Annotated in this window: 50 protein-coding genes, 2 pseudogenes and 1 riboswitch (2 of these 53 cut by a window edge); of the genes and pseudogenes, 19 read left to right on the forward strand and 33 right to left on the reverse strand. The window is 72.8% G+C overall.

Translation table 11 applies throughout. The features are described 5' to 3' along the window. The 4 genes in view from ACYVOM_RS15945 to ACYVOM_RS15960 are tightly spaced (at most 29 nt apart) and all read right to left on the reverse strand, a layout consistent with a single transcriptional unit that may run on beyond the window. Window positions 1–918, reverse strand: partial view of a heavy metal translocating P-type ATPase gene (locus ACYVOM_RS15945; protein WP_460304141.1) — the 5' end (the start) only. 1,320 nt of this gene lie to the left of the window's left edge; 918 of the gene's 2,238 nt are visible here — the first part of the coding sequence; the start codon lies at window positions 916–918; the stop codon falls past the left edge of the window. A 29-nt stretch (window positions 919–947) separates the two neighbouring features. Further along, window positions 948–1,883, reverse strand: a complete 936-nt coding sequence (locus ACYVOM_RS15950; RefSeq protein WP_460304142.1) for a hypothetical protein — start codon at window positions 1,881–1,883, stop codon at window positions 948–950. After that, the gene (locus ACYVOM_RS15955; protein WP_460304143.1) at window positions 1,883–2,092 is read right to left on the reverse strand and encodes a heavy-metal-associated domain-containing protein; all 210 of its coding nucleotides are present in this window, start codon (window positions 2,090–2,092) and stop codon (window positions 1,883–1,885) included. The genes ACYVOM_RS15950 and ACYVOM_RS15955 overlap by 1 nt, the downstream gene beginning before the upstream one ends. Window positions 2,093–2,120: 28 nt before the next feature. Further along, window positions 2,121–2,402 (reverse strand): metal-sensitive transcriptional regulator, encoded by a 282-nt coding sequence (locus tag ACYVOM_RS15960; RefSeq protein ID WP_460304144.1) that lies wholly within the window; start codon window positions 2,400–2,402, stop codon window positions 2,121–2,123. A 182-nt stretch (window positions 2,403–2,584) separates the two neighbouring features. Between ACYVOM_RS15960 and ACYVOM_RS15965 the strand changes: the two genes are divergently transcribed. Both ACYVOM_RS15965 and ACYVOM_RS15970 read left to right on the forward strand, forming a co-directional pair. Next, a complete protein-coding gene (locus tag ACYVOM_RS15965; protein WP_460304145.1) occupies window positions 2,585–3,175 on the forward strand; it encodes an HD domain-containing protein in 591 nt (196 codons plus the stop codon). A 139-nt stretch (window positions 3,176–3,314) separates the two neighbouring features. Next, a pseudogene (locus ACYVOM_RS15970) lies at window positions 3,315–3,693 on the forward strand (IS982 family transposase); the annotation flags it as partial. Between the two features lie 158 nt (window positions 3,694–3,851). Here the strand turns inward: ACYVOM_RS15970 and ACYVOM_RS15975 are convergent. From ACYVOM_RS15975 to ACYVOM_RS15985, 3 genes and pseudogenes are all read right to left on the reverse strand, one after another. After that, window positions 3,852–3,965 (reverse strand): annotated as a pseudogene (locus ACYVOM_RS15975) (hypothetical protein); the annotation flags it as partial. 171 nt (window positions 3,966–4,136) lie between these two features. Further along, window positions 4,137–5,480 (reverse strand): PLL family lectin, encoded by a 1,344-nt coding sequence (locus tag ACYVOM_RS15980; protein WP_460304146.1) that lies wholly within the window; start codon window positions 5,478–5,480, stop codon window positions 4,137–4,139. Window positions 5,481–5,484: 4 nt separating this feature from the next. Then, on the reverse strand, window positions 5,485–5,853 hold the full coding sequence (locus ACYVOM_RS15985; RefSeq protein WP_460304147.1) for a hypothetical protein: 369 nt from the start codon (window positions 5,851–5,853) through the stop codon (window positions 5,485–5,487). 221 nt (window positions 5,854–6,074) lie between these two features. On the opposite strand from ACYVOM_RS15985, the gene ACYVOM_RS15990 reads away from it, so the two are divergent. Continuing rightward, on the forward strand, window positions 6,075–6,431 hold the full coding sequence (locus tag ACYVOM_RS15990; RefSeq protein ID WP_460304148.1) for an MmcQ/YjbR family DNA-binding protein: 357 nt from the start codon (window positions 6,075–6,077) through the stop codon (window positions 6,429–6,431). Window positions 6,432–6,609: 178 nt separating this feature from the next. Here ACYVOM_RS15990 and metH read toward each other — a convergent pair whose 3' ends face one another. The 3 genes from metH to ACYVOM_RS16005 all read right to left on the reverse strand — a co-directional run bounded on the left by metH (window position 6,610) and on the right by ACYVOM_RS16005 (window position 11,889). Continuing rightward, a complete protein-coding gene (metH, locus tag ACYVOM_RS15995; RefSeq protein WP_460304149.1) occupies window positions 6,610–10,263 on the reverse strand; it encodes a methionine synthase in 3,654 nt (1,217 codons plus the stop codon). An 18-nt stretch (window positions 10,264–10,281) separates the two neighbouring features. Further along, window positions 10,282–10,358: riboswitch (S-adenosyl-L-homocysteine riboswitch) on the reverse strand. A gap of 77 nt (window positions 10,359–10,435) precedes the next feature. Continuing rightward, entirely contained in the window at window positions 10,436–10,813 is a 378-nt protein-coding gene (locus tag ACYVOM_RS16000) for a DUF2255 family protein (protein ID WP_460304150.1), read from the reverse strand. A gap of 140 nt (window positions 10,814–10,953) precedes the next feature. Next, on the reverse strand, window positions 10,954–11,889 hold the full coding sequence (locus tag ACYVOM_RS16005) for an Lrp/AsnC family transcriptional regulator (protein WP_460304151.1): 936 nt from the start codon (window positions 11,887–11,889) through the stop codon (window positions 10,954–10,956). 96 nt (window positions 11,890–11,985) lie between these two features. Between ACYVOM_RS16005 and ACYVOM_RS16010 the strand changes: the two genes are divergently transcribed. Both ACYVOM_RS16010 and add read left to right on the forward strand, forming a co-directional pair. Beyond that, window positions 11,986–13,209: a cytochrome P450 gene (locus tag ACYVOM_RS16010; protein ID WP_460304152.1), complete on the forward strand. Its 1,224-nt coding sequence runs from the start codon at window positions 11,986–11,988 to the stop codon at window positions 13,207–13,209. A 22-nt stretch (window positions 13,210–13,231) separates the two neighbouring features. After that, window positions 13,232–14,209: an adenosine deaminase gene (add, locus tag ACYVOM_RS16015; RefSeq protein WP_460304153.1), complete on the forward strand. Its 978-nt coding sequence runs from the start codon at window positions 13,232–13,234 to the stop codon at window positions 14,207–14,209. A 70-nt stretch (window positions 14,210–14,279) separates the two neighbouring features. Here the strand turns inward: add and ACYVOM_RS16020 are convergent, their stop codons facing one another. Continuing rightward, window positions 14,280–14,657 carry a histone-like nucleoid-structuring protein Lsr2 gene (locus ACYVOM_RS16020; RefSeq protein ID WP_460304154.1) on the reverse strand — a complete coding sequence of 126 codons (378 nt, stop codon included), beginning with the start codon at window positions 14,655–14,657 and terminating at the stop codon, window positions 14,280–14,282. Between the two features lie 220 nt (window positions 14,658–14,877). Between ACYVOM_RS16020 and ACYVOM_RS16025 the strand changes: the two genes are divergently transcribed. Further along, complete coding sequence (locus ACYVOM_RS16025; RefSeq protein WP_460304155.1) at window positions 14,878–15,804, forward strand: hypothetical protein; 927 nt, start codon at window positions 14,878–14,880, stop codon at window positions 15,802–15,804. Here ACYVOM_RS16025 and ACYVOM_RS16030 read toward each other — a convergent pair. The 4 genes from ACYVOM_RS16030 to ACYVOM_RS16045 all read right to left on the reverse strand — a co-directional run bounded on the left by ACYVOM_RS16030 (window position 15,788) and on the right by ACYVOM_RS16045 (window position 21,272). Beyond that, window positions 15,788–16,999 (reverse strand): ROK family transcriptional regulator, encoded by a 1,212-nt coding sequence (locus ACYVOM_RS16030; RefSeq protein WP_460304156.1) that lies wholly within the window; start codon window positions 16,997–16,999, stop codon window positions 15,788–15,790. The two genes, ACYVOM_RS16025 and ACYVOM_RS16030, sit on opposite strands and share 17 nt — an antisense overlap. 575 nt (window positions 17,000–17,574) lie before the next feature. After that, window positions 17,575–19,020, reverse strand: a complete 1,446-nt coding sequence (locus ACYVOM_RS16035) for an arabinose isomerase (RefSeq protein WP_460304157.1) — start codon at window positions 19,018–19,020, stop codon at window positions 17,575–17,577. A 290-nt stretch (window positions 19,021–19,310) separates the two neighbouring features. Then, window positions 19,311–20,297: a LacI family DNA-binding transcriptional regulator gene (locus ACYVOM_RS16040; RefSeq protein WP_460304158.1), complete on the reverse strand. Its 987-nt coding sequence runs from the start codon at window positions 20,295–20,297 to the stop codon at window positions 19,311–19,313. 63 nt (window positions 20,298–20,360) lie between these two features. Continuing rightward, window positions 20,361–21,272 (reverse strand): LysR family transcriptional regulator, encoded by a 912-nt coding sequence (locus tag ACYVOM_RS16045; RefSeq protein ID WP_460304159.1) that lies wholly within the window; start codon window positions 21,270–21,272, stop codon window positions 20,361–20,363. A 118-nt stretch (window positions 21,273–21,390) separates the two neighbouring features. On the opposite strand from ACYVOM_RS16045, the gene ACYVOM_RS16050 reads away from it, so the two are divergent. Together ACYVOM_RS16050 and ACYVOM_RS16055 are read left to right on the forward strand one after the other, a co-directional pair. Beyond that, entirely contained in the window at window positions 21,391–22,320 is a 930-nt protein-coding gene (locus ACYVOM_RS16050; RefSeq protein WP_460304160.1) for an EamA family transporter, read from the forward strand. A gap of 76 nt (window positions 22,321–22,396) precedes the next feature. After that, window positions 22,397–25,183 carry a BTAD domain-containing putative transcriptional regulator gene (locus ACYVOM_RS16055; RefSeq protein WP_460304161.1) on the forward strand — a complete coding sequence of 929 codons (2,787 nt, stop codon included), beginning with the start codon at window positions 22,397–22,399 and terminating at the stop codon, window positions 25,181–25,183. Between the two features lie 20 nt (window positions 25,184–25,203). Here the strand turns inward: ACYVOM_RS16055 and ACYVOM_RS16060 are convergent, their stop codons facing one another. The 6 genes from ACYVOM_RS16060 to ACYVOM_RS16085 all read right to left on the reverse strand — a co-directional run bounded on the left by ACYVOM_RS16060 (window position 25,204) and on the right by ACYVOM_RS16085 (window position 30,120). Beyond that, window positions 25,204–25,650, reverse strand: coding sequence for a molybdopterin-dependent oxidoreductase (locus ACYVOM_RS16060; protein WP_460304162.1), 447 nt, complete (start codon window positions 25,648–25,650; stop codon window positions 25,204–25,206). A 90-nt stretch (window positions 25,651–25,740) separates the two neighbouring features. Beyond that, the gene (gene dmpG / locus ACYVOM_RS16065) at window positions 25,741–26,760 is read right to left on the reverse strand and encodes a 4-hydroxy-2-oxovalerate aldolase (RefSeq protein WP_460304163.1); all 1,020 of its coding nucleotides are present in this window, start codon (window positions 26,758–26,760) and stop codon (window positions 25,741–25,743) included. A gap of 29 nt (window positions 26,761–26,789) precedes the next feature. Beyond that, window positions 26,790–27,734, reverse strand: coding sequence for an acetaldehyde dehydrogenase (acetylating) (locus ACYVOM_RS16070; RefSeq protein WP_460304164.1), 945 nt, complete (start codon window positions 27,732–27,734; stop codon window positions 26,790–26,792). Between the two features lie 11 nt (window positions 27,735–27,745). Further along, entirely contained in the window at window positions 27,746–28,558 is an 813-nt protein-coding gene (locus ACYVOM_RS16075; RefSeq protein ID WP_460304165.1) for a 2-keto-4-pentenoate hydratase, read from the reverse strand. Between the two features lie 116 nt (window positions 28,559–28,674). Beyond that, complete coding sequence (locus ACYVOM_RS16080; RefSeq protein WP_460304166.1) at window positions 28,675–29,454, reverse strand: IclR family transcriptional regulator; 780 nt, start codon at window positions 29,452–29,454, stop codon at window positions 28,675–28,677. A 90-nt stretch (window positions 29,455–29,544) separates the two neighbouring features. Beyond that, on the reverse strand, window positions 29,545–30,120 hold the full coding sequence (locus ACYVOM_RS16085) for a TerD family protein (protein ID WP_460304167.1): 576 nt from the start codon (window positions 30,118–30,120) through the stop codon (window positions 29,545–29,547). A 245-nt stretch (window positions 30,121–30,365) separates the two neighbouring features. Between ACYVOM_RS16085 and ACYVOM_RS16090 the strand changes: the two genes are divergently transcribed. Then, on the forward strand, window positions 30,366–30,767 hold the full coding sequence (locus ACYVOM_RS16090; RefSeq protein ID WP_460304168.1) for a BlaI/MecI/CopY family transcriptional regulator: 402 nt from the start codon (window positions 30,366–30,368) through the stop codon (window positions 30,765–30,767). 45 nt (window positions 30,768–30,812) lie between these two features. Here ACYVOM_RS16090 and ACYVOM_RS16095 read toward each other — a convergent pair whose 3' ends face one another. Next, window positions 30,813–31,034 (reverse strand): MbtH family protein, encoded by a 222-nt coding sequence (locus tag ACYVOM_RS16095; protein WP_460304169.1) that lies wholly within the window; start codon window positions 31,032–31,034, stop codon window positions 30,813–30,815. Window positions 31,035–31,188: 154 nt separating this feature from the next. Then, complete coding sequence (locus ACYVOM_RS16100; protein WP_460304170.1) at window positions 31,189–31,806, reverse strand: hypothetical protein; 618 nt, start codon at window positions 31,804–31,806, stop codon at window positions 31,189–31,191. A gap of 150 nt (window positions 31,807–31,956) precedes the next feature. Between ACYVOM_RS16100 and ACYVOM_RS16105 the strand changes: the two genes are divergently transcribed. Next, window positions 31,957–32,430 carry a hypothetical protein gene (locus ACYVOM_RS16105; RefSeq protein ID WP_460304171.1) on the forward strand — a complete coding sequence of 158 codons (474 nt, stop codon included), beginning with the start codon at window positions 31,957–31,959 and terminating at the stop codon, window positions 32,428–32,430. A gap of 18 nt (window positions 32,431–32,448) precedes the next feature. Here the strand turns inward: ACYVOM_RS16105 and ACYVOM_RS16110 are convergent, their stop codons facing one another. Beyond that, window positions 32,449–32,871, reverse strand: a complete 423-nt coding sequence (locus ACYVOM_RS16110; protein ID WP_460304172.1) for a hypothetical protein — start codon at window positions 32,869–32,871, stop codon at window positions 32,449–32,451. Window positions 32,872–33,197: 326 nt separating this feature from the next. Then, window positions 33,198–34,469 carry a ferredoxin reductase domain-containing protein gene (locus ACYVOM_RS16115; protein WP_460304369.1) on the reverse strand — a complete coding sequence of 424 codons (1,272 nt, stop codon included), beginning with the start codon at window positions 34,467–34,469 and terminating at the stop codon, window positions 33,198–33,200. Between the two features lie 221 nt (window positions 34,470–34,690). Between ACYVOM_RS16115 and ACYVOM_RS16120 the strand changes: the two genes are divergently transcribed. Continuing rightward, on the forward strand, window positions 34,691–35,683 hold the full coding sequence (locus ACYVOM_RS16120) for an alpha/beta hydrolase (RefSeq protein ID WP_460304173.1): 993 nt from the start codon (window positions 34,691–34,693) through the stop codon (window positions 35,681–35,683). A gap of 36 nt (window positions 35,684–35,719) precedes the next feature. After that, on the forward strand, window positions 35,720–36,775 hold the full coding sequence (locus ACYVOM_RS16125) for a helix-turn-helix domain-containing protein (protein ID WP_460304174.1): 1,056 nt from the start codon (window positions 35,720–35,722) through the stop codon (window positions 36,773–36,775). Window positions 36,776–37,202: 427 nt separating this feature from the next. Here ACYVOM_RS16125 and ACYVOM_RS16130 read toward each other — a convergent pair whose 3' ends face one another. Next, on the reverse strand, window positions 37,203–38,228 hold the full coding sequence (locus tag ACYVOM_RS16130) for a hypothetical protein (protein WP_460304175.1): 1,026 nt from the start codon (window positions 38,226–38,228) through the stop codon (window positions 37,203–37,205). 171 nt (window positions 38,229–38,399) lie between these two features. Beyond that, the gene (locus ACYVOM_RS16135; protein WP_460304176.1) at window positions 38,400–40,778 is read right to left on the reverse strand and encodes a poly(ethylene terephthalate) hydrolase family protein; all 2,379 of its coding nucleotides are present in this window, start codon (window positions 40,776–40,778) and stop codon (window positions 38,400–38,402) included. A 184-nt stretch (window positions 40,779–40,962) separates the two neighbouring features. Here ACYVOM_RS16135 and ACYVOM_RS16140 point away from each other — a divergent pair, with 184 nt between their 5' ends. Continuing rightward, window positions 40,963–42,417, forward strand: coding sequence for an FAD-binding oxidoreductase (locus tag ACYVOM_RS16140; RefSeq protein ID WP_460304177.1), 1,455 nt, complete (start codon window positions 40,963–40,965; stop codon window positions 42,415–42,417). On the opposite strand, the gene ACYVOM_RS16145 is transcribed toward ACYVOM_RS16140, so the two are convergent. Both ACYVOM_RS16145 and ACYVOM_RS16150 read right to left on the reverse strand, forming a co-directional pair. Beyond that, entirely contained in the window at window positions 42,404–43,822 is a 1,419-nt protein-coding gene (locus ACYVOM_RS16145) for a glucose-6-phosphate dehydrogenase (protein ID WP_460304178.1), read from the reverse strand. The genes ACYVOM_RS16140 and ACYVOM_RS16145 overlap by 14 nt on opposite strands. A gap of 72 nt (window positions 43,823–43,894) precedes the next feature. Further along, a complete protein-coding gene (locus ACYVOM_RS16150; protein WP_460304179.1) occupies window positions 43,895–45,538 on the reverse strand; it encodes an amidohydrolase in 1,644 nt (547 codons plus the stop codon). 228 nt (window positions 45,539–45,766) lie between these two features. Here ACYVOM_RS16150 and ACYVOM_RS16155 point away from each other — a divergent pair, with 228 nt between their 5' ends. Genes ACYVOM_RS16155 through ACYVOM_RS16180 form a run of 6 tightly spaced genes read left to right on the forward strand, consistent with a single transcriptional unit; the run spans window position 45,767 to window position 51,162 of the window. Then, window positions 45,767–47,281, forward strand: coding sequence for an ABC transporter substrate-binding protein (locus tag ACYVOM_RS16155; protein ID WP_460304180.1), 1,515 nt, complete (start codon window positions 45,767–45,769; stop codon window positions 47,279–47,281). 2 nt (window positions 47,282–47,283) lie between these two features. Further along, the gene (locus ACYVOM_RS16160) at window positions 47,284–48,273 is read left to right on the forward strand and encodes an ABC transporter permease (RefSeq protein ID WP_460304181.1); all 990 of its coding nucleotides are present in this window, start codon (window positions 47,284–47,286) and stop codon (window positions 48,271–48,273) included. After that, the gene (locus ACYVOM_RS16165) at window positions 48,270–49,106 is read left to right on the forward strand and encodes an ABC transporter permease (protein WP_460304182.1); all 837 of its coding nucleotides are present in this window, start codon (window positions 48,270–48,272) and stop codon (window positions 49,104–49,106) included. The genes ACYVOM_RS16160 and ACYVOM_RS16165 overlap by 4 nt, the downstream gene beginning before the upstream one ends. Next, window positions 49,099–50,007 (forward strand): ABC transporter ATP-binding protein, encoded by a 909-nt coding sequence (locus tag ACYVOM_RS16170; RefSeq protein WP_460304183.1) that lies wholly within the window; start codon window positions 49,099–49,101, stop codon window positions 50,005–50,007. Before ACYVOM_RS16165 ends, ACYVOM_RS16170 begins: the two co-directional genes overlap by 8 nt. Further along, window positions 50,000–50,746, forward strand: a complete 747-nt coding sequence (locus ACYVOM_RS16175; protein ID WP_460304184.1) for an ATP-binding cassette domain-containing protein — start codon at window positions 50,000–50,002, stop codon at window positions 50,744–50,746. The genes ACYVOM_RS16170 and ACYVOM_RS16175 overlap by 8 nt, the downstream gene beginning before the upstream one ends. An 11-nt stretch (window positions 50,747–50,757) precedes the next feature. Then, a complete protein-coding gene (locus tag ACYVOM_RS16180) occupies window positions 50,758–51,162 on the forward strand; it encodes an ACT domain-containing protein (RefSeq protein WP_460304185.1) in 405 nt (134 codons plus the stop codon). Between the two features lie 2 nt (window positions 51,163–51,164). Here ACYVOM_RS16180 and proC read toward each other — a convergent pair whose 3' ends face one another. The 4 genes from proC to ACYVOM_RS16200 form a co-directional block, all read right to left on the reverse strand. Continuing rightward, the gene (proC, locus tag ACYVOM_RS16185; protein ID WP_460304186.1) at window positions 51,165–52,580 is read right to left on the reverse strand and encodes a pyrroline-5-carboxylate reductase; all 1,416 of its coding nucleotides are present in this window, start codon (window positions 52,578–52,580) and stop codon (window positions 51,165–51,167) included. A gap of 130 nt (window positions 52,581–52,710) precedes the next feature. Then, the gene (locus tag ACYVOM_RS16190; protein WP_460304187.1) at window positions 52,711–53,346 is read right to left on the reverse strand and encodes a DUF305 domain-containing protein; all 636 of its coding nucleotides are present in this window, start codon (window positions 53,344–53,346) and stop codon (window positions 52,711–52,713) included. Then, window positions 53,343–54,782, reverse strand: coding sequence for an LVIVD repeat-containing protein (locus ACYVOM_RS16195; RefSeq protein WP_460304188.1), 1,440 nt, complete (start codon window positions 54,780–54,782; stop codon window positions 53,343–53,345). The genes ACYVOM_RS16190 and ACYVOM_RS16195 overlap by 4 nt, the downstream gene beginning before the upstream one ends. Window positions 54,783–55,022: 240 nt before the next feature. Continuing rightward, window positions 55,023–55,769: the 3' portion of an enoyl-CoA hydratase/isomerase family protein gene (locus ACYVOM_RS16200; protein ID WP_460304189.1), read on the reverse strand. The gene runs 123 nt beyond the window's last position; the window shows 747 of its 870 coding nt (coding positions 124–870); its start codon lies off the right edge, out of view — the gene reads right to left on this strand; its stop codon occupies window positions 55,023–55,025.

Consider the following 55,769-nt stretch of genomic DNA (forward strand, 5'->3'; position numbering starts at 1 on the left):
GTCACCCGGCCGCACCTCGACCGGCACCGACTCACCCGTCAGCATCGAGGCGTCGACCGCGGACGAGCCGTCCTCGACGATCCCGTCCGTCGCGATCTTCTCGCCCGGCCGGACGACGAACCTGTCGCCCACCTTCAGGCGGTCCGTCGGAATCCGGGTCTCCCGCCCGTCGCGCAGCACCGCCACGTCACGCGCGCCGAGCTCCAGCAGCGCCCGCAGCGCCGCTCCCGCGCGCCGCTTCGACCGGGCCTCGAAGTACCGGCCCGCCAGCAGGAACGCCGTGACGCCCGCCGCGGCCTCCAGGTAGATCATCCCCGCGCCGTCACCGCGCGAGACGGTGAACTCGAACGGGTGCCGCATCCCCGGCTCGCCCGCCGTCCCGAAGAACAGCGCCCACAGCGACCAGCCGAACGCCGCCAGGGTCCCCAAGGACACCAGCGTGTCCATCGTCGCCGCGCCATGCCGCAGATTCGTCCAGGCCGCCTTGTGGAAGGGCCAGCCCGCGTAGACGACGACGGGGGCCGCCAGCGCCAGCGAAAGCCACTGCCAGTACGTGAACTGCAGCGCCGGGACCATCGCCAGGACGATCACGGGAACGCTCAGCACCACCGCGGTGACCAGCCGCTGCCGCAACGGACGCGACTCGTCCGCGGGCTCGGCGGGACCGGCCTCCGCGCGGGGCGGCTCGGGCAGCGCCGCGGTGTACCCGGCCTGCTCCACGGTCTCGATCAGCCGCCGCGGGTCGAGCTCCGCGGGGAAGGTCACCTTCGCCTTCTCGGTCGCGTAGTTGACCGTCGCGGCCACGCCGTCGAGCTTGTTCAGCTTGCGCTCGATCCGGTTCGCGCACGACGCGCAGGTCATGCCGCCGATCTGCAGCTCGACCGAGCCGCTCGGCGGAGCTCCGGTGAGGGAGGACATCACCGCTCCTTTCTTCGTCACGTCCGCGGTCAGTGGGTGTGCTCGTGGTCATGGCCGGCCGACATCGACGGTACCGGCGACGGGGCCGCCGGAGCGCCGCCCGTCCGCACGGTGAACGCCGCGGTCCGCACCACCCCGTCGATCTTGAAGTCCAGGAAGAGGCGGTACGCGCCCGCGCTCGGGACGCCCACCTCGAAGCCGACTTCAGGGGACTCCGACACGCCCTCCCCCGCCTCTTGCGACGGGTGGACGTGCAGATAGGCCAGATCTCCGGAACGCAGCGCGACGAGATGCCCATAGGCGCCCAGGTAAGGCTCCAGGCCCGCCACCGGCTTCCCGTCGCGGTTCACGGTGAAGGCGAGGGCGCTGGAGGCTCCCGCGGCGACGGATCCCCGCATCTCCACGGTATAGCCGTCCACCTCGGCCGTGGCGGACGGCTCCGGCAGGGCCGCCGGCGCGTAGTCGCCCGGCACGGGAAGATCGGCGCCCAGGACGAGGCCCTGGTCGGCGCTCTCCGGCCGGAAATCGGCGAAGACCCGGTACGGGCCGGGCGAGGGCAGGTCGACCGTCGTGCTCCAGACCCCCTCGCCGTCCCGGACCGGGTGCAGGTGCCGGAAGACCGTGAGGGAGCGGTCGGCGACGATCAGGTGGAGCTCCTTGTCGTGGACGGTCGCGTAGTCGGTCAGCGGCTCGCCGTCGTGGTCGCGGATGACGAAGCGCAAGGGGCTTTCCGCGCCCGCCGACGCCTGGGGCGTCACCAGTTCGAGGGCGTAGCCCCCGGCGGCCGTCTGAAGCCCCCCGGGGGTATCCGCGGCGGCGCCGGACGCCGCCGGCGCGCCGGCGTCATGGTGGGCCGGGGCCTTCGGCTGATCTCCGTCGCCGACCAGGCCACCGGCCCCGTAGGCGGCGGCGAAGACGGCGACGAGACCCGCGACGTAGGCGCCGACCTTGGCAGGGGTGTTCATCAGGGCTCCACCACGGCGTATCCGGCCTCCGCGACGGCGGCGCCGATCGCGCGCGCGTCCACGGGGGCATCGCTGGTGACGGTCAGCAGGCCGCTCGCCAGATCGACCTCGGCGCCGGTCACCCCGGGCACTTCGGCGACCTCCTCGCGGACCGAGCTGACGCAGTGCCCGCAGGTCATTCCCTTGACGGTGAAGGTCGTGGTGGCCATGTCGAATCTCCTCTTCGAAGGGGGTGGATCAGGACCTGACGAGCCGGGCGATGGCGTCGGAGGCCTCTTTGATCTTGGCCTGCGCCTCCGGCCCGCCCTTGGCGGTCGCGTCGGCGACGCAGTGGGCGAGATGCTGCTCCAGGAGCTGGAGCGAGAACGAGCGCAGCGCGCTGGTGGCCGCGGAGACCTGCGTGAGGATGTCGATGCAGTACTTGTCCTCCTCGACCATCCGCTGGAGGCCCCGTATCTGCCCCTCGATCCGCCGCAGCCGCTTCAGGTGCTCCTCGGCGGTGTCGCTGTATCCGTGCACGGCCTCGTCCTCCTCTCAAGTCCCGACGCCTTGTGGAACACCATACCCCCGTAGGGTATTCCACGCGAGAGACGCTCCGCCCGAGCCCCGGATCCGCGGGCGCGCCGGAACCCCTCAGGGGTATCCCGGTCATCGCGGCCCGTACGCTGGGGACTCCCGTTCGATCTTCCGCAAGGCAGGCCATGATCCCCTCCGACGAGGACATCCGCGCGCTCCACGAGAAGCACGCGCCCACGCCCGAGGCGTTCGAGGCGGTGTACACGCACTGCCGGATCGTCTGCGCGATCGCCGAACAGCTCCTCCCCCGCTTCCCCGAGCCCGTCGACGCCGCCCTCGTCAGGGCCGGCTGCCTGCTGCACGACCTCGGGGTCTACCGCCTGTACGAGAACGGGGTCCTCGACTACAAGCGGTACATCCGGCACGGGGTCCTCGGCCACGAGATCCTCCGCGAGGAGGGCTACCCCGAGGAGCTGTGCCGGTTCTGCTCCTGCCACACCGGCATGGGCGTCACGCAGGACGACGTGACGCGCCAGGGGCTGCCGATCCCCGTCGCCGACTACGTGCCGGGCAGCCCGGAAGAGCGCCTGGTCATGTACGCCGACAAGTTCCACTCCAAGTCGACGCCCCCGGCGTTCGTCTCCGCCGACTCCTACGCCGCCCGCGTGGCCCGCTTCGGCGAAGACAAGGTCGCTCTCTTCCAGCACTACCGCGACACCGTCGGCGACCCGGACCTCGCCCCCCTCGCCGCCCGCTTCGCCCAGACGATCTCCTAACGCCTAGATCGTTGATGTGAAATTCGGTGTCTGGCTGCGGGCATGGCGAAGGGCGTCCAAGATCGGTTTGTGAAGACAGAGTTGGACGCCCTTCTGATCGCACTCTACGTGCATCTGGACGATCATGTGGTGCCGTTGCGAGATCGCCGGATACGGCATGGACAAGTCCCCCAAGCTGATGCTCATCACCACCGCCGACGGCGCGGTGTGCGGCTACAGCCTGGCCCACCCCAAAGAACTCGACGAGCGTAAGCAGGCCCTGGACCTGCTGCACGTCCACCAGATCTCCGACGGGCCCGTGCCCGACCGTGTGCGACAAGGGCTTCGCCGGCGCAGGCATCGAAGCGATCATCTGGACCCTCAAGAACCAACTCGGCCTGGAACGCCACAACGCACGCCACACCGACTGCCTCTGGGCCCGCATCAGCCAACGCATCCTCGCCCTCAACGCCGCCATCTGGCACAACTGGAACACCCACGCACCAGTGAAACGATCACTCACCGCCTACGACCACTAAATTTCACATCAGTGATCTAGGCCTGTCTCTTAAGTCGGTAGATGAGCCTTTAGTCCTTCTTGTCGTTAGCCGAATCGCGCGAAGCGCGATCGGCCCGGTGCCTTTACAAAGTAAGCGAGGGGCTCGGTTCCACCAGATTCGCCCCTCGTTGAGGTCGATCAGGCCCTCCCCGCATAGGCGGCCAGCGTGTCGTGTCCTTGCCGGACGTTGTCCGGGCAGAACACGACGTGCGCGGCGGCGTCGGGAAGGGACTTCTCGAGCGTCCCGGGCGGGGCCGGGACGCTCGGCGCTCGGGCCTGCCGAGGCCTTCAGATCGGCTTCGTGCCGCTCACCGGAGATCAAGCCGTACGGGAGCGGTCAGAAACCGAGGTCAGGCCCTCCGCTCCCGAAGCTGTCCCCAGCCCCAAAGTAGCTGGCACGGTGCCGGTGTTCGGTGGCGGGTTCTACGCGCTGCGGTGGACGCAGAAGAGCTGGGTTTCGGTGGCGTTGGGGTCGCGGTAGGAAGCGATGGCGGGCCCCTCCAGGCTCATATGGTTGGGCAGCTGGGCTGCAAGGCTCCAGGTGGTGCCGTTGAAGCGGTTCCAGTACAGCCTCTTGTCGTTGTACATGCCGCGGTACACGCAGTACAGATGGTTGTTGTGGACGGCCAGGGCAGGCCCCTCCTGGCTATAGGCGGGCAGCTTGGTGTCGGTGCTCCAGCTGGTGCCGTTGAAGCGGGTCCACCACAAGGTCTGGTCGTTGTCGCTGCCGCGGTGCACGCAGTACAGCTGGTCGTGGTAGACGGCCAGGGCTGGGTTGGAGGCGGTCTGGTGCGCGGGGAGCAGCTTGTCGGCGTCCCAGGAGGTGCCGTTGAAGCGGGTTTGCCACATCCGATTGTTCTTGCTGTCCTTGTAAACGCAGTACAGCATGCCCCGGAAGCTCGCCAGGGCCGGGCCTTCGCTGGTCGCGCCGTTCATTTGGGTGTCGGCGCTCCAGCTGGTGCCGTTGAAGCGGGTCCACCAGAGCCTGTCGTCGTTGGCGCTGCGGTGCACGCAGTACAGCTGGTTGTTGAAGACGGCCAGGGCCGGGCCGTTGGCGCTGTAGTGGTTGGGGAAGGGGGTGTCGGCACTCCAGCCCTTGGTGTCGGGATCAGGGTCGTAGACGGTCCACCAGAGCTTGGCGTCGCTGGCGCCGCGGTGCACGCAGTACAGCTTGCCGTTGTACTCCGCCAGCGCAGGAGAGGACGCGGACAGATGGCCGGGGAACCTCTCGTCCTGGCTCCACTCATGGGAGTCGCTCATGACCGTCCACCACAGCGACGTATCCGACTTGGGCGCCAGCGAGAGGGGGATGAGCATCAGCGGCGCCACCCAGGGCGAGACCAGCCGGCAGCCGTACTGCGAGCCGATCGCCTGGATGATGTAGGCGCGGACCTTCATGGTGAACTCGACCAGCGGACCGATTGGACTGGGGAGGGCCCCGAGTATCTCCCCCAGCCCCTCCATGATTTCGGCGAAGCCTTTGGCAGCCTCGGCGTTGAGGACGATCTCGAAGCCCCACCATTTCGTGACCGGGTACACCTCCCAGCCCTTGACGTTCAGCTTCCTCTCGGCCTGGCGAGCGGCGTTCTGCCTGGCCTGGGGGAGCTGACCGATCTGCTGCTCGAACTCCCTACGGGCCGCGTCCAGATACTCCCGGGAGATGCGTTGCGCCTCCTGGTGGGAGACGGCGTACGGCACGGCCTGCCAAGCGGCGAGGGCATCGGTCTCGGCTCGGGTCAGGGCCTGGCTGGTGCCTTCATCGGGCATGCGATCACGTCCTGCAAGTGGAGGATCCGCCGCGAATCTCGTCAGCGGCCCTGAGTATCCGGTCGTGCCCCACCACCGGCAAGGTCGCGCGCGAGGCAGCTTGTGGCCACCCGAACGGCCTTGCCGTCCCGGGCCTGGTCACAATCGGCGCCGCCCCGCGCGGGAGGATTCGTCTGGCGGCCGACGCGCGGCCGTCAGTACGAATCCCCGGGAGGCTGCGGTGGAGTGCGGGGTGTGCGGGCAGCTCGAAGAACTTCAACAGCAGCGCGAACCCCGAACGCGTCGCCCCGCTCTTGTTCGCCAGCAGCTCCACCTCGGCCTCATCCAGCGTCCAGCACTCGATCAGGTCTTCCAGCTTCCACTCACGCCGCACCGCAGGCCCTTCCTCCCGAACCACAACAAAGATCCAGAAGAAGGTTGATCCGCAACCAATCCACTACCCGGCGGTATCGCCCACCCGTGACCGTTACGTGCCGACCCAGAAACATCACACAGCGCTACTTTGGGGCCCGTCGCACCGACCCGAGCGGAGGGCCGTCAGGGACGCTTCGGCGGCGGGGGAGGTCTGTCGGGCCCTGGCACTAGGTTTGCGGTATGGACGAGATGGTGATCGCGCGGGTCCGGGAGATCTGCCTGGCGCTGCCCGAGGCGCGGGAGAAGCCCTTCGGCGGCCACACCTCCCCCGCGTTCCGCGTGCGGGAGAAACTGTTCGTCATGACGAGCGAGGACGGGCTGAGCATGACCCTCAAGGCCGGCCCCGGTGTCCAGGAGGCCCTCGTCTCCGACGCCCCCGAGCAGTTCTTCGTCCCACCCTACGTCGGCCCGAAAGGCTGGGTCGGCGTCCGCCTCGACGCCGCCCAGGACTGGAAGGAACTCGCCGCCCTCATCGAGGACTCCTACCGCCTCATCGCCCCCAAGCGCCTGGCCGCCCGGATCACCCCGAGACCATGAGGCCTCCGGGCCGGGCCCGCAAGGGACTCCGGACCCAACGTGGTGGGACCCGCGGTACTGAATTGAGTCCGCTCGATCGAGGGGCGCCTCGATCTTCGGTGGCCCGGTTGTGGGCTGGGTGTCGCAAAGGCGAAGACCCGCGCCCGGGGTGCGGGGGCGGGTCTTCGCGGGAGGCGGGTCAGGCGCCGGGCTCGTAGGCCAGGTTGGGGCGGAGCCAGCGTTCGGTCTCCTCAAGGGTGAGGCCGGTGCGGACGGCGTAGTCCTCGATCTGGTCTCGGCCCAGGCGGCCCACGGTGAAGTACCGCGCGTCCGGGTGGGCGAAGATCAGGCCGCTGACGGCCGAGGCCGGGGTCATCGCGAACGACTCGGTGAGGGAGATGCCGTGCTGGCCCGCTTCGAGCAGCTCGAACAGGGTCTCCTTGCGGCTGTGGTCCGGGCAGGCCGGGTAGCCCAGCGCCGGGCGGATGCCGCGGAAGCGCTCGGCGTGCAGGTCCTCCAGGGCGGGGGCCGCGTCGGGCTCGAACCAGGCGCGGCGGGCCTGCAGGTGGATCAGCTCGGCGAACGCCTCGGCGAGCCTGTCGGCCAGGGCCTTCACCATGATCGCCCGGTAGTCGTCCTTGGCCTCCTCGTACTTGGCGGCGAGCGCGTCGGCGCCCTGGATCGCCACGGCGAAGCCGCCGAGGTGGTCGCCGGAGGGGGCGAGGTAGTCGGCGAGGCTGCGGTTCGGGCGGCCGTCGGGCTTGGCCGTCTGCTGGCGCAGCATCGGGATCCGCGCTCCCCCGGGCAGGGCGTCGGAGTCGTCCAGCACGAGATCGTCGCCCTCGGAGTGCGCGGGCCACAGGCCCAGGACGCCCTCGGCGCGCAGCGAGCCGTTCGCGATGATCTCGTCCAGCATCGCCTGCGCGTCGTCGTACAGCTCGCGCGCGACGGGCTGGTCGAGGATCGCCGGGTACTTGCCCTTCAGCTCCCAGGCGAGGAAGAAGAACTGCCAGTCGATCATCTCGCGCAGCTCGGTGAGCGACGGGGTGACCGTGCGCAGGCCGGTGAACTCGGGCACCGGCAGCCCCTCGAAGGTCGGCTTCTCGGCGTTCTCGCGGGCCTCGGCCAGGGTGAGCATCGGCTGGGCCCGGCGGTTCTCGTGCGCCACGCGCAGCTTCTGCTGCTCGTCGCGGTTGGCCGAGTCGAGCACCGACGCCCGGTCGGCGTCCAGCAGGTCGGAGACGACGCCGACGACCCGGGAGGCGTCCAGCACGTGCACCACCGACCCGGTGTAGGCGGGCGCGATCCGCACCGCGGTGTGCTGGCGCGACGTGGTGGCGCCGCCGATGAGCAGCGGCAGCTTCAGCCCGCGCCGCTCCATCTCGGCGGCGACCGAGACCATCTCGTCCAGCGACGGCGTGATCAGCCCGGACAGACCGATCGCGTCGGCACCCTCGGCGACGGCGGTGTCGAGGATCGTCGCGGCCGGGACCATGACGCCGAGGTCGACGACCTCGTAGTTGTTGCAGCCGAGGACCACGCCGACGATGTTCTTGCCGATGTCGTGGACGTCGCCCTTCACCGTCGCCATGACGACCTTGCCCTGGCCGCTGCGCCCGGTGTCGCGGCCCTCGGCGAGCGCCTGCTCCTTCTCGGCCTCCATGAACGGCTCCAGGTAGGCCACCGAGCGCTTCATCACGCGGGCGCTCTTGACGACCTGCGGCAGGAACATCTTGCCGGACCCGAAGAGGTCGCCGACGACCTTCATCCCGTCCATCAGCGGGCCCTCGATCACCTCCAGGGGGCGCGGCAGGAGCTGCCGGGCCTCCTCGGTGTCCTCCTCGACGAAGTCGGTGATGCCGTGCACCAGCGCGTGCGACAGTCGCTCGGCGACGGGCAGCTCGCGCCACGACAGGTCGATCTCGCGCTTGGTGCCGCTGCCCGAGACGGTCTTGGCGAACTCGATGAGCCGGTCGGTGGCGTCCTCGCGGCGGTCGAACAGCACGTCCTCGACGTGCTCCAGGAGGTCGGCGGGGATGTCGGCGTAGACGGCGAGCTGGCCGGCGTTGACGATGCCCATGTCCAGGCCCGCGCGCACCGCGTGCAGCAGGAACGCCGAGTGCATCGCCTCGCGCACCACGTCGTTGCCGCGGAAGGAGAACGACAGGTTCGAGATGCCGCCGGAGGTCAGCGCGCCGGGGCAGCGCTCCTTGATGCGCGGCAGCGCCTCGATGAACTCCTTGGCGTAGCCGTTGTGCTCGGACATGCCCGTGGCGACGGCGAGCACGTTCGGGTCGAAGATGATGTCCTCGGGCGCGAACCCGACCTCGTTGACGAGCAGGTCGTAGGCGCGGCCGCAGATCTCGACCTTGCGGTCGGCGGTGTCGGCCTGGCCGGCCTCGTCGAAGGCCATGACGACGACGCCCGCGCCGAACGCCTTGACCTTGCGCGCCTGCGCGAGGAAGGGCTCCTCGCCCTCCTTGAGGCTGATGGAGTTGACGACGCCGTTGCCCTGGACGCACTTGAGGCCGGCCTCCAGCACGCTCCACCGCGAGCTGTCGATCATCACCGGGATGCGGGCGATCTCCGGCTCGGTCGCGATGAGGTTGAGGAAGGTCGTCATCGCCTGCTCGGACTCGAGCAGGTCGGCGTCCATGTTGACGTCGAGGAGGTTGGCGCCGCCGCGGACCTGCTCGGCGGCCACGTCGGCGGCGGCCTGGAAGTCGTCGGCCTCGATGAGGCGGCGGAACCGGGCCGAGCCTGTGACGTTGGTGCGCTCGCCGATCATGACGAAGCCGGTGTCGGGACCGATCTCGAAGGTCTCCAGGCCGGAGAAGCGGCTGCGCTTGGGCGGCTTCGCGATCCGGCGGGGGGCCTTGCCCGCGACGCCCTCGGCGATCTTCGCGATGTGCGCGGGGGTGGTGCCGCAGCAGCCGCCCGCGATGTTCACCAGGCCGTCGAGCGCGAACTGCTCCAGAAGGCGGCCGGTCTGCTCGGGCGTCTCGTCGTAGCCGCCGAACGCGTTGGGCAGGCCGGCGTTCGGGTGCGAGGCCGTGTAGGTACCGGCCATGCGGGCGAGGTCCTCGATGTGCGGGCGCATCTCCTGCGCGCCCAGCGAGCAGTTGACGCCCACGACCAGCGGCTCGGCGTGCTTGACCGAGTTCCAGAAGGCCTCGACGGTCTGGCCGGACAGGGTGCGGCCGGACTTGTCGACGATGGTCACCGAGATCCACAGCGGCAGGTCGGGGGCGACCTCGGCCGCGGCGGCGATGGCCGCCTTGACGTTCAGGGTGTCGAAGATCGTCTCGATGAGCAGGAGGTCGACGCCACCCTCGGCCAGCGCGGAGATCTGCTCGGCGTAGGACTCCTTGACCTTGTCGAAGGAGACCGCCCGGTAGGCGGGGTCGTCCACCCGCGGCGACAGCGACAGGGTGACGTTCAGCGGGCCGACGGACCCGGCGACGAACTTGCCGCCCGCCTCGTCGGCGGCCTGGCGGGCCAGCCGCGCCGCGGCCACGTTCATCTCGCGGACGTACGCCTCGAGCCCGTAGTCGGCCTGGGCGATGGAGGTCGCGGTGAAGGTGTTGGTGGTGGTGATGTCGGCCCCGGCCGCCAGGTACTGGCGGTGGATGTCGAGGATGACGTCCGGCCGGGTGATGTTGATCAGGTCGGGGTCGCCGGTGACGTCCTTCGGGTGGTCGGCGAAGCGGTCGCCCCGGTAGTCCTCGGGCTTCAGGTTCGCGTTCTGGAGCATCGAGCCCCACGCCCCGTCCAGGACGGCGATGCGCTCGTCCAGGATCTCCCGCAGGCGCCGCGTGCGCTCCGCACGCGTCTCGGTCGCCGCTGCCGTCATTCGGGTGTCCTCCCAGATCGTCGGGAGGCGCCCTTGAACCGTCGTCCAGGTCGAGCGTGGCGGGCCTTTCGCCCGTTGCAGCGCCTCTCGGCCTGGCCCGATCTTATCGCGTTCCGAAGGGCCGCCAGTAACGGCATCTGCGACGTGAGAGGCGCTGCGGGACGGTCGTCGGTCAGCCGTGCGGGACCAGCTTGAGGGTGGACGCGCGGGCCTTGTCGGTGACGACGGAGCCGACGACGTCGTCGGCGTACCGGCGGTACTTCAGCCTGTATTCGGCGTCGAGCATGTCGTCGAGGGCGTGGTCGGCATGGGCGAACTCCACGTCCTTGCTCACCCCGCCCGCCTCGATGTGCCCTTCGTGGCTCTCCTGGGTTTTGCGGTACCAGTTGCCGTTGGGGCCGTTCACGGCCCGAACGTAGACGTCCTCGCCGTGCCGGACGACCCAGATCGTCGTGGGCTCGCGCAGGGACCCGTCGGCCAGCTGCGGCTGGAGGCGGAGTTCGTCGGCGTCGGCGATCGAGCGCAGTTCGTCCTTCGTCCACGTGGCCATGGGCTCCCCTTTCCCGGCGCGGCGCCGGGCGACGCCGCCTCTCTGTCGGAGGTACCCGGCGAAGGACAGGGTGCCCGAGATCCTCGGCACGCGCTCGGCAAACACGGGCCCACGCCTTTACGCAGTAAGGTCACCCCCGGTCACGGGGCGAGGTCCTCCTCGACGGGGTGGGTGGTCCACGCGAGGCGGTGGCGCAGGACCCGGATCGGCTCGACGGTGTGGGCGAGGACCCCCGGCAGCGACGTCGCCTCGGCCGTCAGAGCGGCCAGGGCGGGCAGGGTCGGCGCGACCAGGGAGCAGTGCAGGTCGTTCGGGCCCGTGGTCTCCCCGAAGTAGTCCACGCCGGGCAGCGCGGTGAGCGCCTCGATCACGCCCGCGCGGCGGTGCGCGTCGGCGCGGAGCGTGATGAGCGCCTGCTCGCCGGTGCCGTCCGCCCGGCCGACCAGGGTGGTCAGCCGGATCGCGCCCGACTCCAGCAGCCGCAGGACGCGCTGGCGGGTGGCCGCCACCGAGAGGCCCACCGCCGAGGCCAGGGCCGTGTAGCCGGCGCGGCCGTCGGCGCGCAGCAGGCCGACCAGCGCGCGGTCGGCGGCGTCGAGCGGACGGGCGGAGGCGACCCGCCACGGGCCCGGATCGGTGTGGGCCGAGCCGCCCGCGCCGGGGCCGGCGTGCAGGCGCAGGTAGAGCGTGCTGTGCGCGGTCTCCACCCAGGGCAGCGCCTCCAGGCGCCTGAGCTGGGCGTACAGGTCGTCGAGGCCCGGCACGGCCATCTGGAAGATCAGCTCGGGAGCGGTGGCCGAGCGGGCGATCCAGGCCGAGCCGTCGAGTTCGGCCACCTCGTCCACGGGAGGGAACTCCCCCGTCCGCGAGCGCAGGGTCACCAGGTAGACGACGGGCTGGCCTAGCGCCGCCGGATGGGCCTTGGCCACGACCCTGACCGTGCCGTCGCCCAGGAGGCGGGTGGCCCTCGCGCGGGCGGCCGTCGGGGACACGCCGGCGGCCTCGGCGAGGTCGCGGAAGGAGGCCCTGCCGTCGCGGGCCAGCGCGGCGATGAGGCGTGCGTCGGTCTCGTCCACGCGCCCATGCTGGCACAGCTCGATCACTTTACTTCCACGAAACTCAGGAGGCAGGTTTCGGACACAATGTCGGTGTTTTTTGTTGATGTGGAGAAGATGACCAAAGAATCCGCAGCCCCTCCGATGGCGGAGCGGACGATCGACGACCTTCCGTGGATGGACGTCGACGATCCCCTCTTCACCGCCGACCCCGTCGCCTTCCTCGCCGCGCACCGCGCCCGCGACTGGGCCTTCCGCAGCCGACGCGGCGTCGAAGTGCTCGCCTATGAGCAGGTATGGCGGTTCCTCACCGACCGCGGGCTCGTCCCGGACATCGGCAGGGTGGTGGCCTCCGCGGGCCTCGAAGGCACCGCCGTCGGCGCGCACATCGCGGGCGGCATGCTCGGCGCGAACGGCGCCGACCACACCCGGCTGCGCGGCGCGGCCGCGGCCCATTTCTCCCCCGCCCGGCTCAGCGCATGGCGGCCCGTCATCCGGCAGATCTGCGCCGCGCTCATCGGCGACCCCGCGCCCGGGACCATCGTGGACCTGGTCCCGCTGCTGTGCGCGCCGCTGCCCGGGGTGGTGTTCACCCGCATGATCGGCGCTCCCGACACCGACGCGGCGGGTCTGTGCGCGGCGTCCGACACGATCATCCGGCTGTTCGACCAGGACCCCGCCCACCGCGACGGGATCGTCGCGGCCGGCGCGGAACTGCACGGGTACGTCACCGAGCGGCTCGCCGAACGGCGGGAGGCGCCGGGGGCCGACCTCCTGTCGTCCCTGGTCTCCGGGCACGGCGACGGACGGCTCGACGACGCCGAACTCGTGGCCCTGACGGTCGAGCTGCTCGCGGCCAGCACCGACAACACCACGGGGCAGCTCGGCACGACCCTCGCCCACCTTCTGGCCGACCCCGCCCGATGGGCCCGCGTCGCCGCCGATCCGGCGCGCGCGGGCGCCGCCGCCGTGGAGGCCGAGCGGATCAGCCCGCGCGTCGGGTTCGTCAACCGGCACGCGGTCTCCGACACCGTCATCGACGGGCTGGCGCTGCCGGAGGGCACCTGGATCCGCTGCTCGGTCCTGTCCGGCCACCGCGACGGGCGGGTCTTCGCCGACGCCGACTCCTTCGACCCCGGCCGGGCCGACCAGCGCCGCTCCCTGGTGTTCGGGGGCGGCCCGCACTACTGCATCGGCGCGGGCCTCGCGCAGGTGGAGATCGAGGAGGCCGTGGCCCTGCTCGCCGCCCGCTTCCCCGGGCTCCGCCTGGAAGGCGAGCCGGTATGGCACGTCACCGAGGCGCTCACCGCCGTCGTGTCCCTGCCCGTACGCATCCCCTGAACGTCCGACCTAGGAGTCCCCCATGACCCGCGACCTGCGCGCGCTGCCGAAGGCGCACCTGCACATCCACCTGGAGGCGACCGTCCGGCCCGGCACCTTGGCGGAGTTCGCCGCGGCGTCCGGCGTGCCGGCGCCGAAAACCCTCGTGTTCGCCGACTTCACCGAGTTCATCGAGGCCTACCTCGCGCTCGCCGCCCTCATCGACTCGCCCGAGCGGCTGGCCCGGGTCGTCGCCGAGGCCGTCGCGGACGCCGCCGCCGACGGGGCCGTCGTGATCGAGCTGGCCACCACCCCGACCTGGTACACGGACATGTACGGCTCGGCCGAGGCGGCCGTCGAGGCGGTGTGCGGGTACGCGGCGGAGGCCGCGCAGCGGTGCGGGGTGTGGGCGGGGGTGATCGTCGCGATCGACCGGACGCTCGGGCCCGAGCACGCGATGGCCATGGCGACGACCGCGGTGAAGTTCGCCGGGCACGGCGTCTCGGGGCTCGGGCTGCACTCGGAGGAGCGTGGGTTCCCTGCCGCCGACTTCGGCGCGCCGTTCGCGCTGGCCCGGGAGGCGGGGCTGCTGGCCGTGCCGCACGCCGGGGAACTGGTCGGGGCGCAGTCGGTGCGCGAGGCGCTCGACGTGCTCGGGGCGGACCGGATCCAGCACGGCGTCCGCTCGGTCGAGGACCCCGCGCTCGTCGCGGAACTCGCCGAACGCGGCGTCTGCCTGGACGTCTGCCCGACGTCGAACATCCTGCTCGGCGTCTTCCCGTCGCTGGCCGACCACCCGCTGCCCGCGCTGCTCGCCGCGGGCGTCGCCTGCTCGATCAACGCCGACGACCCGACGCTGTTCGGCCCCGGCCTGCTCGCCGAATACGAGATCGCCAGGGACGGGCTCGGCCTGGACGACGCAGCCCTTGCCGCGTGCGCCCGGACCTCGGTCACCGCGAGCGCCGCTCCCCCGGCCGTCAAGGACGTCGCCCTCGCCGGGATCGACGCCTGGCTGGGCTGATCCCGGGAAGACGAACGGGGCGGCACGGAAGATCCGTGCCGCCCCGCCGCGGGTCCCGGGGGATCCGCGATCAGGCCTGCGAAGACTGCTCAGGCCTGGCGTCGGGGTGTGCGACGACGAACTGCTCGTACACCTCGTCGGCGATCTTGCCGCGGACGCTCACCTCGATGCCCTGGGCTACCGCCCACTCGCGCACGTCGGTGTTGGTGTAGCCCTGGAGGCGCGGCGCGGTGTCGGCGGCCGACTTGCGGGACCGCCCCGCCTGCTTGACCTCGACGGCGGCCTCCACGAAGGGTTCGAGGGAGGCCATCAGGTCGTTGAGCAGCTTGAAGTTGGCGTCGCCCAGATCAATCGCGTATTTCGAGCCGCCCAGCTCGAACTCTCTCCGGGTGACGTCCTCGCCGTCGTACCCGTCGATGTCGTCCACCACGATGGTCTTGGTTGCCACTGTGCTCTTTCACCCTTTCGCTCGTTTGTTCGGCATCGAGCCTAGTGGCCGCGGACCCGGGCTCGGGCCGTTTCACCCGTCCGGCGGGTCCGGGCGGAAACGCCCGCCCCCGGTGGGCACGGAGATCCGGGACTTGCCGCCCGACAGGGAAGCGACCCAGCTCACGGACCTGTGGAGCGCTCCCCTAGGGTTCCAGGGCCCGCTCATCCGGAGGAACCCCTTGATCCGCCACCCCCTCGCGGCGGCAGCCCTCGCGCTGCCCGCCCTCGCCCTCTCCTGGTACGCCCCGGCGCTCGGCCGGCTCGGCCTCGCCCGGGACCACCGGATCAGCTGGGTGCCCCTCGACGCCAGAGGCGGGGCAGTCGTCTTCGACGCGGACGTCCCCCTCGCGGATCCGCCCTGGCAGTGGTACGCGCTGCTGATGTTCGGCGCGGCGGCCGCCGTCGCCGGGCTGCTGCTGGACTCGGGGCGGCGCTCTCCCGTCCCCGGGCTCGTCGCCGGGCTGCCGCTCGGCGCGGTCGGGCTCGCGGCGCTGGCGATCCCCGGCGCCGCGCACGGGCTCGCGGGGCTCTTCCCCGCGATCGGCGGATCCGCCGACGGGGGGCTCGGGAACGACTCCGCGGTCCACGCCGAGGTCTTGCTCGCCATGGGGGTGTATCTGATGCTCGGGGCGGCGCTGTGCGCGGCCGCCCTCGCCCGGCCCCTGGCCGCGCGGTTCACCGTCCCGCGGCTCCGCGGCCTGACCGCGGTCCTGGCGGGCTTGGGCGTGCTCTTCGCGGCCGGGGCTCTCTATCTGGTGTCGTTCCTGCCGCGCGGCCTCCTCATCCTGTCGTTCGCGTCGGTACCGCTCATCGCCGGTTCGGGGGTCCTCCTGGGGCTGCTCGCCGCCTCCGACCGGCTGCCGCGCGCCGCCGCGCTCACCGCCGGGCTGCCGGTGCTCGCGCTGGGCGTCCTCGACGTGGCCGGCCCGCCCGTCCTCGAACCGTTCGCTTCGGGGCTCCTTCTCGACACTGCGCGCACCGCGACGGAGTCGGCGCTGTACGAGGCGGTCGCGACCTCGGGCGGGGTGCTCACGGTGTTCGGCGGGGCGCTGGTCGTCGCGGCGCTCCTTCCCCGGCGCGAGCTCGCGGTCACGGCCGCTGGCTGAGCCGGGCCTCCAGGGTGGTGAGGGGGTCGGCGAGCAGGGCCGCGAAGGCCAGTTCGGCGGCTCCGGCGAGGGTGGTGTCGTCGCCGAGGGCGGCGGTGGCGAGCCGGACTCGCTCGCGGGAGACCGGCAGCACATGGGCGTCGATGCGGGCGCGGACGCGCGGGGCGGTGCCCTCGAACAGGTCGCGGAGCATGCCGCCGAAGACGACGACGGCCGGGTTGAACAGGTTGATCAGGTTCACCACGCCGACGCCGAGCCAGTCGCCGATCCGGTCGATCGCCTCGATGGCGCGGGCGTCTCCCGCCTCGGCCAGGGCGACGACCTCGCGGATGCCGTCGCGTCCGACGAGGTCGTGGGCGCGTCCGGCGTAGTCGAGCAGGGCCCCTTCGCCGACCTCGGCCTCCAGGCAGCCGCGCGACCCGCACAGGCAGCGCCGTCCGTCGAACGGGTTCACCACCATGTGGCCGACCTCGCAGCCGTAGCCGCCCGCGCCGTCCAGCAGTTTGCCGCCGACGATGATGCCGCCGCCGACGCCGACGTCCCCGTGCAGGTAGATGAGGTCGTCGAGCCCCGCGCCCGCCCCGCGCGCATGCTCGGCGACCGCGCCGAGGTGCGCCTCGTTCCCGACCCCCACGGGCAGCCCGAGCCCGAGCCGCGCCGCGAGGTCCGGGCCGAACGGCTGGTCCTCCCAGCCGAGGAACGGCCCGTAGCGGACGGTCCCGTCGGGCCGGACCATGCCGCAGTAGGAGGCGCCCACGCCGACGCACACCGCGTCCGGGCCGGCCTCGGCCACGAGGTCCCTGCCGAACTCGGCGAGGACCCCCACGACGTCGTCGAGGTCGAGGACGGCGCGGGGCCGGACCGCCGCGCGCCGTGCGAGGATCCGGCCCCCGAGCCCGACCCGGGCCGCGGTCACCCCGTCGACGGCGACGTCGAACGCCAGCCCGTAGATCCGCTCAGGCTCGGGGGTGACGACCAACGACGGCCTCCCGGCCCGCCCCGTCTCGGCGGGCTTCTCCTCGCTGACGAGTCCCGCCGCGGCGAGGTCGGCGATGAGGCTCATGATCGTGCTCCGGTTCAGGCCGAGCCGCCCGCCGAGCGCCGCCCGCGTGACCGGCCCCTCGACGTGCACGCACCGCAGCACCGCCGAAAGGTGCCTCTGGCGCATCTCCTCCTGCGTCCGGCCGACCTTCACCCGTGTCCTCCTCACCGCCGCGCTCCCGCCCAAGTATCGCCCGCGGTGGCGCGGGCCCGCCCCGCCGCTCTCCTCGGGGCGGCGGGGTTGGGCGTTCAGCTCTCGGGGGCGCTCACCGCGCGCTTGCGTCGGCGCAGGAGCGCCGCCGCGCCGAGCAGCGTCGGTGTAGGTGGCCCGCAGGACGACCTCGCAGGCGCGCCCGACGACGACCTCCAGCGCCCCACTGTCGAGTCCTTCCCGGTAGTCCGCCTCCGGCGCGACCCCTGCGCGGCGCGCCTGCTGCGCGCTTCCGCCTGGCCGACCGCCTCCCGTAGGGGACCTCTGGAGGGAACAGTTCGTCGACCGTCCGCAGGCGCCAGCGCTCATGGTGTTCGCGGTCCGCGGCGGCGGAGAGTTCGGCGGGGGTGGGCTCGCGCGTCAGTTCCCGGGTGAGCAGGACGGCGCCGGTCCCGAGCAGGCACGCCCCCGCCGCGAAGGCGGCGAGGGCGGAGCGGGAGCGGCGACGCGTGGGGGGTGATGCGTCGGATATGGGGCCGCATCCTAGAACGATCTTCGGGGAGGCGGTCCGTCCGGGGTCAGACCTCGCGGTAGGGGATGGCGAGGAGGTCGGCGGCGGCGCGGTAGTCGGCGGCGTGGTGGCCCACGGAGAGGGACCAGTGGTGGCCGACGCCGGTGGCGGACCAGGCGTCGACCCATTCGCCCGGGTCGCGGCCGAAGTCGACGCGGCTCGTGGTGTTGCCGATCTCCAGGAGCGGGCCGGGGATCACGGTGCCTTCGGAGGCGATGAAGGACAGGGTGCCGTCGGCGTCCTGGCCGAGGCCGAGCAGGGTGACGGGGCCGTGCTGGACGTCGAACTCGACGCTGACGCCCCAGCCGCGCTTGCCGTGGTAGACGCCCAGGCCGCGCAGCAGCGGGTCGCGGGCGCTGACGGCCAGGTGCGCCGGGCCGTCGTGGCCCATCTCGACGACGTTGTCGGCGAAGTTCAGCGCCTGGATCTCGGTGAAGGAGCCACCCGCGCCGATGGACTGGGAGGCGAGCTGGGCGACGGTCGTGCGCAGCTCGTACTCGCCGGTCGCCGGGACGCCCCGGGCCGTCAGGAGGGACGCGCCGAGGATCATGCCCGCGCCGAGCCGCTCGTGCTGCTCGCCGTCGAGGCCGCGGTGGTAGTAGGCGAGGGTGTCGAGTTCGAAGTCCTCGACGAGGCGGTCCAGGGCGACCGAGACTGTGGCGCCCCAGGCGAAGTCCTCCTCCACGACGGTGTCGTCGAGGGTGAAGATCTGGCGGGCGAGGTCCATGCGGGCGCGGGTCTCGGCCTCGGTGACCTTCTCGACGCGGTGCCGCAGGTCGTCGAACTCCAGCACCTCGACGTGGGAGCCGAACGTCGCGGGCAGCAGGGTCAGGTCGGTGGAGACGTCGAGCATGCCCGGGTACAGGTGGCCCATGAGGCCGTGGCGGGCGTGCCGGAGGGCGGCCCGGACGTGCGCGGCGCCGATCCACTGGCCGATCCGCGCCCAGGCCGACTCCTGCTTCAGCCAGCCGGAGACCGAGCGGAAGGGGATGCCCGCGCGGCGGAACACGTTGCCTACCTCGGGCACCGGGCACTGGCCGCAGTAGGCGAGCCACGCGCCGGTGTCGAACGCGGTGTGGTCCATCTTCTCGGTCGGCTGGAGGTCGATGACGAGGACGGGGGTGTTCGCGCGCTGGGCGATCGGCAGGACCATCGAGGACGTCAGGTACGTCGTGAGGAACAGGACGATCAGGTCGCAGTCGGCCTTGCGCAGCTTCTCGGCCGCGGCGGCGCCCTCCTGGGCGTCGGAGATGAAGCCGACGTCGGTGACCTCGGCGTCCATCTCCTGGAACCTCTCGGCGACGTACCGCGCGCTCTCCTGGAGCTGCGGCAGCAGGCCGGGGAACTGCGGCCAGTAGGTGCCGAGACCGCCCGCGACGAGCCCGACGCGGGTCTTGCGCCGGGTGATGGGGGCGAGGAGGTCGAGAACCGGGGTGCGGGCGGGGGAGGTCATCGAGACGGGTCCCTTTCGTGCTGGCGGGGCGGGCGCCGGACGGTGGCACCGCGGACACGGCGGCCTTGGTCCGGCCTGGGCGACGATAGGCGTTGTAGAACGTTTTTACAACCTCTGGGCTGGCCAAAGAGTACGGTCCAGGCCGTGGAACACACTCGATCGGCCGACCCGATCGTCGAAAAGCCCTGTATCTCAGGCGGATGGGCGTGATCGAGCCCCTCCTGATGATGTAAAACGTTTTTTAAAATGATCTTGAGCATGGGGGCGAGGGAGGCCGGGGCTCGGCTCGGTCAGGGCGCGCTGGCGCGGACCACGAGCGACGGGGCGAAGACGCGGGCCTCGTGGACGTGGTCGGGACCCGCCTCGACCTCGTCCAGGAGCAGCTCGATCGCGGCCTCGCCGAGTTCCTCGACGGGCTGGCGGACGGTCGTCAGGGCGGCGACGCCCGCCGCGTCCAGGTCGCCGTAGCCGACGAGCCGGACGTCGCCGGGCACCGACAGGCCCCGCTCGGTCAGCGCTCGCAGCACGCCGACGGCCAGGAAGTCGTTCGTGCAGAACACCGCGTCGGGGACCGTCTCGATCGTCAGGCCCGCCTCGTACCCGCACTCCACGGTCATCCGGGGCAGCACCGCCTGCTCCAGGACCGCGCCGCGGAACCGCCGGGCCGCCTGGCGCGCGCCCTGGTACCGGTCGGCGCACTGCCGGATCTCCCGCGGCCCGTTCACCACGAGCACCGAGCGCGCGCCGAAGTCCATCAGGTGGGCGACGGCCAGGGCGCCGCCCGCGACGTCGTCCACGGAGACCGAGCAGCCCTCGGCGGTCGGCCTGGTCCGGTCGGCGAGGACCAGCGGCACGCCCCGGCGGCGCAGGCGCTCCAGCCGCCCGGTGCCGGCCTCCATCGGCGCCACGACGACGCCGCTGGCCCGCTGCGCGACCAGCATCGAGAAGTACTCGGCCTCCCGCGCGGGATCGTCGCCGCTGTGGCAGAGGGACAGCGCGTAGCCGTGGCGGTAGGCGGCGTCGGCCGCGCCGCGGGCGATGCGCGCGTAGAAGGAGTTGGCTATGTCGGGCAGGACGAGCCCGATCGAGCGGGCGTGCGCGGCGCGCAGGCCCGCCGCCCCCGGGTGCGGGACGTAGTCGAGGTCCGCGACGACGGCGCGGACCCGCTCGACGGTCGCGGCGTTCACCCGCTCCGGCCGGTTCAGCACGTTGGAGACCGTGGAGACCGAGACGCCCGCGGCGGCGGCGACGTCCTGGATGCGCGCGGGACGGGGCATGGCCGTGCTCCCCCCGCTCTCGCCGCCTCCGGGCGGAGGCCGTCGCCGGGAAAGTCTAGGCGCTCACGCTCCGTCGAGCGCCAGCGCGCCGCGCAGCGCGGCGAGGGAGCCGGCCAGGGCGGCCCGGCAGGCGGTCACGGCCGGATGGTCCTCGGCGCCCTCGCGGACCGCGGTGAAGATCGTGCGGGCGGGCGCGCCGGGCAGCGCGATCAGGCGGGGCGCGACGGGGGCCGAGGCCCACAGCAGGTCGGGCAGGATCGAGGCGGCGTGGCCGGTCTCGACGAGCCTGGCGTGCAGCAGCATGTCGGTCGACTCGAACCTGACATCCGGCTCGAATCCCGCCTTGCGGCAGATGCTCTGCGCCCAGCGCCGCGGCACCGTCCCCTCCGGCTCCATCGCCATCGGGACGCCCGCGAGGTCCGCCAGGCCCTTCGCGGCGAACGAGGCGGGGACGGCGAGGCGCAGCGGGTCCTTCCCGAGGGGCCGCCAGGACAGGCCGGGATACTTCGGCTGGGACTCGTCGGGGTAGTCCTCGCCCACCACGAGGTCGAAGTCGCGGGCCTGCAGGGCGGGCAGCGCCTCCTCGGCGTCGAGCTGGCGGATGCGCAGCCGCAGCCCGGGATGGGCGGCGGCCAGCTCGGTGACCGCGGCGGGCACGAGGGCGAGCGCGGCGGTCTGGAAGACCGCGACCCTCAGCTGGCCGCCTACCTCGCGCAGGGACGCGGCGAGCTCCGCCTCGGCCAGCTCCAGCTGGCCGAGCACCTTCTCGGTGTGCCGGACGAGGATCTCGGCCTGCTCGGTCAGCCGCACCCTGCGTCCGTCCCGCTCCAGCAGCACGACGCCGGTCTCGGTCTCCAGCTGGGCGAGCTGCTGGGAGATCGCCGAAGGGCTGTACGAGAGCGCTTCGGCGACCGCCGCGAGCGTGCCCCGGTGGCGCAGTTCGCGCAGCAGCCGCAGCCGGTGCAGATCCAGCACGTGCCCTCCCAAACCATCAGTTCAGCTTAACGATATGCCACACAAACGTGCGCTGGACCTGAATGGATGCCGCGTCAGACGATGTCCGCATCACCCCTCGATCAGGAAGCCTCCGCCCGTGAACCTGCCCGCGTCCGTCCGCCGCGCCCGCTCCGGCTCGGCCGTCGGCGTCGCCCTGATGCTGACGTCCGTGCTGTCCCTCCAGGCCGGCGCGGGAGTCGCGTCCGCGCTCTTCCCGCGCATCGGCCCCGCCGCGACCACGGCGCTGCGGCTCACGCTCGCGTCGCTGCTCCTGCTGGCCCTCACCCGGCCCGCGCTGCACCGCTGGGACGGCCACCGGCTGCGGTCCGTGCTCCTCCTCGGCCTCGCCATGGCGGGGATGAACGGGCTCTTCTATGAGTCGATCGCCCGGATCCCGCTGGGCGTCTCGGTCACCGTGCAGTTCATCGGGCCGCTCACCCTCGCGGTCCTGCTCTCCCGCAGGACCCGCGACCTCCTGCCGGTCGCCATGGCCGTCGCGGGCATCGTGCTGCTGGGCGTCCAGCACCCGCCGACGGGCCCGCTCGACCCCGTGGGCCTCGCCTTCGCCCTCGCCGCGGGCGTCTTCTGGGCCCTGTACGTCCTCGCGGGCTCCCGGATGGCCGCCACCGGCGAGGGCGCGGGCGGGGCCGCCGCCGGCATGGGCCTCGCCGCCCTCATCACCCTGCCGTTCGGCATCATGGGCGCGGGATCGGCGATGCTCGACCCGGGGATCCTGGCCTACGCCCTGTTCGTCGCACTCCTGGCGTCCGCCATCCCCTACGCCGCCGAGATCTCCGCCCTGGCCCGCCTGCCGAAGAAGACCTTCAGCGTCCTGCTGGCCCTCGAACCCGCCGCGGCGGCCCTCGTCGGCGCCTTCTTCCTCGACCAGCCCCTCACCGTCGCCACCGTCGCCGCCATAGTGCTCGTGCTGGCCGCCGCCACCACGTCCGCGCTCTTCGCGGGCCCCCCTGCCGCCGAGCCCGCTCCCGAGCGCTCCGCCGCCGCGCCCGAACTCCAGCGGGCCTGATCCCTCCGCCGGTGGACTGCCGCGGATCTCCAGTGGCATTCTGGGCGGATTCCGGCAGTGGGAAGAGGGCGCGCAGGTGGCGGTGAGGATCGGGGTCCTCGGACCCATGGCGGCGACGGTCGACGGCGAGCGGGTCTCCCTCGGCGGGCCGCGGCAGCGGGCCGTCCTCGCGGTCCTGGTCGCGGCCGGCGGCCGCGCGGTGTCGCAGGAGCGGATCCTCGCCGACGTCTGGGGCGACGGTGAGGCGCCCGCGAGCGGGACGCTGAAGTCGTACGTGTCGGTGCTCCGGCGAATCCTGGAGCCGGGGAAGGCGCCCGGTGAGGCGCGGACCATCATGCGCGAGGGCAACGGGTACCTCCTGCGGGCCGGATCGGCCGAGGTCGACGCCGAGGAGTTCGCCGGGCTCGTCGGCGAGGGCGCGGACCTGCTCGCCGCGGGGCGGCCCGGCGACGCGGCTCCCGTGCTCACCCGGGCGCTGGCGCTGTGGCGGGGCGAGCCGTACGCGGAGTTCGGGGATTTCGCCTTCGCGGCCCCCGAGCGGGCGCGGCTGGAGGGGCTGCGGCTGACGGCCGCCGAGCACCTGTACGAGGCGCGTCTCGCCCACGGCGGCGACGGGTCGCTCGTCGGGGACCTGGACAAGCACACCCTGGAGCACCCGCTCAGCGAACGCGGCTGGGAGCTGCTGGCGACGGCGCTGTACCGGGCCGGAAGGCAAGGCGACGCGCTCGCGGCGCTCCGCCGGGCGCGCGCGGTCCTCGCCGAGGAGCTCGGGATCGACCCCGGTCCCGCCCTGCGCCGGCTCGAGGCCGCGATCCTCGCCCAGGAGGAGCAGGTCGAGGCCGCGCCCGTCGCCGTGTCCAAGCCGCGCGGACGCAACCTGCCGCACGCGCTGTCCCGGTTCGTCGGACGCAGCGGGGAGCCCGCGCGGGTCGAGGCCCTGCTGGCCGAGCACCGGCTGGTCACCCTCACTGGGCCGGGCGGCATCGGCAAGACCCGGCTCGCCCTGGAGACCGCGCACGCCCGCCCCGACACCGACGGCCCCTGGCTCGTCGAGCTCGCCGAGCTGGAGGACGCCTCGCTCCTCGCGGTGACGCTCGCGGGCGCCCTCGGCGTCGCCGGGGCCACCACCGCGGAGCGGCTGGGCGAGATCCTCGGCGACCGCCGGCTGCTGCTGGTCCTCGACAACTGCGAGCACCTCGTCGCGGAGGTGCGCGAAGCCGTCGGCGCCCTGCTGGCCAGGGCGGGCGGCCTGCGGGTCCTGGCGACCAGCCGCGAGACACTGAACCTGCCCGGCGAGGCCCTCTACGAGGTGCGGCCGCTGCCTGCCGACGACGGCCGCGAACTGTTCGTCGCCCGCGTCGCCGCGGCACAACCGGGCTGGGCGCCGGACGCCGCAGAGGAGTTCCACGTCCGCGCCCTGTGCCGGCAGCTCGACGGGCTGCCGCTGGCGATCGAGCTGGCCGCCGCCCAGTGCCGGATGCTGTCGGTCCAGCAGATCGCCGAATCGCTGGAGGACAGGTTCGCGGTGCTGCGCGACGGGCCCGGCCCCGCCAGACACCGCACCCTTCTCGCCGCCGTCGAGTGGAGCCACGACCTGCTCTCCCCCGCCGAGCGGACCGTCCTGCACCGGCTCGGTGTATTCGCCTCGGCCTTCGACCTCGACGCGGCGATCGCGATCTGCGGCAAGCAGGTGATGCCGGAGCTGGCCGGGCTCGTCCGCAAGTCGCTCGTCGCCGTCGAGGCGGGCACCTCGCCGCGCCGCTACCGGCTGCTGGAGACGATCCGCGAGTTCACCGGCGGCCGGCTCGACCCCGACGTCCAGGCGGCGCACCGGGCCTGGGTGCTGGCCGAGGCCGAGGCCGCCGAACCCCAGCTGCGCGGACACCGGTCCGGCGCGGTCGTGCGCCGGCTGCACGCCCAGCAGCCCGAGCACCGTTTCGCGCTGACCTCCGCGCTGCTCGTCGGCGACGGCGACTACGCGCTGCGGCTGGCCGGGCTGCTGAGCTGGTTCTGGTACGCGCAGGGCATCGTCGCCGAGGGCCTCGGCTGGATCAAGTCCGCGATCCAGCTCAGCCCGTCTGCCGGCCCCGATCTTCGGGCGCCCACCCTTCTCGCCGAGGCCCGGCTGTCGTACCTCGCGGGCGACTTCGCGAACGCCCGGCGCGCCGCCGACGACGCGATCCGCGCGGGCCACGCGCTGGAGCACCCCGAGATCATCGCCGAGGCGATGCTGCACCGCGCGCTCTTCGACGCGCTGTGCGGCGACGCCGACTTCATCGACCTGGCCCGGGCCGGGCTGGACCTGGCCCGCGAGCAGCACCAGGACTGGCTCGTGTCCGAAGGCCTGATGATCACCGGCATGCTGCTGCGGTTCGCAGGGCTCGTCTCCGAGGCGCGGGCGCATCTCGCCGAGTCGGTCGAGGTCGCCGAGAGGTGCGGCTATGTGTTCATCCAGTGCTCGTCGCTGTGGCTGCTCGCCAAGATCGACATGGATCTCGGCGAGCCCGAACGGGCGATGGAGGGCAGCTGGGACATGCTGCTGCGGCTGGACGAGAACGGCGACGTCACCTCCTGGGTGGTCGCCGTGCACACCCTCGCCGCCGCCCTCACCGCCTGCGGGCGGCCCGCCGACGGCGCGATGCTGCTCGGCGCGGCCGACCACCACGGCTCCCGTGTCGGCTTCTCCCCCACCGAGATGGACCCACTCGACGCGCCCCGCCAGGCCGCCGCAGTCCGCGCGGCCCTTCCCCCGGCCGACTTCCAGACCTGGTACGCCCGCGGCCGCACCCTCACCCGCCCCCAGATCCGCACCCTCGCCGAATCCCCCTCCGCCTTCGCCCGGGACCCGGCCGACGACCTCTGACGGAGCCGCCGCCCGACTCGTCAGGCGTCGGTGCGGACGGTGAGGGTGGTGACGCGAGTGAGGGAGCGGGCGCCGCAGCGGTCGGCGGGGACGGCGAGCTGGGGGCCCTCGGGGTCGAGGGGGGTGCCGTCGCGGGTGACGGCCAGAAGCATGGGGGCGGCGCCGAAGTCGGGATCGAGCTCGCCCCAGGACAGGACGACGCGGTGGCCGTCGGAGGCGGTGAGCACCAGGCGGTAGCGGAGGCGGTGCATGCGGTCGCCGTGGGCGGGCTCGGGGTCTGCGGCGGCCACGACGTCGCGCAGCAGCGGGCCCGTGCAGGTGTGCCGCCGGACGCCCTTGCCGCCGCAGGAGAAGACCAGCTCCGCGGTGTGCTGCGGCAGAGCGCGCAACCCGTCCATCGAGAGCGGGCCAGGCGCGCGCACCTCGCCGTCGATCCTCAGTTCCGGACCGTTCTGCGTGCTCGCCACCCGCTGTCCCCCTTTTCGCGGCCGCCAGGATATCGGGGTGAAACGCGCGACCGCCCCGGCAGGACGGTCTGCCGGGGCGGTCGTGAGCGGTCAGGCCGACGCGGCCTGGGCCTTCAGGTCGAGGGCGATGTCGATGATCATGTCCTCCTGGCCGCCGACGAGGTTGCGGCGGCCGACCTCGACGAGGATCGTCCGGACGTCGATGCCGAACCGGACGGAGGCGGCCTCGGCGTGGCGCAGGAAGCTGGAGTAGACGCCCGCGTAGCCGAGCGTCAGCGTCTCGCGGTCCACCTGGACGGGGCGGTCCTGGAGCGGGCGCACCAGGTCGTCGGCGGCGTCCTGGAGGGCGAACAGGTCACAGCCGTGGTCCCAGCCCTGGAGATCGGCGACGGCGATGAACGGCTCGATCGGGGCGTTGCCCGCGCCCGCGCCGTGCCCGGCGAGGGAGGCGTCCACGCGGGTCACGCCCTCCTCGACCGCCACCACCGAGTTCGCCACCGACAGCGACAGGTTCTGGTGGGCGTGGATGCCGATCTCGGTCTCCGGGTTCAGCACCTTCTTGTAGGCGCGGACGCGCTCGCGCACGCCGTCCATGGTGAGCCGGCCGCCGGAGTCGGTGACGTAGACGCAGTGCGCGCCGTAGGACTCCATCAGCTTCGCCTGCTCGGCGAGCTTCTCGGCCGGGGCCATGTGGCTCATCATCAGGAAGCCCGACACGTCCATGCCGAGATCCCGGGCGGCGGCGATGTGCTGGGCGGAGATGTCGGCCTCGGTGCAGTGGGTCGCGATCCGGATCGAGCGGACGCCCAGGCTGTAGGCGTGCTTGAGCTCCTCGATCGTGCCGATCCCCGGCAGCAGCAGGGTCGTCAGCTTCGCGCGGGAGATGTTCGCGGCGGCGGCCTCGATCCACTCCCAGTCGGTGTGCGAGCCGGGCCCGTAGTTGAGGGAGCCGCCCGCGAGGCCGTCGCCGTGCGCGACCTCGATCGCGGCGACGCCCGCCGCGTCCAGCGCCGCGACGATCTTCGCGACGTTCCCGGGGTCTATGCGGTGCCGAACGGCGTGCATGCCGTCCCGCAGGGTGACGTCCTGGATGTACAGCTTCGGGGTCATCTTCTTCTCCGTGCTCACCATTTCCGGGCTCACTTCGACACCTCCGCGAACCGCTCGGCGGCGCGCAGGGCGGCGGAGGTCATGATGTCGAGGTTCCCGGCGTAGGCGGGCAGGTAGTGGGCCGCGCCCTCGACCTCAAGGAACACCTGGACCTTGGTCGTGACGGCGGGCGCGCCCTCGGGCAGGAGGGTGTGCACCGGCTCGTCCGCCGCGATCGGCGTGAACTGGACCTCCTGCTTGAGCCGGTAGCCCGGGACGTACTCGGCGACCTCACCGACGATCTTCTCGATCGACGCCTTGATCTCGCCCTGGTCGGCGTCGCCGATGAGCGCGAACACGGTGTCCCGCATGATCATCGGCGGTTCGGCGGGGTTGAGGACGATGATGGCCTTGCCGCGTCCCGCGCCGCCGACCTGCTCGATCGCCTTCGACGTCGTCTCGGTGAACTCGTCGATGTTGGCGCGGGTGCCGGGGCCGGCCGAGCGCGAGGAGATCGAGGCGACGATCTCGGCGTAGGCGACGGGCGTCACCCGGGAGATCGCGTGCACGACCGGGATGGTGGCCTGACCGCCGCACGTCACCATGTTGACGTTGTCGGCCTCGGCCTCCAGGTGCTCCTCCAGGTTCACGACCGGGACGACGTACGGGCCGATCGCGGCCGGGGTCAGGTCGACGAGCTTCTTGCCGAACGGCTTCAGCTTCGCCGCGTTCGACAGGTGGGCCTTCGCGGAGGTGGCGTCGAAGACGATGTCGATCTCGTCGAACCCGTCCATCGCGATCAGGCCGTCGACGCCCTCGTGGGTGGTCGGGACCTTCATGCGGCGGGCGCGGGCGAGGCCGTCGGAGTCGGGGTCGATGCCGACCATCGCGCCCATCTCCAGGGTCTTCGACAGGCGGATCACCTTGATCATCAGGTCGGTTCCGATGTTGCCGGAGCCGATCACCGCCACCTTGGTCTTCTTCTGCTCGCTCATGGGGTCTTCCTCTACTTCGCGAAGGCCGCGGTGACGGTGCCGAGCGCGGACAGCTCGGCGCGGTACACGCTGCCGGGGGTGACGGGGACCATCGGGCCGAGGGCGCCGGACAGGATCACCTGGCCGGCCCGCAGCGGCTCGCCGAGGTCGCGGGCGGTGCGGGCCAGCCACACCAGGGCTTCGAGGGGGTCGCCGAGGCACGCGGCCCCGTTGCCCTGGGAGGCCAGGACGTCGTCGGCGTACAGCTCCATGGCGACGTCGATCGGCGCGAACTCGTCGAGGGTGAGCTTCTTGTCACCGAGGACGTACAGCGCGCTGGAGCCGTTGTCGGCGATCGTGTCGGTGATCCGGATGTCCCAGTTCTCGACGCGGCTGTCGACGATCTCCAGGGCGGCGACGGCGTAGTCGACGGCCGGGCGGACGTCCGCGACACCGTTGATCTCGCCGTCGAGGTCGGCCTTGAGGACGAACGCGACCTCGGCCTCGACCTTGGGCTGGAGCAGGTTCGCGGTGGCGACCTCAGTGCCGGAGACGTCCATGTCGGCGAACAGCACGCCGAAGTCGGGGCGGTCGACGCCGAGCTGCTGCTGCACGGCCGGGGAGGTCAGGCCGATCTTGCGGCCGGACACGACCGCGCCCGCGGCCAGGCGGTGCTCGGCGAGCCGCTGCTGGACGGCGTAGGCGAGTTCTAGGTCGGTGGTGCCGAGCACGTCGCGCACGGGGGCGCAAGGCGCCAGCTGGTCCTGGGCGGCCTCCAGGCGCGCGGCGGCGGCGGTCACGGCGGCCTCGCGGTCCTGGCCGGTCGGGGTGGCGTCGAGCGTCATCACGGTCCTCGGGTGTAGGTGGGATGACCCCACGATCACCGATGAGGCGGCCGGGCGCCCACCCTGATGTTCCACTCAGTGGAACCGTCTTCGCGCGGCCCCTGCGGGGCGGGCCGTCAGTCGGGGTCGGCGATGAGCGCGGCGCGCCGCGCGAGGGTCCCGGAGATGCCCGCCGCGGCGGCCTTCACCGACATCTGGTGGGCCTCCGGCCGGAACCGCGACACGGGCCCGGTGACGCTGACCGCCGCGACGGGCCGGTCGAAGGGGTCCAGGATGGGCGCGGCCACGCAGACGATCCCGGTGGCCGACTCCTCGTACTCGAACGAGACCCTGGCCTCCAGGATCCGCTCGATCTGCTTGCGCAGCAGCCCAGGCGCGGTGATCGTCCGGGGCGTCCGGCGGACCAGTTCCCCGTCGAGGACCCCGGCGAGCACGTCGGGCGGCGAGAACGCCAGCAGCGCCTTGCCGATCGCGGTGCAGTGCGCGGGCATCCGCCCGCCGATCCGCGACGGCGACGTCGCCTGCCGGTGCCCGCCCAGCTTGGAGACGTACACGACCTCGGCGCCCTCCAGCACCCCCAGGTGGACGGTCTCATGGGTCCGCTCGTAGAGGTCCTCCATGAACGGCGTCGCGACCTCCACGAGCCCCCGCTCGACCGACGCCCGCATGCCGAGCTGGAACACCTGCCCGCTCAGCCGGTACCCGCGCCCCGTCCGCTCCAGCAGCCGGACGTCGACCATGTCCCCCACGATCCTGTGCAGCGTCCCCTTCGGGATCCCGGTCCGCCGTCCCAGCTCGGCGAGGCTCACCCCGTGGTCGTCGGCCGTGAACGCGAACAGCACCGCCGCCACCTTGCCGAGGACCGAGTTGGTCCCGACCTCCGGCACCCCCGCCACCGCGCACCGCCTCTCCCCGCTTCTGCCTGGCAGTCTATGAAAGCCGGATGCGCGGCGGCTCCGGGGAAGGGGAGCCGCCGCGGCGGGGCGTCAGGCGTGGGTGGCCAGGGTGGGAAGGATGTCCTGGAACGTGCGGCCCATGCCGGGCTCGCCGATCGCGTTCATCTTCCAGGCGTCGCCGTGGCGGTAGATGCGGGCCATCACCATCGCGGTGTGGCCTCCGCCGCCGGTGAGGGTGTAGCGGGCCATCTCGGTGCCGTTCGTGTCGTCGACCAGGCGGCAGAAGGCGTTGGCGACCTCGTTGAAGGTCTGGCCCTGGAAGGAGTTCACCACGAACACCAGGGACGTCACGTGGACGGGGAGGCGGGACAGATCGACCAGGATCGACTCGTCGTCGCCGTCGCCCGCGCCCGTCCGGTTGTCGCCGGTGTGCCGGATCGAGCCGTCGCGGCTGGTGAGCTGGCCGAAGTAGACGACATCGGCGATCTGGTCGCCGGCGAAGGCCACGACCGTGGCGTCGAGGTCGATCTCCTGGTCGCGCGAGCCGAAGAAGCCCTTCTTCTTGACGGCGTCCCAGCCGAGGCCCATCCGGACCCGGGTGAGGCCGCCGCCTCCGCCGGGCTTCTCCAGCGAGATCCGCTGGCCCTTGACCATCGACACGGCCATGTAAGACACCTTTCGTAGGGGTGGATGCGCCGCGGGCGTCATCCCGCGGCGTCGCAGATCGCAGTCGGCAGGCGGAACGGTCCACGCGCCCATGGGCACAACGATTCGGCGGGCCCAGGGGTTTCCGCGGACGCATGGCGCGGACGAGCCGGAGGTCACACCGGATTCGGGAACTTCGGCGGCGCCGATCATGGACGCTCCCGTGGAACACTGCTTCGGTCGGGACGCGGCGCGGGAGGTGCGCGATGGGCGGCGAAAGACGGGCGCCCGGGGACCTGGAGCGGGAGATCATGGCGGCACTGCAGGCCGCGGACCGCGCGCTCACGCCGCGCGAGGTACGCGAGACCCTCGGCGGCTCCCTCGCCTACACGACGGTGCTCACGAGCCTGGTGCGCCTGGCGGGCAAGGGCGTCCTGGAGCGCGCGCGGCGCGGCCGGGCCTTCGCCTACCGGCCCGTCGCCGACGAGACTGGCCTCGCCGTGCGGCGGATGCACCAGCTCCTCGACGGCCGACCCGACCGCGCCGTGGTCCTCACCCGCTTCGTCGGATCCCTGCCGGACGACGAAGAACGGCTCGTCCGGCGGATGCTGGCCGATCTCGAAGCGGAGGACCCTGAAGCCGGGGACCCCGAGGCCGGGGAGGCCTGACCGGGCCTCTCCCGGTTCCCCGTCGGCGTCGCGCGTGGGCCTGGGTCAGGCCGAGCGTCCCTCGGTGGCGGCGACGAGGCTCGCCGGGCGCATGTCGGTCCAGTTCCGTTCGACGTGGTCCAGGCAGGCCTGCCTAGTGTCGGGGCCGTGCGCGGTGGTCCAGCCCGCGGGGACGTCGGCGAACACAGGCCACAGGGAGTGCTGGCCCTCGGCGTTGACCAGGACGAGGAAGGTGCCGTTCTCGTCGTCGAAGGGGTTGGTGGACATGGACACGGCCTCCAGTTAGGTAAGGCTAAGCTAACTCCACCCAGCTTGGAGTGGCCGACAAATCCTGTCAAGGATTTAGGAACCAGACAAAAGAAGCCGTGCGTCAGTCGGGGTAGGCGAGCAGCTCGTGGAAGTCGTAAGCGTGCTCGCCCGTCTACACGACGGTGCTCGCGGCGAGCAGCACAGGCACCGCGAGCGCCCAGCGGCGCCGCACCTCGCGGCCCGCCACCGCGGCCATCCGCCGCGGCACGACTCCCGAGCCCATCGCGACCAGGCCGACCGGCCTCCCGAACGCGGCCAGAGCGGCCTCCTCGTCAGCCGCGCGCTCCACCAGGTGGGCGACCTCCGCGACCGGCCGCCCGGGCAGCGCGAACGCTTCCACCCGATCGTCCGGGACGACCACCACGTCGTCCTCGCCGTGCTCGGAGTCCGGATGCGCGACGTCCTGCGAGGTGCCGCGCAGGGACGCGCGGTAGCGCCGCCAGCCGAGCAGGACCCCGACCACGCTCACCGCGAACCAGACCACCGAAAGGCCCGTGGCCCAGGGCACGTGCGCGGCCTCCGCCGGCCGGCCTCCCCACGCCGCGACGGCCGAGAGCCCGGCCGGCGCCTTCAGTACGAACGCGAGCACGTTCACCAGGGCGCACGCGGCCGCCGCCACGGCGCACCAGGCGAACACGTGCGCGGCGAACCCGGGACGCAGCCGGTCCGCCGGAGGCCAGGTCGCCAGGACGGGAGCCGCTACTGCGGAGCAGGCGAAACTGTCGAACATCGGTCACCTCTCGGCGGGGAGTGCGGCCAGTTTCCCATACCGGCTGGGATTCCCTATCTACTACAACGTCGTCGTGGATAGGGTCGCCTCAGTCACTTCCGGCCGTCCCGTCGCGCCGGAACACCCGGCGCGAGGAGAGGGGATCCGCGCATGCCGCGTCCGGCAGCATCCGACGCCCGCCCCGCGACCGGCGAAGGGGCCGGCGACGCCTTCTCGGAAGCCGCCTCGTCCGGCGCGGCGTCGGCGGGCTCGGCGCGCCGAGGGGTTCCGCCCCGCCGCACGGCCTCCGCCGGGGCGGCGCCGCGCCGGAGCGTCCCGCCGCCCCGCGACCGGCCGGAGCTGCTGCCGTTCACCGGGGTGCTCCCCCAGGTCGCCGAGGGCGACCTGGTCTGGTGCCGCGACGCCCTGGGCCGGGGCTGGACGCGCCGCGTCGCCCTCGACGGCCCCCGCTACGACCAGGCCGGCGCCCACCGCACGTGCCGGCTCACCGTGCCCACCGCCTCCGTGCGCGACTGGCACGACCACGCTTCCGCGGCGCCCTTCGTCAACTGGCCGGCCGAGGACGTCGCCCGCGCCGACCGCCCCGTGCCCGGCCCCATCATGGCCGCGGCGCACCGACCCTGATCCGTCCGCCGGGCGGCGTCAGCGGGCGGTGAGCCCCAGATCGGCGCGCAGCGCGTGGAAGAACTGGACCGCGCGCGGCACCTTGTGCTGCTTGTAGCCGAACTCCGCGAAACTGGCGCGCAGCGCCTCGGCCCCCGCCCCGCCGTCCACCAGCCGCAACTGCTCGGCGTACAGGTCGCGCGCCCAGCCGGTGAGGAACTCCCGCCGCGCGGCCTCCCGGCCGACGACCTCACGCATCCGCCCGGGCACCACGGCCCCGTCCCCGTCCAGCAGCCCCATCCCCTCCAGCAGGTCCAGCAACTGCGGCCCGATCGACGGCGGATACCCCGCCACCGCGCTCAGATCGAACCGCGCGGGCAGCGCCCCCCTCCCTGCCAGATCAGCGAAGAACGCCGCGAACGTCCGATACGAAAACGACGGCGGCATCCACCCGAGCCCCATCCCCACCTCCACACCTCCGACGACGCGCCCCATTCTGCCGGACCCGCCCGGCCCCCTCCCTCGAAGCGCGGGGAGCCGCGGAAGAACCGCCATGCCGCCGAACTCCTCGCTCTGGCGCAGCCGCACCGGCCACCGCCGAGGTCTTCGATGACGAAGCGGTGCTCACCGTCGAAGAGCATGACGGCCAAGAGAGGCCGCGGCATGAGCACGAAGAGGAGCACCTGCGCCCACGTGAGCACGAGGAGGACGGAGAAGGCCACCGCGGGCGTGGGAAGGCCGGGCACTCTCCCGCGGGCGGCGCCGGGTGATGCGATGGCGGGGTCCGGTCAGAGGTAGGCGTCCGTGCGGTGGTGGCCGTGGTGGAGGCGCAGGGCCAGCCATTCGGCGGATTCGGCGGGGGTGGCGTCGGTGGCGTCGGCGTAGATGCGGGCGCAGGCGTCGGCCACGGCGGGGGCCATTCTGCGTCCGTCGCCGCACACGTAGAAGACCGCGTCGCGGCGCAGGAGCTCCATGACGTCGGCGCGGTCGCGCCAGACGCGGTCCTGGACATAGCGGACGCCGTCCTCGGGGGCCGCGGAGAACGCCGGGCGGACGTCGACGATGCCTGCCGCCGACCAGGCGGCCAGTTCGTCGCGGTAGAGGAAGTCGACGTCGGGGTGGTCGCAGCCGAAGAACAGGAGCGCGGGCGCGGGCGTCACGCCCTCTTCGCGCGCTCGCACGGCGCGGTCCTGGAGGAAGCCGCGGAAGGGGGCCACACCGGTGCCCGCACAGGCCATCACCAGGGGCGTCGTCAGGGACTCCGGCGGGTGGAAGGCCTTGCCGGAGCCGACCACGCCGACGGTCATCGGCGTACCGGGAGCCGCGTCGCCCAGATAGGTGGACGCCGAACCGAACGCGCCGGACGGATCGCGCACCACCGCGACCGTCAACGACACGCGGCGCGGATCCCAGCGCGGCGAGGACGAGATGGAGTACCTGCGCGGCACGAGCGGCGCGTGCAGGTCGAGGAACGCGGCGAAATCCAGGGCGCAGGCGGGATGGCCCTCGACGAGGTCCAGCAGCGTCGGGCGACGCGCCGAGTCCTCCGGATCGCGGGCCGCCAGCGCGGCCAGGGCGGCGCCGCCCTCGTGCGCCGGCGTCGCCGCGGCGATCCGCTCGATCCCGCCGCGCGTGGCGGGCTCGGTCAGTGCCACGTGGCCGGTGAGGAGTTCCCGGGCCGTCAGACGCTCCCCTGCGAACGGAGGCGCGCCGCCACGCCGCTGCTGCCCCGGGTCGGCGCACTCGTCGCCCTCCGACGCGACGGGCCCGGCCTTCGGGCGCGGGACCAGCCTGGTGCCGCGGGCCAGGCCGAACCTGGCGAGCGCCCGCTCGACGACGTCCGCGGGGTTGGGCGGCAGAACGGCAAGGTAGTCGCCCGGCAGGTAGGTGGTGCCCTCCGGGAGCACGATCTCCAGATGCCGCTTCGACCGCCCGTGCGAGGCCGCGGTGTCGACGAGTTCGCGATTGACCACGACGGTCCCGACGCCGAGCCGCGCCGGACCGCGACCCGCGCCGCCGGCCCCCGGCGTCGGCGCCGCCCCCGCGACGTCCTTCAGCACCTCGGCCAAGGCCCCTCCCCCGAGCGCCGGACCCCGGCGCATCCGCCCGGGGCCCTCCTCACCGACCATCCCCTGGTGATCAGCCGCCAAACGGTCCCCGCGCCGGGCCTACCCTGTCGACCCGCCATTCGGCGGGTGGAATCCGCCGCGCGGCGGGACCGTCCGAGGCACACGACCGGGCACCATGGTGACTCCGATCACACCACCCCTGGGAGACGACGATGACCCTCATCGAGACCGCGCCCGTCGGACCGCCGCCCCCGTTCGACGCCGAGCTCGTGCCGGTGCTCCGCCTCATGAACGAGCTGATCCCGCCCGACGCGTTCGCCGACCTCTCCCGGGTCCAGGAGATGCTCCAGTCCGCCGTGCAGCGCCCCTCCCTTGAGGTGTTCTCGCGGGACGGCGCCTACACCGTCGAGGAACTGACGATCCCCGGCCCCGAGGGGGCGCCCGAGGTCGCGCTGCTGCTGTGCCTGCCGACCGGGGCCGCCGCCCCGTACCCGCTGATCTACCACACCCACGGCGGAGGCATGATCATCGGAGACAACCGGATCGGCCTGCCGGAGATGCTCGAACTCGCCGAGGGCGTCGGCGCGGCCGTCGCGTCCGTGGAGTACCGGCTCGCGCCGGGCACGCCCCACCCCGGGCCCGTCGAGGACTGCTACGCGGGCCTGCTGTGGTGCGCCGAGCACGCCTCCGAACTGGGCGTCGACCCCGGCCGGATCATCGTCGGCGGGGCGAGCGCGGGCGGCGGGCTGGCGGCGGCGGTCGCGCTGCTCGCCCGCGACCGCAAGGGCCCCGCGCTCGCCGGGCAGCTCCTGATGTGCCCGATGCTCGACGACCGCAACGACACGGTCTCGGCGCGCCAGATGGCCGGGCGCGGGATCTGGGACCGCGCGTCGAACGCGGCGGGCTGGACGGCCCTGCTCGGCGACGCGCGCGGCACCGACGCGGTCTCCCCCTACGCCGCGCCCGCCCGCGCCGCCGACCTTTCGGGGCTGCCGCCTGCGTTCATCGACGTGGGCTCGGCCGAGACGTTCCGCGACGAGGACGTCGCTTACGCCGCGCGTCTCTGGCAGGCGGGCGGCGTCGCCGAACTGCACGTGTGGCCGGGCGGCTTCCACGGCTTCGACACCATGGCCCCGCACGCCGCCCTCTCCCGCGACGCGAAGGACGCGCGCGCCCGCTGGCTCACCCGCCTGCTGGCAGACTGACGGCGAGGGCGCCGGCCGGCCCGTGAGGAGAGCCCGATGAAGGATCTGACGGTGCGGCTCGACGCGCTGGACCCGCAGGCCGGCGCGGCCCTGCGGGTCATCGCCTATTTCGACGACCTCACCGCGCACGGCGCCGGCCTGGCGGCGATCGTCAGAGCCGCCGCCCTGCTCGCCCAGACCCCCGCCGCCCTCGTCGACCCTCCCCGCCACATCCGCCTCCGATTCAGCGCCGACGGCACCCCCGGCGCTCCCGGCGCTCCTGGTGTTCCCGGTGTTCCCGGTGTTCCTAACACGCCGGGTATACCCGGCACTGCTGGCACGCCGGGTGGGCACGGCGTCGGGCTCGATCCGGTCTGGCCGAGCACGCCGGTCGGCTCCGGAGTGCTCTGGCTGGAGCACAGCGGGCCGCCCCGTCCGGTGGACGCGATGGTGCTGGAACGGGCCTCGGCGGCGGCAGCGGCGGTCCTGGACCGGACCCGCGGCCGCGGGGCGTCGGTGGCCTCTGTGGAGACGCTGTTCGACGCCGCAGCTCCGGCGGACGCGAAGGCGCTCGCCGCCCGCCGCCTCGGCCTCTTCGCGGGCGAGCCGCTGCGGGCCGTCGCCCACCACGACGGCCGCGCCGCCCTCCTGCGCGAGAAGGACGACCTCGCGGAGGGTTCGCGCGCCGGCATCGGCACTCACGCCCATCTCATGGACCTTCCTTCCTCCTGGGAATCGGCCAGGCTCGCCCTGCGTCTCACCGCCGAAGGCACCGACCTCGACCCCGGCCCCCGCGTCGTCCATGCCGAGGAGTCCGGCGCCCTTCTCCTCCTCGCCCAGGCCGTGACGCCCGCGACCCCCAAGGGCAAGGACGTCACCACCCTCGACGAGGCCGGCCGATCGGCCCCCTGGATGCTCGCCACCCTCGACGCCGTCACCACCTCCCCGAGCCTCCGCGCGGCCGCCGGCGCCCTCCGCATCCACCACTCCACCCTCCAGGACCGGCTGGCCCACGCCGAACGCCTCCTCGGCTGGCCCCCGCACACCCCCCAAGGCCGCCTCCGCCTCCACCTCGCCCTCACCCTCCGCCGCCTCCACCAAGCCCCCACCTGACCCTGAGCTCTCCCCCGGCGCGACGAACAGACTTGACGCACCCCCTTTCACGGACGGTGCTCCCCCGTTCGACCGGCACCGTGACGTTCCCTCGGTTTCGCGGACTCGCCGGTGAAAAGATCTGGCTCGGCGAGCGGGCACTGGTTTCGACCTGATGTTCCTCCCGTTTCGCGAACTCGCCGGTGAGAGGAGCGTTCGCGCCCAGGCCATGCCCCGGGCCCTGGCACCCGCTCAACGGCCGGAGGCCGGGGAGCGGGAGGCAGGGACGGGTGCGTTCCTCGTGCGGGGCGGGTCGTACGCCACGGCGAGGGCTTACGGGTGGCGTGAGCATGTTCATCGTCGGCATCTGGCTCGGGGCGAAATCCGCCTCGCGGAGGGGCTGCGGGATCGGTCGGGGGCCGTGCGCGATCGGGAGGTCCGATTCGGCTCAGTCCAGGAGTTGTGCCATGAGGGCGGCGGCTTCTGGGGTGAGGGGGCCGCTGAACAGCCAGCGGTGTCGGCCGTCGCAGGGCTCTCGTGGCAGGGTCAGGTGGACGGTTCTGCCCGTGACGTCGGTGGCATGCAAGGTGTCGAGGGCGGGGACGCCCTTTTTCAGCCAGGTGCGGACGCAGGCCAGGTAGCGGCGGAAGTCGCCGGTCGATCCGGTGGCGTCCGGGTCGGTGGCGGCGGCGATGAGGGGGCGGAGTTCGGGCAGGTGCTCGCGGGTCGTGCCCTGGGCGCGCAGGACGAGGCGGCCGGTGGCGTCGGTGGTGTACCGGCAGGCGCGGACCACCGCCAAGGGGGACGGCAGGGGCGGGCCCGCGGAGTACCGGACGAAGTCGCGGACGGGGCCGGGAGCCGGGTGGCGGGGAGCGGCCAGGTAGTCGCGCGGCAGCCTGGCCGGGCACTCCGCAGGTGGAACCTCGGTCGGGCTGCGGGCCGTCTCGGCGCGCCACAGGCGCAGGAAGGCGTTGTGGAGGTGTGCGGCGCCGCCGCGCTGGGCGCGGGGGGATCGCACCACGTCCCAGTTGAAGTCGAAGGCCAGCACGGTGCTCCGCCCGTCCGCGTGGCGCAGGACGAGATTGGCCGGAGCGTAGCCTTCCATCGTCGTCGCGCCGCTCGTGTCGGCCCTCGGCAGGTCCTCGACGAGGGTCTGGAGGTCCCGTGCTCTCCGCGTGAGGTGGAGTGGTTCGAGCCAGCCGTCACCACCGCCGAGCTCGTACGTCATCCGGCAGAGCAGCGCCTCGGTGACCGTTCCCTCGGCAAGGCCCCGGACATGGGCCGGACCCCACGGAACCTCGCCCCACCCGTAGGGCACCTCATCCAGCGGACTGCGCGGGCAGCCGTCCGGCCCGAGCGCGACCCTGACGGGTTCCGGAGCGGCGGCGTACGGCGCCGCGCCGAGAGTGCCGATGGCCACCGTGACCACCGCCATGACGACGAACCGCTTGGAGAACCTCCTGTAGAACCGCATCACGCTGCCCCTCGATCGACCCCGCACCACTTGATCACCAGACGCTAACGTCCGGAGATCAAGGCGCACCTCCCTCACGCGAGGGAGAAAAAAGCCCGGATTCGGAGGGTTGGTTCCGAATCCGGGCCGGGAGGCGCCAGGCCCGGGGGGAGGGCCTGGCGCAAGGGCGGGTCAGTCGTCTTCGGTGACGACCAGGCGGGCGAAGCCGGAGCCGATGGCGGCGTTCGCCGGGACGGTGGCGATGACCTGGTAGGACTGCGCCGCCGTCGAGACCGTGTCGTTGCCGACCAGCGGAACGGTGAAGGTGCCGGAGGTGCGGCCGGCCGGGATCGTCACGACCGCGGTGTTCTGGGTGATCACCGGGGTGGTGCCGGTCGCCAAGGACTGGAGGTTCACCGTGACCGGGACGCGGGAGCGCTCGGACAGGGAGACCGTCAAGGTGGCGGTGCCCGGGCCGTCGCCTTCGACGACGGTCGCGCCCTCGACGGAGACCTGCGGCAGCTCGTCGAGGGTGGCCCTGCCGACGCTCATGTCGGTGAAGCCGAGGTCGGCGAGGTAGACGGCGCCGGTCGCGCTCGCGCCGGCGAGGACGATCGAGCGGATGTCCTTGGTGTCGACCTTCTTGAAGTCCCCGACCGGGATCCGGACCGAGCGCAGCCAGGTCTTGCCGAGCGGCGAGGCGGTGCCGGGGAAGGCGGTGAGCGCGTCGCCGAGGTCGGCGACGTTCACCGTGGCGGTCCTTCCCCTGCCGTCGACGACGGAGACCGAGAGGTCGAGTTCGGCCGCCGCGGGGACGGTCTCGTCGCGGGCCACCCGGAAGGACAGGTACTCGGACTTGGCGGCCTTGCGGTCCTTCTTGCCGACCGAGGCGGTGAGCCTGCCTGTGGTGTCGGCCCACGAGAAGCGCATGACGGGGGTCGCCGCGACGTTCGGGGCGTAGGTCGCCGGGGTCCACGAGGGAGCCTGCGAGGTGGTCAGGCGGGTCGCGCAGGACGGCAGGCCGGTCTGCGGGGAGCGGTCGAGCATCGAGGCGCAGATGACTCCGGTGGCGTTGCCGGACACCTCGGCGGAGGAGGCCGCGGAGGTGAAGGCGGCGACGTCGGTGCGCTCGCCGGCCGGGGCCTGGGCGACGCCGTGGACGACGGCGCGGCCCGCTGAGGCCGGGACCTCGTCGCTGCCGTCGAAGAGCGGCAGGAACTCGTCCTCGCCGCCCTGGACGAGGCGGAAGAAGCCCGCAATGTAGGCGGTGCCCACGTCGTACTGCTCGGCGGCGGTCAGCCGGTCGGGCGAGGCGTTCGTGCCGCAGGTCGCGTCGTTCTGGTTCGACCAGTCGTCGTTGGCCGGGGCGGTCGCCACGCCGGGCGTCCACTCGGTGTTGAAGAAGTTGTGGTTCGTGCCCATGATCATGAGCGACGACTTGAAGGCGGTGTCGTCGGCGTCCGCGTAGAGCGAGTCGTCGTAGAAGTGCTGGCCCTGCTGGTTGGAGACGTCGCCGTCGCAGTAGGGCAGGATGACGGCCATGGGCACGTCGGGCAGGGTGGCCCGCGCGAAGTCGGTCGGGGCGAGCGGCAGGACGGCCTCGATGCCGTACGGGTGCTTGCGGCCCGCGTTCATGAGGGCGGCCTTGACGACGCCCTCGCCGCCGCGGGAGTGGCCCATGAGGCCGATGTCGTCCATGTCCAGCCGACCCTTGAACAGGGAGACGAGCTGCGCGTCTCCCCTGCCCTTGTTCGCCTCGGCGAGCAGGTCGAGGTGGCGCATGACGACCTCGCCGCGCGCGAGCGCCCCGCGGTCCTCGGAGTAGCCGGCGTCCTGGGCGTTGACGCCGTTGGCCGCCACCGACACGACGACGTAGCCGTGGCTCGCCAGGACGTCGGCCGCGCCGGTGTAGCCGGTGTCGCTGAGGATCGGCTGGTAGCCGGCCGGGCAGGGCCAGGCGGAGTTGTTGGTCCGGCGGGTGGCCGGGTCGTAGCAGGCCGAGTGGCGGCCGTGCAGGAAGACGACGAGGGGCCGCTCGCCCTTGGCGCCGACGGGGAGGTACGCCGTGGCCTTGATCTCGCCCTTGCGGCCGCCGAGCCCCGCGAGGGTGATGGCCTCGTCGCCGAGGTCGTAGGAGGTCTGCTCGACCGCGTAGCGGCCGGGCGTGGCGGGGTCGGCGTCGGCCTTCTGCGGCTTCTTGCCGGGCTTCGGCAGCAGGCCGAAGGAGCGCGGCGAGACGAGGCTCTCGACTTCGCCGTTCCAGGCGACCTGGACGCTTTCGGGGTCGGCCGCGCGCGGGTCGGAGGTGAGCAGCGTCAGCGTCGTGCCGTCCGCGGACTCGATCGCGGGGCCGAGCGACTCGCCGTCGACGGCGAGCTCGGGGGCGGCGTCGCGGACGGGCAGGGCCTCGTCCAGCGTGAGGGTGATGAGGTGGCCGCCGTCGACCTCGGCGACGGTCCAGTCGCCACCGGGGGCCGCTGCGGCGGGGGCCGTCAGCAGGGACGTGCAGAGGGCGGTCGCGGCCGTTACAGCGAGGGCAGCGCGCGCCCAGGCCAGGGGGGCCTTGCGCATAGGTTCAGTTCCTTTCGGACGCGAAACAGCCGAGACACCAGAGGCGAGTGATGCTCATGTTTCGCAGGTTCGCGCCCGATTACAGCGGTCCAGAACTACCTTTCTGTTAAGTCCGATTCCGCCGATGTTAAATCGCCTTTGACATAACCGTCACACTCCGTATTGATGGGGCGTTCCTGCGCTGGTGAGGGGTACTTTCGAGAGGAAAGCGAGGTGCGTCATCACTCTCACGACCCACGAGGACCTGGCCAAGGCCCTGCCCGACAGCAGCCTCATCACCGATCCCGACGTGCTCGGGAGCGTCAGCCACGACGAAGCCGAGTGGGCGCCCGCCGGCGCGCCCCTGGCCGCGCTGCGGGCGCGCTCCGCCGACGAGGTGTCCCGCGCCGTCGCGGCCTGCGCCGACCTCGGCGTGCCCGTCGTCCCGCGCGGCGCGGGCACGGGCCTGTCGGGCGGCGCGAACGCGGTGGACGGCTGCCTCGTGCTCGACCTGTCGCGGATGAACGCCGTCGTCGAGATCGATCCGGCGAACATGCTCGCGGTCGTGCAGCCCGGCGTCGTCAACGACGACCTGAAGGCCGCGGCCGCCGAGCACGGCCTGTGGTACCCGCCGGACCCGGCGAGCGCGCCCTGGTCGACGATCGGCGGCAACGTCGCCACGAACGCCGGCGGCCTGTGCTGCCTCAAGTACGGCGTCACCCGCGACTACGTGCTCGGCATGGAGGTCGTCGTCGGCGGCCCCGGAGGCGCCTACGGGACGCGTCAGCGCATCGGCAGGCGCACCACCAAGGGCGTCGCGGGCTACGACCTCACAGGGCTGTTCGTCGGCTCCGAGGGCACCCTGGGCGTCGTCACCGAGGTGACGCTCAGGCTGCGCCCGGCGCGGCTCGACGCCCCGCGCACGGTCGTCGGGTCCTTCGAGGGCCTGGTCGAGGCGGGCAGGGCCGTCGCCCTGGTCACCGCGCGCGGTCTCGTGCCCGCCGCGCTGGAACTGCTCGACCGGACGTGCCTGGAGGCCGTCGAGGACTGGAAGCACCTGGGCGTGGACCCGTCGGCCGAGGCGATGCTGCTGGCCAGCGTCGACTCCCCCGGCGCGGCGGGCGACGAGGAGGCCGCGGCGGTCGCCGCCGCGTTCCGGGACGCGGGCGCCCTGTGGGCCGAGCGGTCGAGCGACCCCGTGGAGGCGGAGGCGCTGTTCTCCGCCAGACGCCTGGCCTACCCCGCGCTGGAGCGGCTCGGCCCCGTGCTCACCGAGGACGTGTGCGTGCCGCGCTCGGCGGTCCCGGCGATGCTCGGCAGGGTCGAGGAGATCGGCCGCCGCCGCGGCGTCAGGATCGCCACCATCGCGCACGCGGGCGACGGCAACCTGCACCCGCTGCTCATCACCCCGCCCGGCGACGCGGCGGCCCGCGCCGCGGCCCAGGCGGCGTTCGAGGACCTCATCGCCGCGGCCCTGGCCCTCGGCGGCACCGTGTCGGGCGAGCACGGCATCGGCCTGCTCAAGCGCGCGGGCATGCAGCAGGAGCTCTCACTCGGCGTCCGGGCGATGCAGCGGGCCGTCAAGGACGCCCTCGATCCCTTGGGGCTCTTCAACCCCGGCAAGGTCCTCGGCGCGGACCCGGACTTCACCCTGCCGTAGCGCCCGGGGTGAACCAGCGGCCGCCGGGCGTCAGCCGGGCGGCCTCGGCCGGGCCCTCGCTCCCCGCGCGGTAAGGGATCGGCGGGTCCCGCGGGTCGAGGAGCGGCCCGACGACGCGCCAGCACTCCTCGATCGCGCGCATGCTCGCGAACCGGCGTGCGTCGCCCGTCATCGCGGCGGCCATGACGCGCTCGTAGGCGGTGACATTGCTCCCCGTCAGGTGGGGGAAGTCGGCGGCGGGCGCGACCACGTCCAGCGCGTCCGGTTCGAGGGCTGCGTCGGCGGACCACGGGCCGTGCGCGGCCAGGAGCCGGACGGTCACCCCGGCCTCGGGTTCCAGCCGCAGCCGCAGCAGGTCCGGGGGCGAGTCCGCCGCCGCCCGCGCGTGCTGCGTGGCGGGCGCCGGACCGCGCAGTTCCACGACGATCTCCGTCGCGGTGGCCGCGAGGCCCTTGCCCGCCTGGACGCAGAAGGGCACGCCCGCCCACCGCTCGGTGTCCACGAACAGGCGGAGGGCGGAGAACGTCTCGGTCGTCGAGTCGGGGCGCACCCCTTCGGTGTCCCGGTAGCCGTCGTACTGGCCGCGCACGTAGTCCTCGGGCAGGACGGTCCGGAACGCGCGCAAGGCCCTGACCCGTTCGGCGACGACGTCCTGCGCGGCGTTCGTCTCGGGGGTCTCCATCGTGAAGACGGCGAGCGTCTGGAGCAGGTGGTTCTGCACGACGTCGCGCAGGCATCCGGTGCCGTCGTAGAACCCTCCCCGTCCTTCGACGTCCAGGTCCTCGATCCCGAAGACCTGGACGGAGCGCACTGCGTCGCGGTGCAGGATCCGGTCGACGAGGGGGTTCGCCGCCCGGAAGGCGAGCAGGTTCTCCACCGCGTCCTTGCCGAGGAAGTGGTCGACCCGGAAGACCTCCTCGGTGGGGAAGCACCGCGTCAGGCGGGCCTCAAGTGCGCGGGCCGAGGCGAGGTCGTGCCCGAACGGCTTCTCCACCACGAGCCTGGCCCGCTCGTTCAGGCCGGAGGCGGCGAGGGCCTCGGCGGCCTTGGCGTACTGGTCCGGAGGGATGGCCAGGTAGTGGGCGAGGAAGCGGCGGTCGGCGACCTCCGCCGAGACGGCCTGGAAGGAGTCCGGGTCGTCGTAGTCGACGGCGGCGAGCCGGAGCAGCCCGGCGAACTCGGCGAAGACCGCGTCGTCCACCGGTCCCTGCGCCTCGACGGCCGCCCTGGCCCGCTTGCGCATCTCCGCCAGGGTCCGGCCGCCGCGGGAGACGCCGACCACCCGGCCGAGCGGGAAGCCGTCCCGCACGAGCCGGTACAGCGCGGGCAGGACCATCTTCGCCGCGAGGTCGCCGGTGATCCCGAACAGCACGAGCGCGTCGGCCCGCCGCCCGTCCTCGTCCATGAGCCTTCCCCCGTCCCTTACCGGGCCCCTTCCCGCCCCCGCCTCCGGGAGAAACCTCGCGGGGCCTCCGGATCAGGCCGTCGGGGAGGCGTGGACGCGGGTTCCGTCGACGAAGGTGAGGTCGACCCGGGTCTCGGCGAGGGCGTTGGGGGCGGCGTAGGGGTCGCGGTCGAGGACGACGAGATCGGCGCGGTTGCCGGGAACGAGCGAGCCCGAGTCGTCAAGGTGGTTGGCGTAAGCGGAGCCCGCCGTGTAGGCCGCCAGGGCGGTCGTCAGGTCGAGGCGCTGGTCGGGGAGGAAGACGGGCCCGTCGTCTTCCGGCAGGACCCTGTTGACGGCGACGTGCAGTGCCTCGAAGGGGTCGGGGGTGGAGACGGGCCAGTCGCTGCCCATCACCAGGGTCGCGCCCGCCTTGTGGAGGTCGGCGAACGGGTACTGCCATCCGGCCCGCTCGGGGCCGAGGAACGGGATGGTCAGCTCGTCCATCTGGGGCTCATGGGCCGCCCAGTAGGGCTGGAGGTTGGCGAGCGCCCTGAGGGCCCGGAACCGGGGCACGTCGGAAGGATGGACGATCTGGAGGTGGGCGAGCTGGTGCCGGGTGTCGCGGAACCCGTGCGCGGCCCGTGCCGCCTCGATCGCGTCCAGCGCCTCGCGGACGGCCCGGTCGCCGAGCGCGTGGAAGTGGACCTGGAAGCCGTGCGCGTCCAGCGCGGTGACGTGGGAGCGCAGTGCCTCGGGATCGACGAAGCTGAGGCCGCTGTTGCCGGTGAGGCAGCCGCACGCGTCGAGGTACGGGGAGGTCATCGCGGCGGTGAAGTTCTCCGCCACGCCGTCCTGCATCACCTTGACGGTCGAGCAGCGCAGCCGCCCTACGGTGAGCCGCTCGCGCGCGGCGAGGAGGTCGGTGATCTGCTCGCCGCCCTTGGTCCGCGACCACCACAGCGCCCCGACGACCCGGGCCGTCAGCAGCCCGTCCTTCGCGGCGGTCAGGTAGGCGTCGGAGATGTCCGGATAGCCGTCGGCGCCGCAGACGATCGCGTCCTGCCAGGCGGTGATGCCGAGGCCGTGCAGCATCTCCTGGGCCCGCAGGAGGCCTTCCAGGCGCTCGCGCGGGGTGTCCGGGGGGATGTGCGCCCCGACGAGGTCCGCGGCGCCCTCGTGCAAGGTCCCGGACGGGTTCCCGGCGGCGTCCCGCTCGATCCTGCCGTCCGCCGGGTCGGGGGTGGCCGCGCTGAGGCCGGCGAGCTCCAGCGCGCGGGTATTGGCCCACGCCCCGTGGTGGTCGCGGTTGTGCAGGAACACCGGCCGGTCGGCGACGGCCTGGTCAAGGAGCGCGGCCGAGGGGGTGCCCCCGGCGAAGCTCTCCATGGACCAGCCGCCCCCGGTGATCCAAGGCAGGTCGGGGTGGGCGTCGGCGTAGGCGCGGATGCGGCGGAGGTACTCGGCCACGTCGGTCGTGCCCGTGAGGTCGCAGCGCGCGAGTTCCATCCCGCCCATCACGGCGTGGATGTGCGCGTCCTGGAACCCGGGGAGCAGCGCCCGCCCGCGCAGGTCGACGACCTCGGTGCGGTCCCCGATCAGCTCCTTCACCTCGTCGTGCCCGACCGCGAGGATCCGCCCGTCCCGGACGGCCAGGGCCGTCGCCCGGCTGCGCGCCGCGTCCATGGTCAGGACCGGTCCCCCGGTGAAGACCAGATCGGCGGGACGGTCACTCATGCGTGCTCCTCGGTTGCCCGTGCGCGCGACTGCGCACCGGACCAAGGATGCCCGAAATCCGCCTTCGAGTGCTCCCGCCCGCACTGGGCCGGACCGGAGTCCGGCCGGTAACCGTCGCGTTAAGCCTGATCTCCGCGGCGGATCGGCACCGCGGGCTCTCTTGACGCCGCCCAGACGGCTGACCTACGTTCCCATGTGCGTAACGGTGTTTCTGATAAGGAAACGAATATGGGCGAAGTACTGTTCCTGAGCCGCAGGCGGCTCCTCCAAATGGGCGGCCTCGCGGCCCTGGCCGTGGCGACCGGGTGCGCCACAAGCGAGGAAGAGGGCGGCGACGCCGCCTCCACTCCGTTGGTCTTCGCCTCCACCTCGATCACCAACTCCCTCGACCCGCTGATCGCGCTGTCCAGCGTCGGCACCACGTTCACCACCCAGGTGTACGACCCGCTGATCAACCTCGGCGCTGGCGGCAAGGCCGAGCCCGCGCTCGCCACCTCGTGGAAGCAGATCGACGACAAGACCATGGAGTTCACGCTCCGCGAAGGCGTGACCTTCCACGACGGCGGCGCGTTCGACGCCGACTCCGTGGTCGCCAACATCGAGCGGGTCCTCTCCGACAATCCCGCCTTCGCCGCCCGCAAGGGCGAGATGGGCTTCCTGAAGGGCTCCGAGGCCGTCGACGCCAAGACCGTCAGGGTCACCACCTCCGCACCCGACCCCGTGCTGCTCAACCGGCTGAGCCGCCTCCACATCGTCGATCCCTCGATCTTCGAGAAGGACCCGGCGAAGGTCGCCTCAGGCACCGGCCCGTTCAAGGTCGCCGGGTACGAGGTCAACAAGAGCATCGACCTCGACGCGTTCCCGCAGTCGTGGCGCAAGCCCGGGGCGGTCACGTCCGCGCGCCTCGTCGCCATCCCCGACTCCGGCACCCTGACGACGGCGCTGCGCTCGGGGGAGATCGACGCGGTGTTCGGCCTGCCGCCCGCGGTCGCCGCCCAGCTCAAGGACTTCACGGTCGAGGCTCCCCCGGCGGGCTCGTGCGCGATCCTGTCGATGATCCCGGCCGTCGAGGACAAGCTCCGCGACAAGAACGTGCGGATCGCGCTGAATCTCGCGGTGAACAAGGACGAGTTCGTCAAGGAGGGCCTGTCGGGCTTCGGCGAGGTGCCGACCGGCCAGCTCCTCCAGCCCGGCTACCCGGGCTACGACGACGCGCTCCAGGGCTACGGGTACGACGTCGCCAAGGCCAAGCAGCTCCTGGCCGACGCGGGCGCGGAGGACCTGACCCTGAACATCGCCACCACCGCCCTGTTCAAGCAGCAGGCCGAGATCGCCGCCGGCTACCTGACGGCCGTCGGCATCAAGAGCGAGGTCGTCATCCAGGACCTGGCGACCTTCATCACCTCGCTGCTCAAGAAGAGCGAGGTGCCGCTGCTGTACTGGCAGACCGACTACTTCGACCTGAAGGACATCGCGAGCGTCAGCCGGTTCGGCGCGCAGCCCGAGGGCGTGCAGAGCCACTTCGAGAACGACGACTACACGTCGCTGTTCACGAAGTCCGGCACCGAGATGGACGCCGCCGCGCGGGCCGCGACGATCCAGGAGATGGCCGGCATCCTCAACGAGGAGGCAGGCGTGGTGTTCCTCGCCTGGCCGCAGACCGTCTACGTGCACGGCAAGAGCACCGACCTCGGGCTCACCCCGAGCGGCAACGCCGACTTCGCCACCTCGAAGAAGTCCTGACGTTGGCGACCGCCTCGCTCAAGCGGCCGGACGCGCCACGCGCGCGTCCGGCCGCGCCCGCCTGGCTGCTGTGGACCGTCCTCATCTGGGCGATCCGCCTCGCCGTCACCGTCCTCGGCGTCCTCACGCTTCTGTTCGCGTTGCTGCACCTTTCGGGCGACCCCGCCGCGGTGCTCGTCGGGCCGGGCGGCAGCTCCGAGGACCTGGCGCGGGTCCGCGCCCAGCTCGGCCTCGACGACCCGTTCCTCGACCAGTACCTGGGCTTCCTCGGCGACGTCGCCCGGCTGGACTTCGGAACGGCGAGGGCCAGCGGCGAGTCGGCCCTTCCCGCGGTCCTCGCGAAGCTGCCCCTCACCCTTCAGCTCGTCGTCTCCACGCTCGTCCTGTCCCTCGCGCTCGGCCTGCCGCTCGGCGTCGTCGCCGCGGCCCGCCGCGACGGGCTCCTCGGCCGGCTCGTCTCCGGCGCCGCCGCGCTCGGCCAGGCGATCCCGAACTTCGTCCTCGGCCTCCTGCTGCTGCTGGTGTTCGCGCTCTGGCTCGGCTGGCTGCCCTCCTACGGCTCGACCACGCCCGCGCACGCGGTGCTCCCGGTCGTCACGCTCACCGTGTTCACCCTCGCGCGGGTGGTCCTGCTGACCCGCGCGGGCGTGCTGGAGGCGCTTTCGCAGGACTTCTGCCGCGCCGTCGTGGCCAAGGGAGGCAGCCGCGCCCGGGTCCTGTGGCGGCACGCGCTGCCGAACGCGTTCCCGCCGGTGCTGGCGTTCCTCATCACCGACACGGGCTACCTGCTGTCGGGCACCGTCCTGGTCGAGCAGCTCTACGCCTACGACGGGATCGGCCGCGGCCTCGTCGTGGCGATCACCGAGCAGGACTACCCGACGGTTCAGGCCACCGTGTTCACCGTCGCCGTCATCGTGGTCGCCGTCAGCGCGCTGGGCGACGTCCTCGGGAGGGTCGCCGACCCCCGCGTCGGAAGGGAGTCCGCCGGATGACCCGCCTGTCCTCCCCGGCACGCGCCGCGCTGGCCGGGCTCGTGCTGCTCGCCCTCGCCGTCGTGTTCGGACCGCTGCTGCTGTCGGCCGACCCGCTGGAGCAGAACCTGTCCGAGGGGCTCGCGCCGCCGTTCTGGATGGACGGGGCCGTCGCCGGGCACCCCCTCGGCACCGACCAGCTCGGCCGCGACCTCCTCGTCCGCACCCTCGCGGGCGGCCGGACATCCCTGCTCGTCGGGTTCGTCGCCGCGACCCTCGCCTGCCTGGTCGGCGTCGTCGCCGGGCTCGTCGCGGGCTACCTCGGCGGGCCGCTCGACCGGATCGTCATGGGCGTCGGCGACCTGTGGATCGCGTTCCCGTTCCTGGTCCTGGCGATCGCCGCGATCACCGTCGTCGGGTCGTCCACGACCGTCCTCATCGTGCTCCTCACCCTCGCCGGATGGGTCACCCCCGCACGGGTCACCCGCGCGCTGGCACGCCGCCTGAAGGGCGAGGACTACGTGAGCGCGGCCGTCGGATTCGGCGGCGGCCACCGGTACGTGCTCACCAGGCACCTGCTGCCCGCCGTCGCGGGCGCGAACGCCGTCATCTGGACGTTCATGGTCGGCGCGCTCATCCTCATCGAGGGCGGGCTGTCGTTCCTCGGCCTCGGGGTCCGGCCGCCGACCCCGTCCTGGGGGACGATCCTCAACGACGGGCGCGACCTCATGGAGACCGCGTGGTGGGTGCCGCTGTGGCCCGGCCTCGCCCTCACCGTGACGGTCCTGCTCGTCAACCTCCTCGGCGACGGCCTGCGCCGCGTCTTCGACGTGAAGGAGAGCGACCGTGCTTGATGTCCACGACCTCCGCGTCACCGCCGGGGACACCGTCCTCGTCGACGGGATCTCCCTGAACGTCGGGTACGGGCGCATGCTCGGGCTCGTCGGGGAGTCCGGTTCGGGCAAGACGACGGCGGTCCTCGCACTGGCCGGGCTACTGCCCGAGGGCGTCGACCGGGCTTCGGGAAGGGTCCTGCTCGACGGTGCGGAGCTCACCGAGGAGCGGCTGGCGAAGGTCCGGGGCAAGGACGTCGGCCTGGTCTTCCAGGACCCGTCGGCCTCGCTGGACCCGCTCATGCGGGTCGGCGCGCAGGTCGCCGAGGTGTTCCGCATCCACGGCGCCGCACGCGGAGAGGCCCGGCGCAAGGCTGTCGCGTTGCTCGCCCGCATCGGCGTCGACCGGCCCCGCGCCTACCCGCACCAACTGTCCGGCGGGCAGCGCCAGCGCGTCGGGATCGCCGTCGCGATCGCGCTCGAACCGCGGCTGCTCATCGCCGACGAACCCACCACGGCGCTCGACGTCACGATCCAGGCGGAGATCATGGAGCTGCTGCGCGGCCTGCAGGAGGAGACCGGGACCGCGATCGTCATGGTCAGCCACGATCTCGACCTCGTCGCCAGGCAGGCCCACGCGGTGGCCGTCATGTACGCGGGGCGACTGGTGGAGGTGGGCGTCGCCGGGCGGATCTCGACCGGGGCCCGGCACCCTTACACGAAGGCGCTCCTGGCGTCCCGGCCGAAGCTCGGGGCGCCGCGCGGCCCGCTGCCGGTGGTCGCGGGTCAGGCGCCGCATCCGTCGGCCAGGCCGCCGGGGTGCGCGTTCCATCCGCGCTGCCCCGTCGCGCTGGCCAGGTGCGCGAGCGAGACGCCGGAGCTGAGGAACGGCGTCGCGTGCTGGGCGGTCGGCGATGAGTGAGCCGCTGCTTTCCCTGACCGACGTCCGCAAGTCCTACGGGCGGCACGAGGCAGTCGCGGGCGTCAGCCTGGACGTGGGGCGCGGCGAGACCGTCGCGGTGGTGGGCGAGTCAGGGTCGGGCAAGTCCACGCTGGGTCGCTGCGCGGTCCGGCTGACCCGGCCGACGTCCGGGAGCGTCAGGTTCGACGGGACGGAGCTCGCCGGGCTGCCCGCGCGGCGGCTCAGGCCGCTGCGGCCCCGGTTCCAGATGGTGTTCCAGGACCCGTCGGGCTCGCTCAATCCACGCTGGACCGTCGGGCGCTCGCTCGCCGAACCGCTGCGGCTGCAGAAGCGGGACGCCGACGTGGGCGCGCTGCTGGACGAGGTCGGACTCGATCCGTCGTTCGCCGGGCGCAGGCCGCACGAGCTGTCCGGAGGGCAGCGCCAAAGAGTGGGGATCGCCCGCGCGCTGGCGTTGTCGCCCGACCTTCTGGTCCTCGACGAGCCCGTCACGGCCCTGGACGTCTCGGTGCAGGCGCAGATCATCAACCTGCTGCTGGAGCTCCAGGAATCCCGTGGGCTGGCGTACCTGCTCATCTCGCACGACCTCGCCGTCGTCGGCGCGCTCGCGCACCGGACCGCGGTGATGAGCGCGGGGCTGATCGTCGAGCGAGGACCGACCGAGCAGATCATGCGCGCGCCCGAGCACCCCTACACCCGGACCCTCCTGGCCTCGGCGGGCGGTGCGCGGGACGTCTAGGCTGGTCGGCCGTGACTCCCGAGACCGACCTCGCCACACTGCTCGCCGGAATGCGGCCCGGGCTCGATCCGGGCCGCTACGTCTTCACGACCGTCCCCGGCCCCGTCCCCGCGAGGCTCGCGCCCGTCGTGACGGTCGCCGAGGACGAGGGGCTGACGCTCGTGCTGCGCCAGGAGGAGGCGGAAGCGGCGGGCCTGCCTTACGGCTACGTCGCGGCCCGGATCACGCTGCGGGTCCACTCGGCGCTGGAGGCCGTGGGGCTCACCGCCGCGGTCTCCCGGGTCCTCGCCGACGCGGGGCTCAGCTGCAACGTCGTCGCCGGCTTCCACCACGACCACCTCTTCGTGCCCTATGAGGCGGCCGACCGTGCCGTCGCGCTGCTCACCGGGCTGTCGGAGCGCGCCGCCGCCGGGTGAGCTCAGCCCGTCCGGTGCAGGAAGCTCTCCGCGAGGGACGCGAGCCTGCCCTCGTCGAGCCGGTACAGCGGCTCCGACACGTTCACCCCGATCCACGCCGGCACCGTCCCGGCCGTCGCGGGCACCGTCCAGGCCGCCTCCAGCGCGACGGGCGTCGCATAGGCGGCGAGCCGGAGCGCCTCGCCGAGCCTGGCGAAGTTCGGGGCGGGCTCGCCGCGCCGCCACAGGAGGGACGGGCCGACGCTGCGCCAGGCGTTGACGACCCCCACCTCCAGCTTCTCCGGGCGGTCGCCGGGCAGGAGCGGCGTGCCGTCGGGCAGCCGCCAGTGGGCGGGCGCGTCCGCGAGGGTGCTCCAGGTGCCGCGGCGCACCGCCTCCAGGACGGCGCGCAGGAACACGGGGTCGGCGACGCGGGCGCCGAGGAAGACCTCGTCGGTGCAGAACACCTCGACGGCGACGTCCTCGTCCGCCGCGTCCAGCCATTCGTCGAGTTCGCGCACCGAGGCCGTGTGCGGGCGGACGACGAACGGCTCCTCCCAGACCCCGCCCGAGGCGAACTGGAGCCGGGTGACGGCCAGCGCGGCCCGCGTCCGCAGGATCTCGGGCAGCCGGGCCGCGGTCGGGTCAGCCCGCTCCGCGGCGGCGCGGACGGCCTGCCGCACCGCGCGCGCCACCTGGCCCCGGTCCAGCCTGTCGAGTGCCGCCGCGGTGGTTCCGCCGGGCGTCGCGACCTCGGCCAGCAACTCGTCCGGTGCCGCGTCCTCCTCGCGGAGCAGGATCCCGGCTCCGGCGAGGGTCCGGGTGACCAGGAGGCGGGCGGTGTCGCGGTCGAGGCCCTCGCCGACCGCGGCGTCCACGAGCGTGCCGGCGAGATAGTAGAGGTAGGCCGGTCCCGAGCCCGCGACGGCGGTGGCCGCCGCCTGCTGCTCCTCGGCGACCCAGGCGACGGCCCCGACCGCGCGGAACAGGCTCTCGGCCCGCTCCCTGGCCTCCGAGGCCGCCCCGGCCGGCGCGGACAGCACGGTCATGCCGGCCCCGTAGGCGACGGGAAGGTTCGTCATGGCCCGGATCGCGGTCGTCTCGCCGGGCAGCGCCGCGACGAGGGTCTCCAACCGGACCCCGGCGGCGAGCGACACGATCGCCGCACCCGGCCGGAGCACCCCCGCTATCCGGCCGAGAACCCCCGCGACCCCGGCCGGGGGCACCGCCACCAGGACCGTCGCGGCGTCCTGGACGGCTTCGGCGGGATCCGTGCCGACCGCGACGCCGAGCCGCTCCGTCAGCAGCGCGGCGGCCTCCGCCGACCCCGACGATCCGCCGATCGCGGCGGCCGGGACGCCCGCGCGCAGCAGCCCGCGCACGAGCGCCTCGCCGAGCCGTCCGACGCCGATGACCGCGACCTCAGCCCCAGTGCCCATAGGGCGGGTCTTGCCGCCAGGAGACCGGGACATCCCGGCCGCGCCCGATCTTTACCGGGCGCTGACCGGCTCGGCTTCGGGCCGGCCGGGGCCGGAGGGCGCGCGCCCCGCCCTCCGGCGCCGTTCCCGTTCAGGCCGGGGACGGGAGGGGCTCGGCGCCGAGCGCCGCGAGGAGGCCCGTCATGGTGGCGGTCTCCTGGCGCTGCTCGGTGGCCGCGCGGACGGCGAAGGCCTTCACGTCGGGGTCCGCGGTCAGGCGTACCGCCGCGTCGGCCATGAGCACGCCGCCCTGATGGTGGCGGATCATGAGCTGGAGGAAGCGCGCCTCCAGGGCCTCCCCTTTCAGGTCGCCCAAGGCGTCGACCTCGTCCACCGTGGCGAGGCCGGGCATGGAGGCCTCCTCGCCATGGGCGTGGGCGTGGCCATGGCCGTCCGTCCAGGACATCGGCGGGTCCTCGCCGATGTGCGGGGCGTCCCAGAGGGCGAGGAAGCCTTCGAGCTGTCCGATCTCGCGGAGCTGGGCGAGCTGCATGCCCGTCGCGAGCTGGGACACCGCGTCGCCGGCGCCGCCGCCGAGGACCGCCTGGGCGAGGGTCACGGCCTGCGCGTGGTGGGCGATCATGTCCTGGGCGAAGCCGATCTCCACCTTGCCCGGCGCTCGGCCGCGGTCGCCGCCGCCCGCCCCGGTGACGAGGAGGGCGGCGACGGCGCCGAGGGCGATGAGCGCCAAGGCGGTCAGGGCCCGGCCCGCGAGAGCCCGGGTCATCGCGGGTACGCGCCGTTGGTGAACCGCAGGAGCAGCGCCCCGTTGTCGTCGCAGGCTACGTACAGGCGGTTTCCGGCGAAGCGCGGCGGGGACATGCACCAGTCGGCCGTCATGTCGGTCTCGCCGGTGTAGAGCGGGGCGTCGTCGGGCGTGGTGTTCAGCAGGTCGGAGAAGTAGCCGCCGAACGGGACGAACGCGTGCGCGGAGTTGGTGAGCCTCGCCCGCTTGCCGACCTGCGCGGCGGGATTGAAGTAGGCGATCTCGCGAGGGCGGCGCAGATCCCGGATGTCGAACACGCGGATGCCCGACTGGGCCCAGCCGCACGCCAGGGCCGTCGGATTCACGGTCCGGTCCATCGTGCAGTAGTGGGAGTCGTAGCCGAAGATGCCGTTCCTGGCCAGGTCGGCCTTGCGGGCGCCCGTGTGCTCCGGCCGGTTGATCTCCAGCTTGATCTTGCGGACGAGCTTGGGCCTGCGCTCGTTCGAGAGGTCGAAGAACCGGACGCCACCGGATCCCAGTTCGTCGACCGCGATCATGTAGGTGCGGCCGCCCTGGGTGAACGGGTGGGCGTACTGGCTGACTATGCCGTCGTCCCAGGAGACCTTCGAGATGAGCCTCAGGCGGGCGTTCGGCTTGCGCCGCTGGATCTGGCTGGAGTCGAAGACGCTGATCCCGGCGGGGATGCCTGAGTTGGCGATGAACAGGCGGTCGCCGTCCGGGCTGACGTGGACGCCGTGCGACAGGGTGTCGGTGAGCCCGTTGAAGACGACCTTCGGCTTGCGCGGATCCGTCATGTCCAGGGCAGCGACGACGCCTCCGACGATGCCCGTCGTCCAGTAGGTGCGGCCGTCGGGCGACCAGGCCGCCTCATGGCCGGGGAACGCGCCGGGCATGGTGAGGTGCGTGCCCTTGATCCCGTTCAGCAGCCTCGGGTGGGCGCAGTCGGTCTTCACGTCGTAGACCGAGACGAAGAACCCGCCCACGGCCGCGCCCACGGACACCGCGGCGAGCAGCCCGCGGCCCTCGTGCACGCGCAGGGTCTCCCACGTGCCGCCGAGGGTGGCCGGGCTCTTCAGCGAGGCCATCAGCTTCGGCTTCTCCGGGTTCTTGAAGTCGATGACGTTCACACCGGGCCGCTTGGCCGTGACGGCGCTCGGGAGGATCGTCCCGAGGTACTGGCAGGTCCCGTAGGACGCGCCCACGGTGGCCTGCCCTTGACCCTGGTACCGGCTGACGAGTTCGAGGTTGCACTCGTAGCCGGACTTGGAGCGCCCGCTCTTGCGGTCCTTCAACGGGACCTGCCCTTGCAGGCCCGTCTCCGGCCTCGACCCCTGGCCGCACTCCGCGCGCGGCACCTTCGCGCTCACGGCGGCCCCCGCTACTGCGGGCGACCCTCCGGCCGAGCCCAGCCCGACGGCGAGGAGCAGCCCCGCCAAGCCCGCTCCGGCCCTCGTCCACCGCTTCGGTCCGTCCGTGCCGGACCCCGGTTCACGCGCCACGGCTCTCACCCGTCTCCCGCTCGGTCATGTTTCCAACGAGTAACTTAAGTGAGCGGCCACTCAGTGAATAGAGCAGGATTCGCGAAAAGCGAGAATGGCGTTTCGTGCCAAAGTGCAGAGAATCCAGGACAGACCACCTCGCCGCGGCCCCGGGGTCGGGACGCGGCGGGATCCCCGTCAGGAGTCGGTGTACTTCGCCGGGCGGCGCTCCAGGAAGGAGACGATCTGCTCGGTCTGGTCGCGCGTGTAGGACGTGAGGATCTGCGTGCGGTTCTCCAGGTCGATGCCCGCCTGGAGGCTGCCGACCTCGAGCTGGCTCCAGGCCACCTCCTTCGTCATCCACACGCCCATCGGGCTGTTCGCGACGATCTGCGCGGCGATCTCCAGGGCGGCCCCGACGACCTCGCCGTCCTCGACGACCCGGCTCACCAGCCCGATCCGCAGCGCCTCCTCGGCATGGACGAACCGGCCCGTGAGGAGCAGCTCGTGCGAGATGCCCGCGCCGACGAGCCGGGGCAGCAGCCAGCTCGTGCCGATGTCGCAGCCGGACAGGCCGATCCGAACGAACGCCGCGTTGAACTTCGCCGACTCCGCGCAGACCCGGACGTCGCTGGCGAGCGCGAGCGCGAAGCCACCGCCGGACGCCGGGCCGTTCACCGCCGAGATGACCGGCTGGCGCAGATTGCGCAGCTTAGGTACCAGCGAGGCGATGGCCTGCTGGACGTGCAGGCCCGCCTGCGGGCTCGACAGCCGCGGCGCGGCGCCCGTCTCGGGCTCGTCGCGGTCGCGGCGCGGCGGGTCGTGCAGGTCGAGCCCGGCGCAGAACGCGCGGCCCGCCCCGGTCAGCACCACGACGCGGCACGAGTCGTCGAGCGCGATCTCGTCCAGGGCGCGGTGCAGATCCTTGATCATCTCGCCGGACAT

Source organism: Actinocorallia aurea, from assembly GCF_054783995.1.

What these genes read in the sequence shown, in the direction of transcription:
- add (WP_460304153.1), top strand. Translation starts at nt 13,232, where the DNA reads ATGACCCGCGACCTGCGCGCGCTGCCGAAGGCGCACCTGCACATCCAC.
- ACYVOM_RS16120 (WP_460304173.1), top strand. Translation starts at nt 34,691, where the DNA reads ATGACCCTCATCGAGACCGCGCCCGTCGGACCGCCGCCCCCGTTCGAC.
- ACYVOM_RS16135 (WP_460304176.1), bottom strand. Translation starts at nt 40,778, where the DNA reads ATGCGCAAGGCCCCCCTGGCCTGGGCGCGCGCTGCCCTCGCTGTAACG.
- ACYVOM_RS16165 (WP_460304182.1), top strand. Translation starts at nt 48,270, where the DNA reads ATGACCCGCCTGTCCTCCCCGGCACGCGCCGCGCTGGCCGGGCTCGTG.
- ACYVOM_RS16190 (WP_460304187.1), bottom strand. Translation starts at nt 53,346, where the DNA reads ATGACCCGGGCTCTCGCGGGCCGGGCCCTGACCGCCTTGGCGCTCATC.
- ACYVOM_RS16145 (WP_460304178.1), bottom strand. Translation starts at nt 43,822, where the DNA reads ATGGACGAGGACGGGCGGCGGGCCGACGCGCTCGTGCTGTTCGGGATC.
- dmpG (WP_460304163.1), bottom strand. Translation starts at nt 26,760, where the DNA reads ATGACCCCGAAGCTGTACATCCAGGACGTCACCCTGCGGGACGGCATG.
- ACYVOM_RS16100 (WP_460304170.1), bottom strand. Translation starts at nt 31,806, where the DNA reads ATGTTCGACAGTTTCGCCTGCTCCGCAGTAGCGGCTCCCGTCCTGGCG.
- ACYVOM_RS15950 (WP_460304142.1), bottom strand. Translation starts at nt 1,883, where the DNA reads ATGAACACCCCTGCCAAGGTCGGCGCCTACGTCGCGGGTCTCGTCGCC.
- ACYVOM_RS16035 (WP_460304157.1), bottom strand. Translation starts at nt 19,020, where the DNA reads ATGACCTCCCCCGCCCGCACCCCGGTTCTCGACCTCCTCGCCCCCATC.
- ACYVOM_RS16070 (WP_460304164.1), bottom strand. Translation starts at nt 27,734, where the DNA reads ATGAGCGAGCAGAAGAAGACCAAGGTGGCGGTGATCGGCTCCGGCAAC.
- ACYVOM_RS16175 (WP_460304184.1), top strand. Translation starts at nt 50,000, where the DNA reads ATGAGTGAGCCGCTGCTTTCCCTGACCGACGTCCGCAAGTCCTACGGG.
- ACYVOM_RS16130 (WP_460304175.1), bottom strand. Translation starts at nt 38,228, where the DNA reads ATGCGGTTCTACAGGAGGTTCTCCAAGCGGTTCGTCGTCATGGCGGTG.
- ACYVOM_RS16010 (WP_460304152.1), top strand. Translation starts at nt 11,986, where the DNA reads ATGACCAAAGAATCCGCAGCCCCTCCGATGGCGGAGCGGACGATCGAC.
- ACYVOM_RS15980 (WP_460304146.1), bottom strand. Translation starts at nt 5,480, where the DNA reads ATGCCCGATGAAGGCACCAGCCAGGCCCTGACCCGAGCCGAGACCGAT.
- ACYVOM_RS16155 (WP_460304180.1), top strand. Translation starts at nt 45,767, where the DNA reads ATGGGCGAAGTACTGTTCCTGAGCCGCAGGCGGCTCCTCCAAATGGGC.
- ACYVOM_RS16040 (WP_460304158.1), bottom strand. Translation starts at nt 20,297, where the DNA reads ATGCCCCGTCCCGCGCGCATCCAGGACGTCGCCGCCGCCGCGGGCGTC.
- ACYVOM_RS16105 (WP_460304171.1), top strand. Translation starts at nt 31,957, where the DNA reads ATGCCGCGTCCGGCAGCATCCGACGCCCGCCCCGCGACCGGCGAAGGG.
- proC (WP_460304186.1), bottom strand. Translation starts at nt 52,580, where the DNA reads ATGGGCACTGGGGCTGAGGTCGCGGTCATCGGCGTCGGACGGCTCGGC.
- ACYVOM_RS16150 (WP_460304179.1), bottom strand. Translation starts at nt 45,538, where the DNA reads ATGAGTGACCGTCCCGCCGATCTGGTCTTCACCGGGGGACCGGTCCTG.
- ACYVOM_RS15965 (WP_460304145.1), top strand. Translation starts at nt 2,585, where the DNA reads ATGATCCCCTCCGACGAGGACATCCGCGCGCTCCACGAGAAGCACGCG.
- ACYVOM_RS16085 (WP_460304167.1), bottom strand. Translation starts at nt 30,120, where the DNA reads ATGGCCGTGTCGATGGTCAAGGGCCAGCGGATCTCGCTGGAGAAGCCC.
- ACYVOM_RS15955 (WP_460304143.1), bottom strand. Translation starts at nt 2,092, where the DNA reads ATGGCCACCACGACCTTCACCGTCAAGGGAATGACCTGCGGGCACTGC.
- ACYVOM_RS16090 (WP_460304168.1), top strand. Translation starts at nt 30,366, where the DNA reads ATGGGCGGCGAAAGACGGGCGCCCGGGGACCTGGAGCGGGAGATCATG.
- ACYVOM_RS15990 (WP_460304148.1), top strand. Translation starts at nt 6,075, where the DNA reads ATGGACGAGATGGTGATCGCGCGGGTCCGGGAGATCTGCCTGGCGCTG.
- ACYVOM_RS16125 (WP_460304174.1), top strand. Translation starts at nt 35,720, where the DNA reads ATGAAGGATCTGACGGTGCGGCTCGACGCGCTGGACCCGCAGGCCGGC.
- ACYVOM_RS16000 (WP_460304150.1), bottom strand. Translation starts at nt 10,813, where the DNA reads ATGGCCACGTGGACGAAGGACGAACTGCGCTCGATCGCCGACGCCGAC.
- ACYVOM_RS16110 (WP_460304172.1), bottom strand. Translation starts at nt 32,871, where the DNA reads ATGGGGCTCGGGTGGATGCCGCCGTCGTTTTCGTATCGGACGTTCGCG.
- ACYVOM_RS16095 (WP_460304169.1), bottom strand. Translation starts at nt 31,034, where the DNA reads ATGTCCACCAACCCCTTCGACGACGAGAACGGCACCTTCCTCGTCCTG.
- metH (WP_460304149.1), bottom strand. Translation starts at nt 10,263, where the DNA reads ATGACGGCAGCGGCGACCGAGACGCGTGCGGAGCGCACGCGGCGCCTG.
- ACYVOM_RS16075 (WP_460304165.1), bottom strand. Translation starts at nt 28,558, where the DNA reads ATGACGCTCGACGCCACCCCGACCGGCCAGGACCGCGAGGCCGCCGTG.